This is a genomic window from Anabaena sp. UHCC 0451, from assembly GCF_034931405.1.
Taxonomy (GTDB): domain Bacteria; phylum Cyanobacteriota; class Cyanobacteriia; order Cyanobacteriales; family Nostocaceae; genus RDYJ01.
Genome location: NZ_JAYGHA010000008.1, coordinates 1 through 57,671 on the forward strand (window position 1 = coordinate 1; position 57,671 = coordinate 57,671).

Here is a 57,671-nt window from a genome sequence, read left to right on the forward strand (position 1 = left end):
ACGAACAGTTCATATTCCCAGAGGAGGTACTACCACGTGGTAACGCTCTCTAATAGATCAGTTATAGGCGGTGGACGTGACCAAGAATCAAGCGGTTTTGCTTGGTGGTCTGGTAACGCACGTTTGATTAACCTTTCCGGTAAACTACTTGGCGCTCACGTAGCCCATGCTGGTTTAATCGTGTTTTGGGCTGGAGCAATGACTTTATTTGAAGTTGCTCACTTCATCCCAGAAAAGCCCATGTACGAACAGGGCTTAATTCTTCTCCCTCACATTGCCACATTAGGTTGGGGCGTTGGTGTCGGTGGTGAAGTGATTGATACATTCCCCTACTTTGTAGCTGGTGTACTGCATCTAATTTCTTCCGCTGTTCTGGGTTTTGGCGGTATCTATCATGCCGTTCGTGGACCAGAAACCTTAGAAGAGTATTCATCTTTCTTTGGTTACGACTGGAAAGACAAGAACAAGATGACCAACATCATCGGCTTCCACCTAATCATCCTGGGATGTGGTGCGCTGCTGTTGGTATTGAAAGCTATGTTCTTCGGTGGTGTCTATGACACCTGGGCTCCCGGTGGTGGTGATGTGCGTGTAATTACTAACCCCACCTTAAACCCTGCTGTTATCTTCGGATATTTAATCAAGTCTCCTTTTGGTGGCGAAGGTTGGATTGTCAGCGTTGATAACATGGAAGATGTGATTGGTGGTCACATCTGGATTGCCTTAATTTGTATATCTGGTGGTATTTGGCACATCTTTACCAAACCTTTTGCATGGGCGCGTCGCGCTTTCATCTGGTCTGGTGAAGCTTACCTATCCTACAGCTTGGGCGCTTTGTCCCTGATGGGCTTCATTGCTTCTTGCATGGTTTGGTATAACAACACTGTTTACCCCAGCGAATTCTTTGGTCCTACTGGTCCTGAAGCTTCTCAAGCACAAGCTTTAACATTCTTGATTCGTGACCAACGCTTAGGTGCTAACGTCGGTTCTGCTCAAGGACCGACAGGTCTAGGTAAATACTTGATGCGCTCTCCTACAGGTGAAATCATCTTCGGTGGAGAAACCATGCGCTTCTGGGATTTCCGTGGTCCTTGGTTAGAGCCTCTCCGTGGTCCTAACGGTCTTGACTTAGAAAAAATCAAGAATGATATTCAACCTTGGCAAGCTCGTCGCGCGGCTGAATACATGACTCACGCTCCTCTGGGTTCTTTGAACTCTGTAGGTGGTGTGGCTACCGAAATCAACTCTTTCAACTATGTATCTCCTCGTGCATGGTTGGCTACCTCTCACTTCGTGCTAGGTTTCTTCTTCCTCATTGGTCACTTGTGGCACGCAGGACGCGCTCGTGCGGCTGCTGGTGGTTTTGAAAGAGGTATTAACCGTGAGAATGAACCAGTTATGTCTATGGGCGACCTTGACTAGGTTTTTGCTAGTTTTCTTTTATCACTGATAACTAATTGGTTTTATTGCTCTTGCTTTATCGCAGGAGCTTTTTTTATATCTCAAAAAACAAAGCCTGCTTATGCAGGCTGGAATTCGCTATTTGGCTTTGGAATTATCAGCAAGCCGTCCTAGAAGGACGGGGAACTTTAAACCCATTTTTTCGGTATACTCCAAACGGCTTAATCATTAGATTCTATAGGTAGGGGTAATTCATGAATTACCCCTACACATCCAGGGTTTTCCTAATTTTAGAAAAGTCCAAGTCCTAACCGTATTTAGTATAAACAGTATTTTAGAGTCCAAAAAACCTGAGAAAATTAAAGATAATTCCCAACGGACCTGCTACAGTACTCAATGTATCACTAGTCTTAGCAATACCAGAACGGCCAACTACGACAACATCATTATTGCGAAGAATAGGATTTGTTTGCTCATTAATACCTTTTGAGAAATCTATTTTTATTACCCGTTTAGTAACAGTACCATTAGGATTAAGACGAACCAAATCTACAGCAGCACTACTAGCTCTAGCATCATTAAACCCACCAGCAGCCAGCAGAGCTTGATTTAAAGAACTATTAGGCTGTAAATCTGTTAATCCAGGTTTTTTAACTTCTCCTACTACCCCTACTTGAATTTTTGCAGGTGATAAGGTGGTCGTGGCTAATTCAGTCGCTTCTGCTGTGTTAATATCTGTTGCTATGGGAACAACAATTGTATCTCCATCTTGCAACACCACATCTTGATTTAAATCCCCAGTTTGTAATAATTCCCAGAGATTAATATTTAAACTTTGTTCTGAGCCAATTCTTGTAGGACGGCGGATTTTAATACTCCGCACATCCGCTTGTGAGGTAATTCCCCCAGCTAGTTGAATTGCCCGCATTACAGTTGGTAAGCCAGTTCCCGGCGCTCCACCATCATTTCCGCCCCCAGCACCTGATGTCACAAGATAAGAACCGGGACGGTAAACTTGACCTGTAATTGCTACGGTGCGGGGTGAGCTTTGACTAGCTGCATAGTTGGCTGCAAATAAATTGCGGGCTTCAGCAACGTTGAAATCTGTGGCGGTGGGTACTACGATGGTGTCTCCGTCCCGCAAGGTAATATCCTGAGTTATTCTGCCTGTTTGGGTGAGTTCCTTCAAGTTAAAGCTGATAACTTGCTCACCAGAACGTCCTATTTTACGGCGTAATTGTACTTTAGTTACATCTGCTGCTAGTGTTACCCCTTGGGCTGTGGTTAGTGCTGCTAATACGGTTGGGTATTGTACACCGGGGTTGTCTCCTCCACTTCCTTCTAAGCTGAGAGTGTAAGATCCTGGTCGTGTCACTTCTCCGGCTACAAAAACATTGATGGGACGAGAGGATAACAAATTCACGGAAATCAGGGGACGTTTGAGAAAACGAGCATATCTTCTGGCTATTTCGTCAGATGCTTGTTCTGTTGTTAATCCGAGAACGGATATACTGCCAATTAAAGGTAGATTAATCGCACCACCTGGGGGAACTTGGTATTCTCCTGTATATTCGGGTACTTCAAATACATTTACACGAATTCGATCACCGCCGCCTAATAAGTAATCTGTCGATATGCTTGATGTTGGTGATACTCGTTGTTGCTGCGCTAGGCTAACAGATGGTAAAACGACATTGAGACTCGTTAACAAAACTACACTAGTAGTTGAATGAGTTAAAATTTTCCACAAATGTATATTAAGCATATTTACCTGAGACTTTGAGAGTAGGATTTGTAAAGTAATGTCTAAACATTTTAACGTTGACTATACTTAATTATTGAAGTTCCCCGACAATGTTATCTTCCTAAGTAATCTTGATTGTCCGGATTTAATTTAATAAGGATTCTCAATTTTTAGTGAAGTTAATTTAAAGCTGAACTCGGCAGAATAAATTAATTGTTAACGATTAGAGCAAGTTTTCTGAAATTAGTCAATAGTTAAGAAGCAGAATTTATATTTATGGATGCAATATTTTCATGATTTATTCAATCTGGGACTTTCTAATTTATAGTTGCCAACATAATATCACTAAGTTCAACATCTAGGATTTGTCAGTTGGTATAGGAAAAGCTGACTAGACTGAGAGTAAAATTTTTTTCTGCTTTTCCAGTTCTACCTTGTCTCTTAACCAATGAGAATTACTTTTTGAATTAACTCTTGATTTAGAAACAGTATCTCATATTACTTGTCTCTAAATATAAAATGTGTGGATTTAATGGTATTAAAAAACTAGTTAATTGAAGAATTGGGTTTTTGTATCTGTTGGATAAAGAACTCCTCTAGAGATTGATGGGATAGCTTCATAGCGATGATTTTTCCACCCATTAATCGGAGACTGGCAAAAAAATCATAGTAATCTTCTTGTAAAATACCGTGCCAAGTACCATCAGGTTCAAATTTCAGATCAGGTATTCTTTTTTTCAGAACTTCTCCATCTCCTCCCTGTCCTCTAACATGATATGTATTTTCTGTACCTAAAAGTTGATTGAGAGAACCAGCACAAATTAATTCTCCTTGAGCCAGGATAGCAATGCGATCGCAAATTTGTTCTACTTCACTTAAAACATGACTGTTGAAAAATATTGTCTTCCCTTCTGCTTTGAGTGAGAGGATAATTTCTCGCATTTGATAACGTCCCAAGGGATCAAGTCCAGACATAGGCTCATCTAAAAATACCAAGTCTGGATCATTAATTAATGCCTGAGCCATGCCTACACGTTGAAGCATTCCTTTAGAATAACGACGCATCAGTTTTTTACGAGCATCAGTTTGGGATAAACCGACTAATTCCAGTAGTTGGGGAATGCGTTGACGTTGTACCTTGTAGGGAATTTGGAATAACCCAGCCGCTAATTCCAAAAATTCCCAGCCGGTGAGATAGTCGTATAAATAGGGATTTTCTGGTAAATAACCAATTCGTTGCTTCACAGAGCGATCGCCTAGTGGCTTACCTAATAATAATCCTCTGCCAGAAGAAGGCCGGATAATTCCCAGCAAAAGTTTTAACAGCGTGGTTTTACCAGCACCATTAGGACCGAGTAACCCAAAAGTTTCCCCTGGGTAAACTTGTAAAGAACAACTTTTAAGAGATATAACTTTTTGATTCAGCCAAAAACCCGTGCGATAGATTTTTCGCAACTCAGAAGTCAGGACTACTGGAGGCTGATCTACAGGATGCAGTTGAGGATCGGGAGTGTCTGTAACAGAATTCATCTTGGTTAAATTACTAATTACCGACTGAGTGTGATTGATTACAGGTTTTACGTTAGCACGATAATAAACTTCACTAAATTAATGTGTCAATTATCGCCAAGCGAGTAGCTTTCTGCCACTACAGTAGTAACTTATAGCACACCTTTGGAACTAGGAATAGTCTCAGCACGACGCGGATCAATTTCTACCGCCATTCGCATAGCTCTAGCAAAAGCTTTAAAAGTTGCTTCAATAATGTGATGAGAATTGATCCCATCAAGTTGGCGAATATGCAAGGTCATTTGACTATGATTTACCAACGCCACAAAAAATTCCCGCACCAGTTGAGTATCATAAGTTCCCACCCGTTGGGTAGGAATGTCTAAACCATAACTAAGATGAGGTCGTCCAGAAAAGTCTAAAGCCACCTGAATCAAAGCTTCATCCAGAGGTGCAAGGAAATTACCAAAGCGGACAATGCCCTTTTTATTACCAATTGCTTGATATAAAGCTTGACCTAAAGTAATACCCACATCTTCATTAGTGTGGTGATCATCAATTTCCCAGTCACCTTTGGCTTGAATATCCAAATCAAACAGCCCATGAGAGGCGATTTGATGAATCATGTGATCTAAAAAGGGAATTCCTGTAGCAGCTTTACAGATGCCTGTACCATCAAGGTTGATAGTTACTTGGACATCAGTTTCTCCGGTAGTACGCTTAACTGTAGCAATGCGGTTGTTAGTCATTGGTCATTAGTCATTGGTCATTAGTTATTAGTTATTAGTCATTGGTCATTAGTTGATTTTCCCAATCACCAATCACCAATCACCAGTCCCCAGTCACCTATTACATTCCCATAATTTCATATCCTGCATCTACATACAGAATTTGCCCGGTGATGCCACTAGACAAATCACTACATAAGAACGTGGCTGCATTACCTACTTCTAACTGAGTGACGGTGCGACGCAGGGGAGCTACCTTTTCCACATGATGAATCATATCCAAGATGCCGCCTACGGCTGAAGATGCCAAAGTGCGGATTGGTCCTGCGGAAATACCATTAACGCGAATATTTTGGGGTCCTAGTTCTGCGGCTAAGTAACGGACACTAGCTTCTAATCCAGCTTTGGCTACACCCATGATGTTATAGTTAGGGATAGCTCGGACTGCACCTAAATAAGAGAGAGTAATAATACTACCGCCTTCTGTCATCAAAGGTTTAGCAGCGCCGCTTAATTGCACTAATGAATAAGTGCTAACTTCCAAAGCTTTATTGAAACCTGAGCGGGAGGTTTGACTAAAATCTCCGGTTAAATCATCTCTGTTTGCAAAAGCCAGACAGTGAATGAGGATGTCTAATTTACCCCATTCCTGGCGAACTGTTTCAAAGGTAGCTTGAACTTGTTCCTCATTCTCGACGTTACAGGGAAGGAATAAACTCGGTTTGAGGGGTTCTACTAGTTCTGCGACTTTTTTCTCGAACTTACCTTTGTCATCTGGCAAATAGGTAATACCCAGGTTAGCACCTGCTTGGTGTAGTTGTTGAGCAATACCCCAGGCAATAGAGCGATTATTGGCAATACCTGTGACTAGGGCGTTTTTACCGGACAGATTCAGCATAAAAATTGTCAATGTCATCAATCATTAGGAGCATAGTTAATAAAACCATAGAAAAATATCTCAGAGGTTTATTTCGTTAGATTTTACCTAACAGGGTGAACTACACACCCTCTATCCCTTGGCTAATAACTGTAATAGCTGTCGGGACTAATTGTATTCACATTACGCGCCTAATTTTTGGATGATCTCCTTAAATCAATTTTGCTTGGTAAATGCAATAGAGGCTGGGACTGGGGCTAAGTGTCTGACTAGAAGTAGCGTGTCATCCCGTAATTTTACCAAGAGATTGATTGAGATCATCAGCTATTCAGGCGTAGATAATGTTTATTCTTGCTTATTCTATACTAGAATTCGAGCCTATTTTGACTGGGTTGGGGACGATATTTTTGAAAAAATCTAATTCAGTAGGGTGTTGAGCAGCACAAAATTTCTGCTAATTGTTTAAGAAGTTATAAAGATATCAAAAATTTTTCTGCCAAAAAACCTCTTTAGTTCTGTTTATGAAACCACTGATCAGCAATTTTTAACTAAAAATAACAACAATTATGTATCATGATAAACATAAGAATATAAATTCATAGATTTGAGTATAGGAAACAACAGAAAGGTTGACGGTGCTTTCTTGAATTTTCAGGTGTATTCTTAGGTAATCAGTTTTTGTTTTTCCGGCATTGGGTAGGGGAAGGGAGATGATCGTGACACAAGATAAAGCCCTAGCAAATGTTTTTCGTCAGATGGCAACAGGAGCTTTTCCACCAGTTGTCGAGACGTTTGAACGCAACAAAACGATCTTTTTTCCCGGCGATCCTGCCGAACGAGTTTATTTTCTTCTCAAGGGTGCTGTCAAACTTTCCAGGGTATATGAGGCAGGAGAAGAAATAACGGTAGCATTGCTGCGGGAAAATAGCGTTTTTGGTGTGTTGTCATTGCTAACGGGCAATAAGTCGGATAGATTTTACCATGCAGTTGCCTTTACGGCGGTAGAATTACTTTCTGCACCAATTGAACAAGTAGAGCAAGCTCTGAAGGAAAATCCAGAATTATCAATGTTGATGCTGCGGGGGCTGTCTTCGCGGATTCTGCAAACAGAGATGATGATTGAAACCTTGGCTCACCGCGATATGGGTTCTCGGTTGGTGAGTTTTTTGTTGATTCTTTGTCGAGATTTTGGTGTACCTTGTGCTGATGGTATTACCATTGATTTGAAGCTATCTCATCAGGCGATCGCTGAAGCAATTGGATCTACTCGCGTTACTGTGACTAGGTTACTGGGAGATTTACGCGAGAAAAAAATGATTTCTATCCACAAGAAAAAGATTACTGTGCATAAACCTGTCACATTAAGTAAGCAATTTACTTAAAAGCTGCTGGGGGAGGAAGTTGGTAAAAGTCCTGTTTTGAAAAAAGACCCACAATCGGAGGTAATTTAAAAATTGACTAAATTCTACTTTTGCCAATCTTCTTTCCCCCACAGACAATGGTTGAAAGTAGTAGGCTGTATCTGGAAGCATTTCTGGCGGTAGTTGAAGATGGCCACCGGGTACATCCTGATAGCAGCAATTTTAATTCTGGGAGGTGTGATTGCCACAGTTGGCGATCGCATCGGCACGCGAGTTGGCAAAGCACGCCTCTCATTATTCAATCTGCGTCCAAAAAACACAGCGGTAATAGTAACTATTTTTACGGGTGGTGTGATTTCCGCCTCAACTTTAGCAATTTTATTTGCTGCTGATGAGGGGTTGCGGAAAGGGGTATTTGAGTTAGAGGATATTCAGAAAGACCTCATAAACAAGCGAGAACAACTCAAAACCGCAGAAACTGAAAAAAGCCAGGTAGTAGAAAAGCTGAATGATGCTAGAAAAGAACAAGCCCAGGCACAGCAAGATCTACAGAAAATTAATCAGTCTTTACAAGCGGCGAATGCCAAACAACGAATAACACAAGCTCAACTCAACCGTACTATTAGTCAACAAGCCAAAACCCAAGCGCAACTGCAAGGAACTCAAAGCCGACTTGGTGAAGTAGTTATTCAGTACAGACAAGCTATGTCTGAACTAGAAAGCCTTTATAATCAGCGTCAGGCATTGCAGACAGCAGTGGAAGACTTAAAGGCAGAACGCCAACGACTATATATTGAAGCGAAAAAAGCGATTGAGGAGGCAAAGACAGCGATTGAAAAACGAGATCGCGAACTTGCTAATCGCCAAGAAGTTATTGAACAGCGTGATCAGAAAATTACTAATTTAGATAAACTCATTCAAAATCGCAATCTAGAAATCAAAAAGCGAGAGCAAGTAATAGCCACCAGGGAATCTCGCCTCAAAGAATTAGAGAAACAACAACAATATTTAGAACAAGAAGTAGCAAGGTTAGAAAAATATTATCAGTCATACCGTGACCTGCGTTTGGGTAAACTGGCCTTAGTTCGTGGTCAAGTTATGGCTGCTGGTGTAGTTCGTGTAGATCAACCCAAGGCTGCTCGTGAGGTGGTAATCCAAATTTTGCAGGAAGCTAACCGCAATGCCAACATTCAATTAAGCGAACCTGGTGCAACTCCCGGAAATACAGAATTATTGCGTGTTACCCAAGAGAGAGTTGAACAACTGATTAAACAAATTCAAGATGGTCGCGAATATGTAGTGCGAATTTTCTCTGCGGGTAATTATGTCAGGGGAGAAAAACAGATAGAATTTTTTGCTGATGCAATGCCAAATCAACTGGTATTTTCCGCAGGTGAGATTCTCGCTACAACTTATGCCGATACGAAAACTATGACATCATATCAATTACGGCAACGTCTAGATTTGATCATTTCTGCTTCTCAATTTCGCGCTCGTAATGCTGGTATTGTGGAAACTGTGCAGATAGATGGCACTTTTCTGCGCTTTTTTGCTCAATTGCAGCAATCCGATCAACCGCTGGAAATTAAAGCTATAGCTGCTCAGGATACCTATACAGCCGGTCCGTTGAGAGTCAAACTTGTAGCAATTTTGAATGGACAAATTATTTTTAGCACTTAAAAAGGTGATTGGGGACTGGTGACTAGTGACTGGTGATTGGGTTATTAATCCTTCCCATCTCCCCACTTCCCATCTCCCCACTTCCCTGTTCCCTGTTCCCTGTTCCCTATGACTAATACACAACCTGCAATTTTAGGCTTTGATCCTGGTCGAGATAAATGTGGTGTAGCTGTGATGGGATTGGATCGGCAGTTGTATTATTATCAAGTTGTTCCTGCTGCTGAGGCGATCGCTCAAATTTCATCACTGCGCCAAAGATTTCCTATTTCCTTAATTGTCATGGGAGATCAAACCACGGCGAAAAAGTGGAAACAGCAACTTAATCAGGAATTAATTCCCTCCCTGAATATTATTTTAGTTGATGAGCGTTATACAACTCTAGAAGCACGCGATCGCTATTGGCAGATGTTCCCGCCAACAGGACTCACCAAACTCTTACCAAAAGGTTTGCGACAGCCACCGCGACCAATAGATGATATCGTAGCCATCCTGTTAATTGAACGCTACCTTAACCGCTTAACTTCCAGTAGTCCTACTGACAACTGACTAATTAGGGCTTACTGATAAAGTCTTGTAGTGGAGATAGGTAATAGGCAATAGGCAAGAATTAATCTAAGGTGTTTGAGTAAATTTTGACTCCTAACTCCTAACTCCTGACTCCTGACTCCTGACTCCTGAATTCTTCTATTTACAGTTCAGCCCGAATAGTAAAAGCATAATCACCCCCTGGTTCTAATTGATAATCTTGTTTTTCCAAAAAGCGGCCGAGAGGTTCTTTAATTAAAGCGCGACCCTGGGAAGGCTTGACAGTCAGTTCTCCTCGACGGAAATGCCATTGAAAATGCCATTCAAAATCGCCGGCGCTGACATCACCTTCAAGAAAGCCATGTTGCCAAGATTGGCGGGTGATTCTGACATTGGCGGTGGTTTCTGGTAGACGTTTAGCACTCACTATGCTTTGTGTCAAGTATGGGATAAAAGTAAACCATGTAGGTTACTTAATCTTTATGTACCAAAAATCTCTGAAATTGACAAATTGGCAAGGAATGATAAACTCTCATTTTTGGGTGATGTCGCTTTTCACTGGAGAGTGATCGCTCTTTCAACTCTATCTAAATCAACCCAACTGACAGCATTTGTGACAATTTAAGGTTATCGGTTATTTGTCAATGAGCAATAATACTTAAAATATTGTTCAAAATTAAGCTAGAAAAGGCTATGATCGCCCTTTGCACATTACCATCATTGCATTTTCAACACCATCCTACCCAAACTTATTTACTGGCTACAATATCACACTCAAATTAAGACCAAAATACTTTCCGTTTCACTGTTATAAAATTGCATAATAGTAGTAAAATTTTCTCTTAAAATCTGCACAATTTTTGATGTGGGGCTGTTACCAACTCGCAGAAAAACAAATTTAGGAGGATGACCATATAACAAACTTCGCTGATGAAAGTCAGAGTCTTTGGAAACAATCACAAAGTTATTGACTTTAGCAAATTCCCAGATAATCACATCATCAGTATTTATCAGTCCCAAGGTTTTAACGTGCTGAGATTCAGGATAAATATCGTTAATTTTGCTGATAATTCTATCTGATAAATTTTCATCTAAGAGCAATTTCATAAAGATGCAACAAATAATTTTTTTTCTCTCGCGGCTGCAAAAGATAAACAAGCCTTGATATCTTCAGATGTGAGTTCTGAAAAATCTTCGAGTATTTCCGCTTCTGTCATACCACCTGCGAGATATTCTAAAATGTCATATACGGTTATACGCATTTCGCGAATACAGGGTTTTCCGCTACGTTTTCCTGGTTCAATGGTGATAATGTCTTGGTAGTTCATGTTCAAGCTCTTTTTTATCTCTAATTAATTATATTATCTAAACCAGAAAAATGAACAGCGAATCGCCCTTTGCTCATTACCATCATCGCCATTTCAAGCCTATCTCATTCAAACCAATCTCAAAGCAATGCCCTATAGCTTTATAATATAAACTAAAAGCCCCCCTTAGTAAGGGGGGTTGGGGGGATCAAAATGTATTTACCATACAACAAAAACCTTGTACCAAGAGCTAAAGAATTAAGAAAGAATATGACTTTAGCCGAGAAAAAGCTTTGGTATGAATATTTACGCGATTTCAAATATAGAGTTCATCGTCAACGCCCTATTGATAACTTTATTGTGGATTTTTACTGTCCTCAATTAAAGTTAGTCATTGAGATAGATGGTGATAGTCACTACACAGAAAACGCTAAAGAATATGATTTACAAAGAACGGAAATATTACAAGGTTACGGTTTAAAGGTAATTAGGTTTAATAATCTTGAGGTTTTGGATAATTTAGCAGGTGTTGTGACTATTATTGAAGGATTTGATCCCCCCTAACCCCCCTTAAATAAGGGGGGAACAAGAAATAAGAAATAAGAAAGTCCCCCTTTTTTAGTGGAAAATAAATCAATCAAAGTTCCCCTTTCTAAGGGGGATTTAGCGGGATCTCACAGCCGGATGTGATCCCCCCTAACCCCCCTTAAATAAGGGGAGAACAAGAAATAAGAAATAAGAAATAAGAAATAAGAAAGTCCCCCTTTTTTAGTGGAAAATAAATCAATCAAAGTTCCCCTTTTTAAGGGGGATTTAGGGGGATCTAGTCGAGAAATCAAGCTGAATATTTGTAACTATCAGCTTACGTTATCTAGTAAAAATTTATCTCCTAAGTTTCTGGAAAGGCGTAGTGATTCACCATTCCATTCACGATGAAGCTCAAAGGTTGTTTGTAATTGTAAACGTCTTTGATTTAATTGCCAATTAAATATTGATGAGATAACAGCACCACTAATTAAAGCTCCAGGAAGTGCGCTAATAATTGAATTCAGCCACATCATTGTTTCACTCCTCCAATTGTTATACTAATTATTCGTAAAAAACATTTTTTCTTCTTTTGAAAATGATGCTTAGGTAATGAAAAAGTAGGGTGTGTTAGCTATAGCATAACGCATCTAATTGATGATAGAGTTGGTGCGTTATGGTGGATTGTTAATTTGGTTTTTTTGTCAAAGATTATCGCCACTTAATGCACCATGCTACTGACCGAAAAGCGATTTACATCATGAAATTAACAGATTCCTTTCCGAATTTTATCAAAAACATTATCTATCATTTGTTGTGCTTTTCTAAATAGATCGGGTCTGCCACCAACAGGATTTACTTTATTGAGAGTCTTTTGATTTAATCCTTCAAATAATAAAATAACTGCTTGTTCAACAATTTCTCGATCTGTTTTTGATACAGCATTAGGAAACTTCACTCTAATTAACTCAACAACTTCTCCTGCTTCCTTGGCAATCCTACGAACACTACGAGATGAACGTCGATTGACATTTTTTCCTTGACCAACATAAGGTACTACCTCTGTCAGAATAATATACACTCCAGTCTCAGCAACATTTGTAAGAACCTGACCTCCAAGACATCTTATAGCAGAAGCAAGTAAAGGCGCTCTTTTATTAAGAGCAGCATATTCTATCGCCACTTCACCACTTGGATCAATGAAATTAACAGGATTTACATTTCCATATAAATAATTATTGAGTGTGACAGGCTGATCTAAATATCCAGAAAACGGATCAGTCGAAACAAACCGCCCCGTAGCAGAATCATAATACCTTGCACGTAAATAATAACCATCTACCGCATCATCAAACTGCTCACCCGCAAACAGATAATTATTATCCGCATCCCCCACTTTACGGGTTAAATTACCATAGGCATCATAATCATATTCAACCACAACAGCCCCATTATTATCTGTTAAATGACGAGTGCTACCTAAACCATCCACCTGATAGTAAATACGATTATTACCATTATCTTGAGAAATCAAATCCCAACCATGAGTATAGGTAGTCTTCACATCACCATTAACTTGATATTCCTCAATCACTTGGGCATATTGCTGTTGATTATTGTCAATTAAAAAGCGAGTTTCTTCCCCATCAACATTAATAGCAACTCGAATCCCATTATGGTCATATTCAAACTCAATCCGTCCCGTTTCCCCATTTTCCGTGACTTCTACCGCTGTTAATTCTCCTTTAGCATTCCATTCATAGACAGTCTGATTTTGCCCATTTTCTATTTTAGCGGTGAGATTACCTTCATTATCATATTGATAGTTTGTCACCTTACCGCCAAGGATTTCTTGTAATAATCGGTCATTATTATCATAAGTGTAGGTAGTTGTTCCCTCAACAGAATCTATCTTTTGTAAACGATTACCTACAGCATCAAATTGATATTGAATCGTCTTATTACCAGCAACAGTATCAGTGATTTTTTCTTGGGTGAGACGGTAGAGTTTATCATAACTATATTCAACAATTCGCCCGTCATTTTCCTCCACTTTGAGACGATTACCCATACCATCTAAAGTGTAGGTATAACTAGAAATAATGCCCATTTGCTTACGGTTTTCTAAGTAAAGTAAGCGATTTAAAAAGTCATATTGTTGATTTTCAATCACACCATTAGGAAATACTGTTTTAATCAAATTACCTACAAGATCATAATCATAGTCAGTCACCCCATTATCAGCGTCTTTGACAGTATCAATCCGATTTAGGGCATCATAAGTATAAGTGGTTATTCCTGAAGGAACATTTAAAGTGAGAATATTTCCGGCATTATCATAAATATATTCAATCTTCCTTCCATCAGGTTCAGTCCGAGAAATTAACCTATCGCGTTCATCATAACTATAAGTTGTCACCCCACGATTATCTGTGACAGTCGCTAATTCTCCTGTGAGAGTATAGGTAAAAGTTTCTGTAGGTGTACCATCAGAGAAAGATTTTTCAATCAACCAATTACGCTCATTGTATTTATAAGTGGTGACAACACCATTAAAATCTGTCACCTCAATTAAATTACCAATCTTATCGTGAATGGTTTTATTTTCTTGTCCTAACGGTAAAATTGTCCCTTGCAGACGGCGTAAACTATCATATTCAAACTTAGTGATATTTTCATTTGCGTCTTTTTGTTCAATTAAATTACCCACCCCATCATATTTATATTCCGTGCGTTGATTTAAAGCATCAATTACCGCCGTCAGTCTTCCTAAAGCATCATATTCATATTTAGTGGTATTTCCTGATAAATCAGTTTCAGAAATAACTCGCCCTAAACCATCATATTCTGTCTGACTGCGGAGATTATCCTGTAAATTATCAGGGGTATTATCAGCATAGATAACCTCAATTTGTCGCCCTAAACCATCATAAACATAAACAGTTTTCCGCCCTAAAGCATCAGTCATTGAATCTTGTCTACCTTCTGCATCATAAGTATAGGTAGTGACTTCATTGAGGGCATTAGTTACTTTGATTAATCGCTCTGCATCATCATATTCAAATTTAGTCCGATTGCCTAATTCGTCAATTTCTGCAATCACTAACCCAGCTTTATCATATTCTTTCTTAGTCCGGGGATTATCACTTAAATTATTCGGTGTGCTATCAGGATGGATAACTTCAATTTCCCTTCCTAATGCGTCATAAACATAGTAGGTTTTCCGTCCTAATTCATCGGTAAATACCGTTAATCTATCTAAAGCATCATATTCATTTTTGGTACGAGGATTATCAGTTAAAATATTAGGTGTACTATCAGGAAGGATAGTTTCAATTAATAAACCGCGCTCATTATAACGGTATTCAGTACGTCTTCCTAATGCGTCAATTTCTGCAATTTTTTCACCTGCGGCGTTGTATTCAGTTTTGGTAATACCCCTTGCACAACCACAACTACTACCTTCAGGATCTGCTTTTTCAATTAACCGCCCTTGTTCATCATAGATGTAATTGGTAATTGCTCCTAAAGCATCAGTGACACTGGTAACTCTGCCATTATTATCATAGGTAAAGGTAGTTTTTGCACCTGTCGGATCTACTAATTCTGTGAGATTACCAAAATTATCATAACTAAAAGTGCTGGTTTGATTATTAGCATCAATGACTGTTGTTAATAACCAATTTGCACCATAATTATAGGTAGTGACATTACCTTCTGCATCTTCTCGTTTAGTGAGATTGCCACTAATATCATAAGTGAATGTTGTTTTATTACCTAAAGCATCGGTTTCTGTTAATAAATCATTATTAGCATTGTAGGTATAGGTTTTAGTGTTACCTTCCCCATCGGTTTCAGTGAGTTTATTACCGCGATTATCATAGGTGTAACTGGTGGTATTGCCTTCCGGATCTGTTTCACTCAATAAGTTATTATTCGCATCATAAGTTCTTAAAGTAATACCGCCTAATTGATCAACTTCTTGAATCACATTACCTTGATTATCAAAAATGCGAGTAATGGTATTACCAAACGGATCTTTGATAGTTTGACTAGAAGCAGCAGCATCAAAGTTAATTTCTAATTCATTGCCATTAGCATCAATAATCTTGCTAATTTGTCCATTCTCATCGTATTCAGTCCGAGTGGCTTTTCTGCCTAAAGGATCAATAATTTCTGTTAAAAAGTGTTGACGATTTTGGTCATTATAAACTAACTCAGTAGTGTTATTAGTTCTATCGCTTACCGTTACCAAATTACCTTTACTATCATAACTATACTTAATTGACTTACCATCAGGGTCAATTATTTCGGTAATTCGTCCTTGAGTATCGCGTTTAAATTCAATTTCTGCACCAGTTGAGCTAACTATTCCCTCATCAGAGAAAGTCAAAGTATTACCATTGCGGTCTTTAACATCAATTAAACCAAAGTTTTGGTCATAATTGTAAACAGTTCCATCTTTGGTAGTTAATTTATATTGGGAAGGATTATAAGTGAACCCAAATAAATATAAACCTACACTACCATCACTACGAATGCTTAACGAAGTGTTTTCCACTTCTAACTTATCAAACACACCAGCATCAGGAGTAAAATTAGGGGCGTATACTGCACCCAATAAACCAGGCTGAGAAACAACAGGATTGAAAGTAAAACCAACCCTTCTACCATCAGGAGTATTTAGAGTAACACGAGTACCAACACTAAAGCTATTACCACCAAAGAAATTATCTTTGCTCAAATCTCGTCCATCAGGAGATGCCTCAACAATATTGGCATCTTGTAAACCTAAATCCCAACCATAACCAAAATCACCTTGATTAGAGCTTTCTAAACTGTTATAACGGCGAGTGATTTCAATGGGAATACCAGTCAAAGGAATGGATAAATCTGTATATTCTAAAGAAAAATCACCGGGTTTATTTTGTCCCGATACATTCAAAATTACCCCTTGTACATTACCATTACCACTAAAATCAAAGGCGGTAATTCTCACCAAATAACTACCATTAGCTAAAAGACGTGGATCTAAATTAGCTACAGTTTGATTGGTAATATTGCTATTTCCTTCACTGAGTAAAACATAATCAGGGTCATTTTCACCGAGATTATCTAAATTTATAGCTTCTGCAGGGGCAAATTCCACTCGATAAAATTCTAAATTGTTATCGGTGACAGTAGCGATAATATCTGTAGGTTCTTTGATAATGCTTTGAGTGGCTTCTAAATTAGTGGTATTAATCTCAATGATAGGCGATGAAGTATCATTAGGATCAATTACTCGCACTTCAATAGTAGCAGTACCAATATTACCAGCTTCATCTATGGCAGTGCCTAAAAATTGATATAATCCTGCATTTGTTCCCACAAAAGTAGCATTATTTATTTGTCCATTGGGAACATTGGGATTTAGGGTTAATGGTGTACCATCTACAGTTAAATTCAGATTTTCTACACCAATATTATCTGTTGCGCGAACTTGTAAATTAACAGTTTCCCCAATATTAATGACATTGCTGCTAAAGCCTATATTTACCACAGGCTTAACTATATCGTCATTGGTGACAGTTAAATTATAATTCTGAGTAACTATTCCTCCCCGACCATCATCTACTTTAATGGTAATAGGATAAATTCCCTCATTTTCAGTTTTTGGTTGCCATCTTAACCTGCCAAATGTATCAATTGTTAGTCCTGTTGGTGCTTCTGTTAAAGTGTAGGTAAGTGAGTCACCATCAACATCACCAGCGATAATATCATATTCATAAGTAAAACCTGTTTGAGTTAATTCTACAGGTTTAGAACTAATGACAGGATTTTGATTGGGGAAGACTTTGACATAATAATTTTGATATGCAGTACCACCATCTGCATCGGTAGCACTAACAGTTACTTGAAAATCACCATTAACATCAGCTTGAGTTGTCCAAGAAATTAATCCTGTATTCGCATCAATGGTCATCCCATCGGGTTTCTTAGTTAAACCGTAGGTAATGGTTGTATTTTCTGGATCTGTGGCATTAACATCATATTGATATAAATTTCCTGAACCGATTAATATTTGTGGTGTAGAGGTAATAGTCGGCAAACGATTAGGCAGATTTTCTAATATTTGTAATTGATAAGATTGAATATTAGAAGCTCCAAAGTTATCGGTAACTTGTATTTCTACAGTTTGTGTTCCCAACTGAGTAGGTGTATATTCAATCAAACCACTATTAGCATTAATATTCATGCCGGAGATGGCATTGATTAAACTATAGGTGAGGGTATCATTATTCGGGTCTGTAGCTCTGACTTCGTAGGTGTAGGTATTGTTTAAAAGAGCGACAGTGTTGGGAGAAGAAATAATTTGTGGTGGTGTATTAATTCCTCTTGTATTGAGAATAAATTCTTGAGTGGTTAAACCACCTTTACTATCAGAAACTTGTAAAACAACTCGATTATTACCAGTTTGATTTTGTTTTGGTTGCCATATTAAGATACCTGTTTTACTATCAACAGCCATACCTTCTGGTTTAGTCAGTAAACTATAGGTTAAAACATCATTATTGGCATCGGTAGCGGTAGCTTGATATTTTAATAATTCACCTATTTGGGCTGTTGTGGGTGCTGTGCTAGTGAATATGGGAGCTTGATTAGGAATAGGTTGATCAATTTTCTTGTTGCCAAAGTTGATGTTATTAACGGTTTCTCCGGCTTCTAGTTGAACTGTATAAAAATCGGGACTAGCAATACTACCGGGTAATCCTTGTACATTAATTACGTCAAATCCGGGAACTAATCCATTATTATCAAGTCCAACAATTTTGATAGCTCTAACTGGTTCTGTAAAGCTAATGGAAGCAAGATCAAAAATAGAAGTTTCACCACCATTAGCTGTTCCTAGTAACACAAAATCTTCTAAATTAGAACTAACGTAAACTTCTGCTTGGTCTCCAGCCGCACCATCTTCTAATATAAAAATGTCATTTCCGGGTTTATCAATGATAATTTCATCAGTAAAACCGACTGTTACATAAGACCCAGTTGGAAGTGATAATGCTCCTAAACTATCACTACCCAAAATAATATTCGTATCAACTAAAGCAAGTATATCTCCATTATTATCAATTCCATAAGGTTCATCAATTGGTCCAGCACCACTATTAAAGTAGTCAAGAATAACATCAGCAAAACCATCTCCTAGAGAATCTGTTGGTTGTCCAATAGGATATGTTTGCTCATAATCTGTGGGTACAACTTCTCTGACAATATAAGTACCTGCTTCTAAACCTGTGAATTTATATTGTCCAGTTTCATCTGTTATTTGAGTGGGTTCATTTTCATCAAGAATCCCATTATTATTAGAGTCGAGATAAACGGTAATACCTTCTAAAGCTGGTTCAAATGGTGCTACTTGTTCTAATCCATCAGTAATCGCTTCCACAATATTTGAGCTATTACTTGTAAGTTCTACTACTGTTCCAACTCCAAGCTGATCAACTAAATTTTGATAATTGCTAATTTCATCGCTTGTCACCGCAAAAATAGGAATAATACCTGCATTGATTACAGCATCTTTCACTTGTTGAACTGTAGGATAATCTTCACCTGTGCCGGGGGGATTACCATCTAAAATGTTGTCTCCATTATTGGCGGTTGTAATTCCTGCTAATTCTCCGTCACCTGCTCTGTGATAATCTGCATCTGTAGTTAATACAACATAACGCTGTGAATCGGTACGAAAATTGATTTCATTTTCTCGTAAGGCTAATTGTAATAAGGCTTCTAAACTAGATTCTGGTAAGTCTCCAGATGATACTCCTGCACTAAGATTATCATAAGTTTCTTGTAAAAGATTAATCTTATCAGTGATGGGTAAATCAGTTCGATACACATAAGCAAAGAGTGGATGGCCAAAGGGAATTATTGGTTTATCGGCAAAAGAGGCTACTCCAAATTGCGTATCGGGTGCGATTTCCAAGATTGAGTGAGTTAAATCTGTGATCAGGCTACGTAAGATATTGACATCATCTACAAAAGAACCAGAAGTGTCTTGTAGTAAAACTAAATCAAGATTATTAAATGCTTCTAGACTTTGATCTCTGAATCCATTACCATTCAAATCTTCCCATTTAAAACCTGTAATAGTTCCCAATGGGTTATTATTCAATTCAATCACAAATTCTTGTGTATCAACTCCCCCACGATTATCAATAACTCTGACAGTTACATCATAATTACCTATTGTTTGAGTTGCTGTATCCCAAATTATCTCACCCGTTGAATCATCAATAGTCATTCCTTGTGGTGCAGTAACTAAAGAATAGGTTAAATTATCATCTTCAGGATCAATTGCATTAACATCATAAACATAATTTTGATTGGTACTAGCTTTGAGAATAGGATCAGATATAATTACAGGATCATAATTGTTATCATCAGGCGATTGTATTGAGAGTTGATAATTTTGAATAGCCACACCCCCTTTATTATCTGTTGCGACTACTTCAAAACTTTCTGTTCTAGCGATTTGTACAGTTTCAACTACTAAACTGGGAATACTATTACTTCCATTTTCAACAAATAAATATTCAGGAGCTTGAGTTTGATTATTTGGATTAATAGAAAGTAAAGACATTCCAATTGAAAAATATTTACCTCTGGCTTGATTTATCGCTTCAATAGCAGCATCATTTAATTCCAACTCAATAATCTCAGAATTATTAATATTACTTCCAGTTTTGATATCAAAAGTACCGTAACTTGTACCTGTGCCAATATCTTCATAGATAGATGGATTAATATAACTAGAAGCTGTGTGAATAACATTAGCGTCTGTAGATACATCAAACAATCCTAAAGTTTCAATGGTATCTCCACTACTTCGTTTTTTAGGAAGTAGGAGTTTGGCTGAAGAAATAGGATAATTTAAAGAATTTATATCAAATGTGAGAACACTTCGGAATACAGCACCCAATGGACGATTACTAAATATACTAAAACCTTCACCAATGGCAAAATTATCTCTATCATTTCCATAATTTATGCCAAAATTGTCATCAGTAAATGCTCGATGATTTTAAAAATTAGGTGATATCGGATTTTGAGAAGTATCAAATGTTAAATTACCAACAGGTAAAGGGGTTGGAGTATAAGTTATCAGACCTGTATTTGCATCAATTGATGCTCCTAAAGGTGCTTGATTTAAGCTGTAGGTAATTGAGTCACCATCAGCATCAGTAGCTAAAGCCTGGTAACGATATTCAGTATTAATATTGCCATAAACAACAGGCGTGGAAACAAATACAGGAGGACGATTAATAGCTGTTTCAAGAACATTTAAACTATAGTCTTGTCTATCCTGTCCACCTTTGCCATCTTCCACTAATAAAGAAATATTATGATTACCAACAGTAACATTTTGCCAATTAATTACACCTGTATTATTATCTATAGTTAAACCTTCAGGAGCGATTAATAAAGAATAGAATAAAGTATCATTATCCTCATCAACAGCATTTGCATCATAAGTATAATTTTCACCTAAAATTATCTCTAATTCAGGATTAGAAACGAACTCAGGAGCAGCATTAATACTACTTACAGAAACAATATTATTGGTAGTAATATTAAAAGTGATGATTTGACTATCACTACCACCTTTACCATCGCTGACAGTATAAACAAAACTACCTGAATTACCACTAGCATCTGCTACAGGAGTAAATATAAGATTGGTTAATTCTGTGATGGTTAAACTATCGTTAATATTAACTTGAATACCATTCTGTTTTGTGATTTTTACTTTACTATTATCTGGTAATTGATTTACCATAATAGTTAAAGTATCACCATCAAAATCTATGGGTGGGTTAATATTTAACGCAATAGGTTGACTATTTTCTTCTACAGAAATAGTTTTATCAGCATCAGCTACAGGAGGGTTATTAGTTTGCGGGTTAATATCTGTGGGATCACCAAAATTAAAATTAAAAACTATATCATTATAATCTTTATCTCCTAGTCCTAAAACATCTTCCCAACCCATTTGGTTACTAGAATAATGAATGAGATGATTTAATTTATCTGGGTTAGCTTCAGCATAGGAAAAGTAAGCTACGACTCCACCATTAGGATTATTATTAGCATTGGTTTGTAAAAATCTCTCACTGGTATTGTTAGAAATCAAATACCATCCAATATATTGCCCACCTGTTAAAGTATATTCTTTAACTCCGCTATAGTTACCTTCTCCAAATATTACTTGATAATTATCTTGTTTGAATACTTCTCTGGCATAATTAACATCAGTTGGAGAAATACCGTTAATCTTACCATTGATATCATCAACATAATAAAAACCTATTTCATTTTTATAAGCTGCTTCATTAGATAAAAATTCAACGCTTAATGACACTGTTTGAGTATTATTTCCTCCAGCATTAAAGCCTTTCTCAAAAACATTGAAAACTACATCATTGAAATCTTTATCTCCACCTCCTGTTAAATCTTCCCAATTAAAACGATAAACTCCTTTACCGAGATTTGTACTAATAACATGATCAAATTTATCTGTATTTGCGGTTGTAATGGATGAGAAAACAGTTATAGAATTGGGATTGTTCAAATACTCCGATGTACTGGCATTTTGAACTAAATAAAAACTGAGATAATCTCCAGCTTTTAAATCTAATTGTTTCCAGTTTCCAGCACTATTTGCTTTAGCAAAAATAACTTCACTTTTTCCTGAATTTAAGGCTTTTTGTAAATAACCTGCTTCTTGGGGTGATATTCCGTCTATTTTACCTTCAGGATTATCAAATACTATGATTCCTATTTCATTATTATATTTTGCTTCTCGTTGTGTCCATTGAAAAACCAAAGTCGTATCTTCATTTATAACTAAAGTTTCTCCTATGTTGTTAATTATTTCAAGTTCAGATTTTTCAATGTTGATGACTTGATTATTATAGTAAATAACTCCATAATCATCTTCTGCTTTTAAGTTGTTTAATTCTTCTGGTATTAAAGATTGATTAAATACTAGCTTGGCAAAAATATCTCCTTCATCTCCTGCACTATCTATCTCATTAATTTGAGCATCAAGAAAATGTCCAAATTCTTCTGTTAATACTTCAGCAATTATTTCAGTTGAGTTATTTTTAACAAAATCATCTGCTAAAAAGATAGTATTCAGAGAGTCTGCATAAGCACCATTAGCGTTACCTAAGATTTCCGAATTGATAACACTAATTTGTACATCTTTAAAACCTTCATGAATTTGAGTCTGTAATAACGAAGCTGCTAAATCTATTTGATAATTTACTCCATAGACAATACTTAACAAGTTATTATAATCAGGATTATTGATCAAGTTACTAAACTTTTCTCTGATTAAATAATCCGCAGAGATGATTTTTTGTTCTAAAGAATTATTTGTTAGGGGAGGAATTAATTCATTTCCTAAACTTAATATAGCCGAAGTATTTTGAATATTAGTAACAGGGTTTAAAACTTCGTTGGAAAGCCCGTAAGCCGTGCCATTGTAGGTAGTAAAAATACTTGTTGATAAATCAGAAAGGTCTTGATTGTTGAGTGAAGAATCAAACATAAAAAAGACTATCCTTGTTCAAAAAATACTGTGTACGTGTGATAGCTGAGATTTGAACTTTTACAAAATTACCAAACCCTATATGTGTAATGGGTTTAGCAGTCATAAACCCATGCCGATATAATCAAACTATTAAGCTTTTTCAAGTATAATTATTATAGAAAGCATCAATTTTGACAATAAGTATAAATACTCGGAAAAAAGTCATTTAGATAATAAATCAATACTGTTCGGTTAAGGTTTCAAAACTAGGAATATTCCCCCACCCCCTTTTTAAAGGCGCTTCAACCATCTTTTACCCCCTTGTTAAGGGAGTCGCCGCAGATGGGGGGATCTTAACCAAAAAGTATTGATGAGGGATTTTATTTTTTGGAAATCCCTTATCTAACTCTATTCATAATAATTAAAAAAATCATACAGCGATGCCTGCTGTAAAAGGCATCGCGGATTTTAGAATTGGGATTTATCTCTAATCCAAAATCTAAAATCCTTAATCGTTATTAACGATTCACCGCCGCAGCTTCCCGCGCAGCAGCTGCTTGATCTGGGTGTATACCCAAGCGTGTCAGGTTAATTCTACCCTTATTGTCAATTTCGCGCACTTTGACAATCACTTCATCACCGACTGCTACTTCATCTTCAACTTTACCAACACGATAGTCAGCGAGTTGAGAAATGTGAATCATGCCTTCTTTTCCGGGCAGAAATTCCACAAACGCACCAATTGGTATAATCCGTGTCACACGACCAACGTAAACATCACCTTCATGCAGCTTGCGAGTCATGCCTTGGACAATGTTCCTAGCTCTTTTCGCCCTGCTTTCATCAACAGCGGAAATGGTGACAGTACCATCATCTTCGATGTCAATTTTAGCACCAGTTTCTTCGGTAATACCCTTAATAGTTTTACCTCCGGGTCCAATGACTAGACCAATCATGTCGGGATCAATCTTGATCGTCAACAGGCGTGGGGCAAAGGCTGAGGTTTCCTCTCTGGGGGTGTCGATAGTCTGGAGCATTTTATCCAGAATGTGCAACCTAGCAGCTTTAGCTTGCTCGATGGCTTGTTTAATTACGTCTATAGACAAACCGGATATTTTCATATCCATTTGTAAAGCTGTGATCCCTGTATCCGTACCTGCAACCTTGAAGTCCATGTCACCTAAAAAGTCTTCAATGCCTTGAATATCGGTAAGGACGCGCACTTCGTCCCCTTCCTTGATCAAGCCCATTGCAGCACCGCTGACAGGTTTGAGAATGGGAACACCAGCATCCATGAGGGCGAGGGTAGAACCGCAGACTGAACCCATTGAGGTAGAACCGTTAGAAGAAAGCACTTCCGAAACTACGCGGATCACGTAGGGGAATTTTTCTTTTGGTGGTAGTACGGGTAAAATCGCTCTTTCTGCTAAAGCCCCGTGCCCAATTTCCCGTCTTCCTGGCGCACGCATCGGTTTAGTTTCCCCGACTGAGAAGGGGGGAAAATTGTAATGATGCAAGTAACGCTTGTGTTGATCTACTTGTAAATCATCATTAAGATTTTGGGCATCTCCTGGTGTACCCAGTGTGCAGCAGCTGAGAACCTGGGTTAGTCCCCGGTTAAATAAACCGCTACCATGTACCCGCTTAGGTAAAACATCAACTTGACAGGAAACAGGACGGACTTCATCTAGTTTGCGACCATCAACGCGCACGTTATCTTCAACGATTTGACGGCGCATAAAGTATTTGGTGATATCCTTAAAGGTATTACCAAGTGCCTTACTATTTGATGTAGCTGCTACTCGAATGGGATCTTCTTCGGGTAGGGCTTCAATTTCAGCTTTGATCCCATCTTTGACAACATCTAAAGCCGCATCACGTTCAGTTTTGGTTAACTCAAATTGCGCTAAGATTTTTTTAATTTCAGCATTTGCGCGATCGCGGATATAGTTTTCTAGTGTTTGGTCTACTTCCGGTGGTGCTTCCTGGACGATTTTTAGACCGAGTTCTTCTACTAAATCAAGCTGTGCTTGGATTAAATCCCGCACTGCTTCGTAGCCAAAATCAATCGCTTCGATAATATCGCGCTCTGGTAACTGATTTGCTCCCGCTTCCACCATGATCACACCATCAGGTGAACCAGCTACGATCAAATCCAAGTCTCCTGCTTCAATTTCTGCATAGGTGGGGTTAATAATAAAATCATCACCCACTAAACCTACCCGCACTGCTGCCATTGGTCCATTAAAAGGAATTTGGGCAATTAGGGTCGCAATAGAAGCACCAGTTACAGCCAAGACATCAGGGGGTACTTGCTCATCCATTGACATGGTGAAAGCAATTACTTGTAAATCATCCCGTAACCATGAAGGGAATAAAGGACGAAGGGGACGGTCGATCAATCGGCTGGTAAGAATCGCTCTTTCTGGTGGACGACCTTCTCGCCGCATGATACCACCAGGGATTCTGCCAGCTGCATACAATCTTTCTTCATAATCCACCGTGAGGGGAAGAAAATCAATGCCTTCTCTGGCTTGCGATCGCGTAGCTGTCACCAAAACAGCAGTATCCCCTGATTCTATCAACACCGACCCACCAGCTTGGGGGGCTAACAGTCCTACCTTCAGTCGAATATCCCGTCCATCAAAGGATATTGACTTATCAACTTCTGCCATTCAGTTTTTTTTCCTTCTATGCACACTATTCTCTCTCTGTGGCAATCCTAACATTTATGCACTATAGACGGCTTCTGTTAGATATATTAGTTTCACAGACTAGATTTAGGGGGCAGAAAACAGGAGACAGGAGGCAAAAGGCAGATTTAATTTCTAAATTATACCTAAATAACCTTATTTTACGCGTCTAATAACTACTATTAGCTCACTCAAAAAATCGGTATCAGAGAAACATGGCAATTCTACACAGTATTTGGTTGCACAAGAATCAAGATAATTGTTTATTTGTATGGGGAGAAACTTGGCGAACTTTGCCAATTAGTGTTGAATCTATTACCTCAATAGAATTACCGTTGAATCCCTTAGCGATGACACCAACAGAGTTAAATGAATGGTTAGAAACGAATAAATTAGATGTTAAAAATTATATTCAAAATCTTCAAACTCAAGCGTCTGCACCGGCTACCAGTAAATCAAAAACTCGTAAAAATGAGTCTAAAATAGAAAAAACATTACCTAATAAATTACAAATACTTGCCTTAGAAACTAACTTTATTGAAAATGACAAAATAATTTATCCTGTACATTCTGCCAGCTTAGATATTGATAGTAATTCAACACAATATCTACAACCTTGGCGAATTGAAGGTTTTTGTCTCAACCCCAGCGCAGCAATTAAATTTCTTACCGCTTTACCATTGAGTTCCACTGATAGTAAAGATGCCTTTTTGGGGGGAGATTTACGTTTTTGGGTACAAATAGCTCGTTGGAGTTTAGATTTAATTGCTCGCTGTAAGTTTTTACCAACTATTCACCAAGAATCAGATGGTTCTGTAGTTGCTAAATGGCAGGTACTTTTAGATAGTGCTATTGATGCTACTCGGCTAGAAAAATTTGCGGCTAAAATGCCCTTAGTTTGTCGAACTTATCAGCAAGATAGGGAAGATTGTAACCAAAATAATTTAGCAGTTGATTTACCGGAAAAACCACAAGAATTAATTTTGGGATTTCTCAATAGTATTATAGATTCCCAAATCCGCGAAATGATTGCTGCTCAATCTCCCGTTGATAATAGATTAATGATGTCTTTACCACCTGCTGTACAACAGTGGTTACAGGCTTTAACTGGTGCATCTAACATAATTAATGCTGATGCAATGGGATTGGAAAGATTAGAAGCAGCAATAAAAGCTTGGACTCTACCATTACAATATCAATTAACAGGCAAAGCTTCATTTCATACCTGTTTTCAATTGCTACCTCCAGAAGAAGGAAAAACAGATTGGATATTAGCTTACTTTCTGCAAGCAGCAGATGATTCGGAATTTTTAATAGCTGCCAAAACTATTTGGAATTATCCAGTTGAAAAATTAGATTATCAAAATCGGACAATTGAACAACCGCAGGAAACATTTTTGCGGGGTTTGGGTTTAGCTTCTCGATTGTATCCAATTATAGCCCCCAGTTTAGAAACCGAATCTCCGCAATTTTGCGTCCTTACCCCCATGCAAGCTTATGAGTTTATCAAATCTATAGCTTGGAGGTTAGAAGATAGCGGTTTAGGAGTAATTTTACCACCAAGTTTAGCTAATCGTGAAGGATGGGCTAACCGCTTAGGATTGAAAATTAGCGCCGAACCACCCAAGAAAAAACAGGGACGTTTGGGTTTACAAAGTTTGTTAAATTTCCAATGGCAATTAGCAATTGGTGGACAGACAATTTCTAAAGCTGAGTTTGATAAATTAGTAGCTTTAAATAGTCCTTTGGTAGAAATTAATGGTGAGTGGGTGGAACTGCGTCCCCAAGATATTAAAACCGCCCAAAACTTTTTTGCATCTCGCAAAGAACAGATGTCTTTGTCATTAGAAGATGCTTTGAGAATTAGCACAGGAGATACTCAAGTCATTGAAAAATTACCTGTTGTTAGTTTTGAAGCTTCTGGTGCATTACAAGAATTAGTGGGGGCTTTAACTAATAATCAAGAAATTCAACCTTTACCAACTCCTAGCAATTTTTGCGGACAATTACGACCTTATCAAGAACGTGGTGCTGCTTGGTTGGCTTTTCTGGAACGTTGGGGTTTGGGTGCTTGTTTAGCGGACGATATGGGACTGGGAAAAACGATCCAATTCATCGCTTTCCTACTCCATCTCCAAGAACAAGATGCACTAGAAAACCCAGTTCTCTTAGTATGTCCTACTTCGGTTTTAGGAAATTGGGAAAGAGAAGTTAAGAAATTTGCTCCTACTCTGAAAGTTTTAGAATATCACGGTGATAAACGCCCCAAAGGTAAGGCATTTACAGACACTGCAAATAAGCACAATTTAGTAATTACTAGCTACTCATTGGTACAACGAGATATTAAGTTATTACAAACCGTAAATTGGCAGATAATTGTTTTAGATGAAGCCCAAAATATCAAAAATGCAGATGCAAAGCAATCTCAAGCAGTGCGAAAGATAGAAACTACATTTCGTATTGCTTTAACAGGAACACCTGTAGAAAATAGATTGCAGGAATTATGGTCTATTTTAGATTTTCTCAATCCTGGATATTTAGGGAATAAACAGTTCTTTCAAAGACGGTTTGCTATGCCTATTGAAAAGTATGGTGATACTGCTTCTTTAATGCAATTACGGTCATTAGTTCAACCTTTTATTTTACGTCGGTTGAAAACTGATAAATCAATTATTCAAGATTTGCCAGAAAAGCAAGAAATGACCGTATTTTGCGGTTTGACTGCTGAACAAGGGCAACTATATCAACAGTTGGTAGACGAATCTTTAATTGAAATTGAATCAGCAGAAGGTTTACAGCGCAGAGGAATGATTTTAGGTTTATTGGTTAAATTAAAACAAATTTGTAATCATCCTGCACAATATTTGAAAGAGTCAAGTTTAGCAAAACATAATTCTGCTAAATTACAACGTTTAGAAGAAATGTTAGAGGAAGTTTTAGCAGAAGAAAACCGCGCTTTAATTTTTACCCAATTTGCGGAATGGGGTAAATTGTTAAAACCCTATTTAGAAAAACGTTTAGGTAGGGAAATTTTCTTTTTATATGGTAGCACCAGCAAAAAGCAACGGGAAGAAATGATTGATAGGTTCCAACACGATCCCCAAGGACCACCAATTATGATTCTGTCTTTAAAAGCTGGTGGTGTGGGTTTGAATTTAACCAGAGCAAATCATGTCTTTCACTTTGATAGATGGTGGAACCCTGCGGTAGAAAATCAAGCCACAGATAGAGTATTTAGAATTGGACAAACTAAGAATGTCCAAGTTCATAAATTTGTGTGTACGGGAACTTTAGAGGAAAAAATTCATGAGATGATTGAAAGTAAAAAGCAATTAGCAGAACAAGTTGTTGGTGCTGGTGAAGAATGGTTAACTGAATTAGATACAGATCAACTGCGTAATTTACTATTACTTGACCGTAATGCAATTATTGATGAGGATGAGGAATAAAGAACAATAAAGTAGTGACAATTACTAAAATTTTGACAAAACTTTGAAATAAAATTTAAAAGAAAACAATACAAATAATGCAACCTATTATGAAAATAGCACCAGCAATTAAAGCTTTTTTCCAATTTTCTTTAAAAATTACAGGTTTTGCTACACTATTGGATGATGTTATAGGATTGCTAACTTGTGCAGGTTGAGATTTATTAATAGGTAAAGTTTGAGTTTGTTGAATAGTTGTAACTTGCTGATTTGTTTTATTGTTCTTAACAGAAACTGTTACAGGAATTTGTGTTCTAATACTGCCATGTATTGCAGGAAAAGCATCATAATTAATCTGAATTTTTCTTTGACACCAGTAACATTTAGCATAACTCCTTGCATAATAATGGTTATTTATAGATGAACATGGTGTTAGTTCAGGAATTGCTACTTCTAAAGCGTTTTTCCAATCAGCAGCACTTGGCCGCGCATAGGGAGTACGATTGCCATCATCAAAACATTTACGAAAAAGTCTTTCAAGTTCTGGATGAATAACATTTAGAGGAATAGATATTGGTGTAGGTTTAAGTTTAGAACTTTTACCATATATCCAATCACCTTGATGAATAAGTTTATCAATGTTTGGCTGATTAGCACCACCCACCCATTCTCCAGAAAAAGGATGATTCCCAAATAATAATTGCCAAATAATTATAGCTAATCCAAAGCGATCATGTAACTCTGAACGGTCAACTGTGGTAAAATCAACATTAAACATTTCTGGTGGTGTATATTCTCCAGAACCTACATGACTGCGGTGAATTTTTCCTGTTATTTTGTCTCTTATTTGAAATGAATCGGTATCAATAATAGAAATTTGACCAGTTGATTGAACCAAAAGGTTTTGTTGTTTAATATCACAAACTACATAATTTTTCTTGTGTAAAATATCAATAGTAGAGGCAACATTCATAGCGGTTATATGCAAATATACCCAGTTAAAACCAGGTGTTTGCTTATTTCTAAGTCGAGGACTATAGACTTTAATTAAAGTTTGTCCATTCTTGATTTCCGGCATCAAAAATCCTAAAATACTCCCACCACTATCTTGTAGTAAATCCTTAGGCCAAGCTATAGAAATATGTCCTTGTGATAATGTAGGATCGGTAGGTGGGTCATTAGCCATTACCTGAAGTTTTGCACTTCTTTCTGGTGTAGGATTATGATAAATTTTGGCTAAAAATCCAGTTTTATTAGTTGTATAGATTTTTCCTTCACCACTACTATTAATCTCTTTGACTAAATCGATCCATTCACCAGAATTTTTGCATTGTAGACGAACCATATCAATTCTATTACTCCCACTTTACTGTTACCGAGTTTCTCTTGATCTTGCTTTTGGTGTTTCAGGTGGTGTTCTACCTCTTTCTAAAGCAGGTGAAGATTGTGTAGGTGTAGGTTTAGGTGATGGAGTTTTTTCTGGAGAAGATGTAGATGGTGTGGTTAAAGATGATGGAGTCTTTACATCAGAAGGTTTAGGTGTCTTAGAATTAGATTGAGTAAATGTAATAATTCCAAACACAATTGCAAAGAATGTCAAAGTACCTACAGAGATGCATACTATCCTGAATGCGTTTATGTTAGGAATTGTAATTTTTACTCGTGCATATAAAGAAGAGTCATCGGAATTTTCTCCATAAACCGTGAAATCTTTTACAGTAATGAAGTTTTGACTAGTAATAATTTTTCTTTCTCGAATCTTACTGACTAGTTCATCAAAATATTGAATACGTCTTGGTGATTTAAAGACAACTTCCAAGCTACCTTTGCTGAAATTTACAATTGGTGTGATACCTTGAGCTTCTGGTATACTTGTAATTTCTGCTTTAATAAAATCTATAAACTGTTTTAGCTTTTCATCTGTATCTTTAGGATGAGGAGATGGTTGTATAACATCTAAATCATTGAGGTTGGGAATTTCTTCAGGAGATGGTTTGATACCACCATCATATAATCTCCTTTCTTCTACAAAACCACCATAAGCACACAAAAGTAAAGTTTTATCATCGTCTGTGCGCTTATTAAGATTTTCATTATTAAGAAAATCATCAACCTCTCTCTCTTTATGTTGTAAGGTATTGATTGAAAAAATTGATTCTTCTAAACCATTAAAAAATTTATTATATGGTTTCCATCTTTGTGTTTTTTTATCTAAGGCAAGATGTTCAACACCATCTGTAGCAGCACAGATAAAATCATAAGCTTTAGACTTTAAGCAAAAGCGCATTTCATGAATTGCAGTAGAAGATGTGACTGGAGTAGTTTCATTTGCAAATTCACCCTTATCTGGTTGAAACAATAACTCATAATCTTCATTATTTGATCCAACGACAATTAAACCATCACCGATTTGCATAGCAACTAGCAATTTAGGGGTAGCTACAAAAGCTATCAAGGTACAAGCTAAATCATGAATATTCAATTCATTATCTTTAGCATGAATACCTAATTTTGTTCTAATTTCTATTAATAGCTTTTTAAAATGTTCTTTCCAGGCATTTTCATCAATTTTATATTTCCAAATAGCCTCTTTTTGGAGATAAGTAAGTGTAGTTTCAACTGCTAATTGAGAACCTATTTGTGAAAATTTAGCACTACCCATACCATCAGAAACAGCACCTATAATAACTGATTCTTTGTCTAGAATCTTATAATCTGAATAGTCTTGACAAGGTGTTTCAGATTTAATATGTTTAGTACCAATTACGCTTTTAGCTACAGCTTGCCATTTCATTAATTACACCTCCTATAGTTCCGTTCCAGATCCCCGACTTCTCAAAGAAGTCGGGGATCTAACATCTAGAATTGCTGTATCATGTACTTGTAGTAGCCCAACCACTCACAGCAGGTAAAGAAATTTGAGTTGTTCCTACCTTACTACTAGAAACCCGTTTCATGGAGTCAGACAACCACCGGAATAAGTCAGCAAATCTTAATCCGTCAAGTTTAAGTGGAGGTGTATTTGGTGGTGCTATCTGACTGAGAATCTTCATATTTGCACCTTGAACACCTACAGCATAAAAGCTGATTTTTCGATCAGCATCAGCTTGTCTAACTTGTTGTGCTGCATTTTGCCAGCTATCTGTAGGTTCACCATCAGTAATTAAGAACACCCAAGGTTGATAGTATTGAGTACCATTATTCTTATATTCAATTTTGCGATTTTCAACTTCTCTCAAAGCCATTTGAATTGCTGACCCCATTGCTGTTGTACCGCTTACAGTCAAATGGGGTGGATTGAATTGGTCAATAGTAATAAAATCTTGTAGTAATTCTGGTGTACTACCAAAGGTAATAATAGCAACTTCAACTCTCAAAGAAGCAGTAGCATCCTGTTCTATTTCTTGTTTAAACGTAGCAAGACCCGCATTAAGTTGAGCAATAGGACTTCCTGACATAGAACCGGAGATATCAAGCAGTAACACCACTGGACAACGTGGTTCAGGGTTATCCGCAAATTCAGCGTAAATAGGCATAATTACTTTATATTCCCTGGTAAAAATGAATAAAGTTACCTTGTATTTATGATGGTAAGCTAACTTACATCAGGTATTGACTAACACTACTTAGAATTTATGTTAGGATTACATCAGTATTTTTTTAATCACGTTATGTCAGAAACTAACGAAAAGTTTGTAGAAGCGTCTAATAACTGGGATTTAGAGACTTTATACACTGATTTAGCCTCTGTTAAAGGTAAACGTCTCACTCCCGTAGAAAAACTCCACCTGCGGGGACTGCTTCTGGGTTACAGTCCGGCTGAAATTGCCGATAAGCTAGGTAAAGATGTTAGAGGTGTGGAAACTGACTTCAGTGCCACTATATATAGATATGTAAAGGGTTTAGTAGGTAAATGTAACGAAAAAATAAATAATTGGCGTAGTGTTATTGAATGGTTGGACGAAGCAGGATATAAAATTGAAATTACAAATAAGAATCAAGAGACTGTTAATTTTGAATCTGTAGATATTATTGGTAGAATTGCTAGTATTAAATTTTGTAAAAAGAAAATCACAATTGAAATAGATACGATTGAGGTTGATTTATTAGGGAAAGATAAATCTTCCAATGAATCACTTTGATATGTATAAAATCAAAATTATTTTCTAATAAAAAATGTAAATCCTAACTTAGATAAAACGATGACAGAAAATATAGACCATGACCGCTTGTTCAAAGAACTAATATCAACCTTTTTTATAGAATTTATAGAATTGTTCTTTCCTCAAGTTTTGGAATATATAGATCACGGATCAATTACATTCTTAGACAAAGAAATATTTACTGATGTCACCGCAGGAGACAAATATGAAACTGACTTGATAGCCAAAGTTAAATTTTTAGGTCAACCTTCTTATTTTGTGATTCATATTGAAGCTGAATCAGGTGCAAGACCGAAATTTAATCAAAGAATGTTTCGTTATTTTGCGAGATTAGATGAAAAATTGGACTTGCCAATATATCCGATAGTTATATTTTCCTACGACTCACCCAAAACCGTAGCTGTGAATAACTATCAAATCAACTTTCCTGATTTTGAAGTGCTAAAATTTAATTATCAAGTAGTGCAACTCAATCAACTCAACTGGCGAGACTTTTTAATTCGTCCAAATCCAGTTGCATCTGCTTTGATGTCAAAAATGAGTATAGCACCAGAAGATAGGCCAAAAGTCAAAGCAGAATGTTTAAGGTTATTAGTCACCTTAAAATTAAATCCAGCCAAAATGCAATTGATATCAGGTTTCATTGACACATATTTGAGATTGAATAAAATAGAAAAAGAGAAATTTCAAACAGAAATAGGTACATTAATAACAGAGGAAAAGGAGGAAGTTATGCAAATTGTCACTAGTTGGATGGAAGAAGGAATTGAAAGAGGAATTGAAAGAGAAAAAAATTTAATTCTCCGTCAAATCAATAAGAAATTTGGACACATTGATATAGAACTAGAAACCGCAATTAGAAGTTTAAATATAGAAATTATGGAATCTTTAGGAGAGGCAATTTTTGATTTAGAGACTGTGGAAGATTTGCAAAATTGGTTAGAGGATGTTTGATATAGGAATAATAATAACTCCTATAAGCCTTTTTTGATCCGCTAAAATCATTTTATTGCCAGTATTTTGCTTGTATACCTTATCCAAATTTTTGCATTAATTATGACTAATGATACCCTACAAGCAAGTAGAGAATGGTGGTCACAGCGATGGCTAGATTTACTAGATTCTTATCGGTTTAAAAAACGTCTGGAAAGGGCTAGAAATTATTCTAGACAAGGCAATGTTTTGAGTATTGAGTTTAAAGGTGCAAAAGTTCTAGCCAGGGTGCAAGGTAGTGAAGCAGAACCTTATAAGGTTTCTCTTTCCCTTGATGCTTTTAGTGATGAAGAGTGGGGTTATGTGATTGAAACTATGTCCCAAAAGTCTATTTTTGCTGCTAAATTATTAGCGGGAGAAATGCCGCAAAATATCGAAGATGTATTTACATCTAATGGACTTTCATTATTTCCTTTTACCTTGGGTGACGTTCACGGTAAATGTTCTTGTCCTGATAAAGCAGTACCTTGTAAACATATTGGTGCTGTGTATTATCAATTAGGCGATCGCTTTAGTGAAGATCCCTTTGTTTTATTTCAATTACGGGGACGCACCAGAGAAAAAATAATTAGTGATTTACGCCAGTTACGCAACACTAAAAATTTAGAAAAATCTGATAAAAAACCTTTAAAAACAGCAAATACAGAAGTTCAACAGATAGAACATGAACATAACTTTTCATTAAAATTAGATAATTTTTGGCAATATCAAGAGCCACTAGAATCGTCTTTAGTGGTAATTTCCCCTAGTGTAAGTGAGACAGTTTTAGACGTTTTGGGTACAATTCCCCTAGCTAAAGATGAGGAGAGTTTAGTGAATTCATCTGCGGGTGATGTCACGATAAATTATTTACAAACAGTTTACAAAGATGTGAGTCAAAAGGCTTTTTTAGCAGCAATGAATGTGGGAGGCTAAGAGAATGTTTGAAAAGTTTTGGGCGAATATAAAGATGCCTCCGGCACGCTTCGCGAACACTACTATACAAGCCAAGTCCCTTCGGGTTCGTCAGTTCCCTACGGCGGGAAACCCGCCTACAGGACTGGTCTCACCACCTGCGTGGACTAAGGAAAGATTAAGGGTTTGAAACCCACGGAGATGGGTTTTGTATGTGTAGCCGCGACTTCTAGTCGCCTTTTCAAACACCCTCTAAATTCATAGAGAAAAACCGCCGCCTTCAATAATTGTTGAATGAGAAAATACCTAAATTTTCTTTTGATAATTATGATGACTCCTGACTCCTGACTCCTGAATTCTGGCGTTATGGTATCATGCTGTTTTATACTCAATTATCCCAAACCCTAAAGAGGAGCATATATGGAGCCAATCATTGCTATAGTTTTAGCACTTATAGGTTATGCCTTGGGATCAGCTAAACTGATTAATCAAGGTAATGAAGCCCTGGTTGAACGCTTGGGTCGGTATCATCGGAAACTTAAACCAGGACTCAACTTTATAGTTCCCTTACTTGACCAAATTGTTATGGAGGATACAACACGGGAACAGGTTTTAGATATCAAACCTCAGAATGTCATTACAAAAGACGGTGTTTATCTAGAAGTTGATGCAGTTGTTTACTGGCGCATCACTGAAATTGAAAAAAGCTTTTATGCAATTGACGATTTGCAACAAGGACTTACTAATTTAACCACAACTACACTGCGAGAAATTATCGCCCAGAACTCCTTAGAAGATACTAATATGTCTAGGGCAGATATGGACAGAACTATATTAGATCAATTAAATCCAATCACAAGCGATTGGGGAGTTACTATCATTAGGTTAGACATTCAGAGAATAACACCACCTGAAACTGTACGCAAGTCAATGGAAGAAGAACGCGCTGCGGAAATTAAAAAACGGGCGCTGATTTCCACTGCTGAGGGGGAAAGACAAGCTGCGGTTAAAAAAGCCGAAGGAACTAAAAGTTCGCTGGAAATTATTTCTCAAGCTATACGTTCTCATCCTGAAAGTAAGGATCTTTTACGGTATCTCGTAGCTCAAGATTATGTCCAAGCCAGTCAAAAACTTAGTGAAAGTAATAACGCCAAAATTGTGTTTGTAGACCCAGCTAATTCTACAGATATGTTCCAAGAATTAATTGCTGAGTCAGTAAATAAAGATGATGATATTAAAACTTCTGGTAATGGTAATGGTGCTAATTAATAGCTCAGTGATCAGTTATCGCCGTTTACTGTTCACTGTCACCTGCTACCTGTCGATAAATAGCATCAGCAACTAAAGAAACATCGCGCATTTCCAAAACATCGTGAACTCGGAGGATGTCAGCACCATTGAAAATGGCAGCACAACAGGCCGCTGCTGTTCCCCAAACTCTGGCTTTTGGCTCTGGTTGGTTTAAAATTTTCCCTATAAAACTTTTACGAGAAGCTCCCACCAGTATGGGACAGTTCAGCACTTTTAAAGTTTGCAAGCGGCGAAAAATTTCTAAATTTTGCTCGTAATTTTTAGCAAAGCCAATACCAGGATCAATAATAATTTTCTCCTGTTTAATACCCACCGCAACTGCGGCTTTTATTTGTTGAGATAAAAAACTATAAATATCAGCCATCAAATCTTGATAATCAGTTTGTTGTTGCATTGTTAGGGGTGTTCCCCGGATGTGCATTAACATAATTGGCACATCTAAACTAGCCACAGTTGCCAACATTTGTGAGTCATAAGTACCCCCAGAAATATCATTAACTATATCAGCCCCAGCTTCTACAGCAGCTTTAGCTACATTTGCTCTAGTGGTATCTACAGAAATGGGAATTGAAATTTCTGGTCGTATTACTTGCAAAACAGACAGCACCCGGTCAAGTTCTTCTGTGAGGGTAATTTGCTCTGCTCCCGGTCTGGTTGATTGACCACCGATATCAATAATATCAGCACCAGCATTTACCATTGCTTGCGCTTGGGCTAAAGCGGCTGAAGCTGTGTTAAATTGACCACCATCACTAAAGCTGTCAGGGGTGACATTTAAAATCCCCATCACATAAGTCCGTTGTCCCCAGATGAAACAGCTTTTTCTAATAATTAATTGGTTTGACATATATTTCATACCGCCCCGGAATGAATTCCGAGGCTAATAGCCAAAGTCCGTTAAAACGGACTAAATTGATTTGTTAAAAAACTGTAAATGGCGTTTTACTGATAATTAACAATCCTGGCAAAACTATCAGCTTCTAGACTCGCACCTCCTACGAGAGCGCCGTCAATTTCTGCTTGAGCCATGATTTCATCAATATTATTCGGCTTAACTGAGCCGCCATATTGAATTGATACATGAGGATTAGTCAATTGAGAGCGAATTAAACCAATTACTCGATTTGCTTCTTTAGCTTCACAAGTATCACCAGTACCAATAGCCCAAATTGGTTCATAAGCAATTATCAAGTTACTTTGATCCACATCCACTAAGTCTTGTTCTAATTGGGAGATAATCAGTTTTTCGGTTTCCCCAGCATCTCGTTGTTGTTTGGTTTCACCAACACAGAGAATGGGGGTAAGTCCATATTTTTGAGCAGCTTTGAGGCGGAGGTTAACGGTTGTGTCTGTTTCCCCAAAAAATTGCCGTCTTTCGCTATGACCAACGATGACATAACGCACTCCAATTTCTGTGAGCATGGGAGCAGCAATTTCACCCGTGTAGGCTCCATTTTCTTCCCAGTGGACGTTTTGAGCGCCCAAATGGATAATGCTGCCGTGCAAATATTTGGACATGACGCTTAAATCTGTAAAGGGAGGACACAATATTACCTCTCGTTCTGAGGCTGTTTCCTCCAGGTGGGGCAGAAATCCGCGTAAAAATTCTTCGGACTCTGACCGGGTTTTGAACATTTTCCAGTTACCGGCAATAACGATTTTTCGCACAGGTGTTTTTGTCAAGATGCTAACGCTACTAGATCCATTTTTCAGTCTAGAACTTTTCTGGACGCAATCAGCATTTTGAACAGAAGTTTTACCGCCTTTACTGCTACCCTCATTCTCACCAGTTTTACTGGTTTACCCGCTGCTTTCTCATCGTCAAGGAACTGTCCCAAGTCTTTTAACACTGGATTAGTGCGACTGCGGGTAGGTTCGACCGCTGAAATAATTAATCAAAATTTATTAAATTTTTAGGATATTAATCAAGGAATTCATCAGATTTTGAATGAAATTAGATATTTTTCCATCTTGATGCACTAAAATGATATTTTGTCAAGATAATTTAGATGCGTTTCCCCTGCCCCCACCATGAACCAAACCATCTTTCACCTCGCCTTCCCTGTCACTGATATCCCCGAAACCAAAGCCTTTTATGTTGATGGTTTAGGCTGTATCCCCGGTAGAGAAAACCCCCATGCTTTAATTCTCAACCTTTACGGACATCAATTAGTGGCACACATCACCAAAGAACCTCTAATACCTCAAAAGGCGATTTATCCTCGACATTTCGGATTAATTTTTACCTATCAACAAGATTGGCAAGAATTACTAGAAAGGGCAAAAATCAAAGATTTAAATTTTCGAGAAGAACCTAAAAATCGCTTTGTTGATTCTCCCCTAGAACATCAGACTTTCTTTTTAGAAGATCCTTTTTACAACTTAATGGAATTCAAGTATTATCGACATTCAGAGGCAATTTTTACGAGTTCTGAATATACGAAAATTGGTGATAGGTAGGTAATAACTAATAACTAATTGGTTCATTTAATGCTGCTGCTACTACTTCAAAAGTTCTTTTATCTGTTAACATCCAAGGATGAAGAGCAACGGGTAAAATAACTTCCTTGCCAAAAGGTATTCTTGAACTTTCCGCAGGTAAAATAATTAAATCATAAGGTGTCCAAATAGATGTAAAATTTAACTTCTTCAACATTTCTACATCAGAATTTAAGTCATTTAAAAAATCACTATCAGGCTGCATTTGTAAAGCACCCTTTAACCAAGTTAAATATGCAATATTTGTTCCCTGATGTGGTGAGGAAATGGTAATAAACCTCTTTACCTTTTCTATTCCTCCCAATCTTTGAATATAATAACGGCTGACTATTCCCCCCATACTAAAACCCACTATATCTAATGGTTGTTCTGGTGCAAAGGTAGCGTTTACATAATCCGCTACTTGCTGTGCTAACTTGTCTAAAACCTCAGAACCATTATTAGGTTTTAAATCAACTGTACAAACCACCATACCTTGCTTTCTCAGGTAAAACGCCATTTTATCGAAAACCGCTCCAGTATCATTAATACCGTGTACTAATAAAACAGGATTCCGCTTTCTTGTTTTGTTATTCATAGTAATACTTTGAAAATAAATCTGTAAAAAATTGTCAGTATTCATAAAATCAGATTTTAGTTGATTCTGTAGAAAATATAACCAAGTACCAGAGCTATCAACCCAGAGACTATGACAGTTTTTGCAGCCAGTCAGTTATTATTAATTTTTATTAAGGAAAGTCTCAGAATCTTGCTCGTAGATACAGTAAAATCTAATAATTAGTTCGCAGTCACTATAGGTCGCTAATGGTTGTAATGAAGTCATAACAATTGCCCTATAGTATGACTACAAGGTGATTAAGTAAAAATCCCTAGAATGATTACCGGAAGCAATTATGGCAACAAAATGTAAGATTATGTTGCAATGATTAATAATTACGGTGATATTGCAAAATATTAAAAGCAGGAGAAATTGTCATGTTTGGATTTATCAAAAATTTAATCGGTGGTATTTTTGGTTTCATCGGTGGGTTATTTGGCAAAAAAGATGAATACTATTTGGAACTAAAAGAAGAAGCTGGTGATACCAAACCAGCACCTGCTGAAGCTAAGTCAGTAGCAACAGCAGCGAAAGTAGAACCCATTAAACCAGCAGCAGCGAAAGTAGAACCTGCTAAAGTAAGCAAACCGACACCCGCTAAACCAACAGAAGCAACTGAAACAAATTTTGCCACTAAATATTTAATGACTGAATCTTCTGCTGGTCGTCGTCGTCCTGGTGCGAACATGAATAGTTTTCTGGATATGGCGAGTCAAGTAAAAGTACCTGGATAAATTAATTTTGGATTTTGGTAAGAATTCAGGTGAGGCGATAAGATCCCCGACTTCTTTTGTTTATTGTGTCCATAAATGATAAATTGATTTCAGAAGTCGGGGATCTGGGTGTGAACTATTGCTATAGCTGAATACTTACAGATTTTGGATTGACGATTTTGGATTGATTAATTGGTTTAATGCAGAATATATAGATCGCAGTTAGGGCTAAAGCCCTGACTACCAACAAAAAATAAGTCCTACATTTAATCCAAAATCCAAAATCTAACCTTTCCCTATTTATGATTTGGTTGAGGCATTTTTAACAAATACAATTCCACTGTATAACTGAAATGCCGAATCCCAATTAGTCTGTTCTCTCCTAAATAGTTGTATATGAGGAGGAATTTGATTTAGCACTTCTGTTTGATCTAAAACTTTTTCTCCAAAAGGCTGAAATTCTGACCAAACTTTAACTAGAGGTAATTTTTTCTCAACCCAATTCATCAAACCATTCCAGTTAATTCTAATGGTGTTTTGTGTGGCTTGGGGAGTAATTTCTAAACCTTGTTGAAATTCATAGCCATTGTCATAAATTCGCAAAATTGTACGTCTTCCAGGTAGATGTAAATCACAAAATTGGGCATAGTCTTGAGTTTGGGTTTTACGTTCTAATTTACCACGGACATTGATATCTACAACTTGTTCAAAAATAGGTAATAATCCTACAACTCTGGCTGTAACTTCTGACCACTCAAAACTAAAAGAACCAAGTTGATTTTCTGAACTCAAACATACAACGTTTGGGTTTTGTGGCGATGCGGAAAAATATTTGACTTGATATACTTGAATTGCTTGAATTTGTGATATTTTTAGACAAAAGCAGGGAATTCCAGCTTGTTGTAACTGTGTCCCATAAAATTGCATTTCACCTATTTTTCCTGTTCTGTAGATTCTCCAACTGCGACTTGGTAACATCAGTCTAGCTGAGTAGGTATCTATTTGCATAATTTCGGCAAATTTTGGCGCAACTATAGTTTTTTGTTCACTGTTAATTGGTTCTAAAACTAATATTCCCTGTTCGATGTTACTTGGTTCTGATGTTGCTTGAACAATTGCTCTTTGTCTTTCTTCTTGCTGTATTTCTTTTATTCGCTGTAAACCTTGACGTGCTTGTGACAAGATTTTGTTATTTACTGTTACTTTTAGTAGTTGACGATAAATTTTTTCTGATTCTTGTCGCTTTCCAGAAACTTCCTGTAACCGGGCGAGATAAAATTGCACCCAAGGATTTTCTGGTGACTCTTTGAGTAAAGGTTTGATTAATTTAGCTGCGGTTTGATAGTCTTTGCGTTCAAAGGCGGCGATAACTTCTTCCAGCATGACTTTTAATAAACTTGATATGAATGTCTCGCGCCAAGAAGCAAAGACGCAAAAAAAGCGTAATCGTTTTGCGTGAGATATATTATTTATACTTCACAAGTAGCAGCAATCAAGGATAATGCAACAATCGGCGCTGTGACTGCGCGGAGAATACGACGGCCAAGGGAAACAGGTTGAAATCCTGATTTTATTGCTATTTCCAGTTCTTGATCTGTCCACCCTCCTTCGGGTCCGATCGCAATTATAATTTCATCAGAGCAGTTATTTAGCACTTTTTTCAAATGCGGATAATCTCCACGCGCTTCACAGATATAACGGTGATTTACTTTACATTCACTTAATGCGGTGCTAAAAGCTACAGGTTCTAAAATGGTGGGAACAAAGGCTCTCTCTGACTGTTCAGCGGCTTCTGAGGCTATCCTTCGCCAACGTTCTAATTTTTGTGAACTAGGGTTGATGAGGGTGCGATCGCTCAAAACAGGTAAAATACAAGTTACTCCCAATTCTGTACAACACCGGACAACATCATCAAAACCATTTCCCTTTGGTAAAGCCATCATCAAAGTTATAGATACAGGTAACTCGGTTTTCACCTGAAGTAATTCTATAATCTCTCCTGTTTCTCCTATGAGCTGGGTTAACCACCATTTACCCATACCATCCATCGCAATAAATTTATCCCCATCCCGCAACCGCAACACCCGCAATAAATAATGTTGTTGTTGGGGAGTTAATAAAAGTTGTTGTTCTTGGAGTTGGGAAGGATGAATTGTAATCCGTTGCATTTTTAACTGTATAGTTTTGGTTGAGAAATTACACTCTTTTCCAGTATAGATATAGCATGATGAAATTAAGTGTGAAACTCAAAAATCTTTTGTCGAGAAATCTGCTAGTAATTGCAACTTTTTTAATAGCTTTGATGGCTATATTTTCTACACAAGTCATAGCGGAAGAAAATAAGCCACACTGGAGTTATGGAGGTGCAGCAAATCCTACTCAATGGGGAGAAATCAGTCCTAACTTTGCTCTTTGTGAACTGGGAAAAAATCAATCTCCTATTAATATCAATAATGCAGTAGAAGGAACTCCCATTAAAATACAGTTTAACTATCAACCAACACCTTTATTAGTGGTTAATAATGGTCATACTGTCCAAGTAAATTACAAATCAGGTAGCACTATAAAACTTAACGCTGAGGAATACGAACTCATCCAATTTCATTTTCACACACCTAGCGAACATACTATTAATAATAAAGCCTCTGCTCTAGAAATGCACTTGGTTCACCGCAATGCTCAAAATCAACTAGCAGTTGTGGGAGTGATGATAAATAAAGGTGCAAATAATCCCTTTATTGCTCAAATTTGGCAGCATATTCCCACATTGGGAAAAAACAATGCAGTCCAAAATTCTACTATTAACGCTGCTAATTTATTACCTAAAAATAAAGATTTTTTCAGTTATAATGGTTCACTAACTACGCCACCATGCAGTGAAAATGTAAAATGGAATGTGTTAATAGAACCGATTCAAGTTGCAGAAAAACAAATTGAAGCTTTCCAAAGTTTATATCAAGTAAATGCTCGTCCAGTGCAACCTGTAAATGCGAGAATAGTTGAATTTCATGGACAATAAATCATTATACGCTTTTGTCAGAATCAGGATGTCCAGGATTTAAGGATTTTCAGGATGTAATTGAAAGATTGATTTTTGGGAAGTTGGGATTTTTTGTCTGAATCAGGATATCCAGGATTTTAGGATTTACAGGATGCGATCGCAAATAATAATGTTGATAATTGAAAAACAGTTATATATGCGCGCACACTTTTCCACCTATAACATATAGCATAAAAGAAATTTTTCGCCTTGTCAAGTCTTGATGGAAAATTTGTTGAATATTGTTTGTCAGCATCAGAACATCCTTCGGGAAGTCAAAACTCAAAGGTCAAAAATCAAAGATTTACAGGATGCGATCGCAAATAATGATGTTGATAATTAAAAACCCGTTATATATGCGCGCACACTTTCCCAGATATAACATATAGCATAAAATAAAATTTTCGACTTGTCAAGTCTTAACCATGATTTTATAAAAAATTTCCTCTCCCTTATTTTCTTCGTGTCCTTTGTGTCTTAATTGTAACGAACCGCAGAGGACGCAGAGTTTTGGAGATATTTGGTGTAAGTTATGCACGATTAAACATTGCTTGTAAATCTCACGCAAAAACTAAAAACTTTGCGTCTTTGCGCCTTTGCGTGAGAAATATCCTACAGACTTTGGAAATATTTATCTAAAGCCTCATGTACCAAGTCAGTCATAGGTTTATTCAGCTTTTCTGCGGTTTCTTTGAGTTGCTCATAAACATCATCTCGTAAACTCACCCGATGACGTGATTTTCCGCTGCTGGTGGGTTCTCCTGGTGTGTAAGTGGCTGAAAATTCGCGGATAGCATCAAAACCTATGCGATCGCAAAAATCACCAAAACTTTCTTTACCTTTACGGAACTTTTTAAAATAGACAAAAATCGGCTCTAAAAAGCTTTCTATCTCATCGTGGTGCAGTTTTTCAATGATCGGTTGTGCTAACCGCGTTTGATCTGGTGAACCACCCAACCAAACTTGATAAGATTCTGGTGCGCTACCTACAAAACCTAATTCTGCCATATAGGGACGAGCGCAACCATTAGGGCATCCTGTCATCCTTACCACAAAATGGTCTTTTTGTAAACCCACTTTATCTAATAAAGCGCGGATTCTTTCTAAAATACCAGGAATTGCCCTTTCTGATTCCGTAATAGCTAAACCACAGGTAGGTAAAGCGGGACAAGCCATAGCATAGCGGGTTAAGGCTGCAATTTGACTAGGATCAGCAATAACACCACATTTATCTAGAATTTCTTGAATTGCTTCTTTATCTTCCGGTGCAATATCGTAAAAAATCAGGTTGTGGTTAGGTGTGAGACGGATGGGTAGGTTAAACTGCTCTACAATTGACCGTAAAGCGGTTTTTAGTAAAAATGTACCTTCATCTTTTACCCGACCATTATCAATGGAAATACCCAAGAACAGTTTACCGTCCCCTTGTTCATTCCAACCCAGATAATCTTGATATTTGAATTTCGGTAATTGTTTAAACGGTTCGACAGCTTTACCAAAGTATTCTTCCACTTGAGTGCGGAATTTGTTTACACCCCAATCATTGATTAAATATTTTAATCTCGCGTGTCTTCTGTCGGTGCGATCGCCATAATCTCTTTGAGTAGCAACAATCGCCTTCACAATATCATAAACATCATCTTTGGCTACATAGCAAATTGGATCAGCTATGCGTGCAAAGGTTTCTTCTTTATTGTGGGTTCGTCCCAAACCACCACCAGCAAAGACGTTAAAACCTTGTAATTCCCCTTTTTTATTGGTCATTACTACCAATGTTAAATCTTGGGAATACAAATCTACGGAATTATCACCGGGGACAGTTACGCAAACTTTAAATTTGCGCGGCATATAATGAGTACCATAGATTGGTTCTACGGAATCATGAATAATAGTCCCAGTCCCATTTTTTTGTCGTGCTGCTATGACATCTGGGTGTTCTTCGGCACTAATGGCTTTTTCCCCATCTAACCAAATTTCATAATAAGCACCGGTTTGGGGAGAGAGTAAATCAGCGATATTTTGGGCATATTCCCAAGCATACTCATATTCTGGGCGATTTTTGAATGGTGCGGGGGGAGCCATAACGTTGCGGTTGATGTCACCACAAGCACCTAAAGTAGAACCCAAATTCTTGACAATTGTGGCGATCGCTGCTTTGAGATTCTTTTTCAAAATCCCATGTAGCTGAAAACCTTGGCGGGTAGTAGCTCTTAACGTATGATTACCATATTCATCCGCCAATTTATCCAAAGCCAAATATAGCTGCGGTGGTACTAACCCACCAGGATTTTTTGTCCGCAGCATCATTTGGTAGTCTTTTTCCTGTCCCTTCGCACGATGATCACGGTTATCCTGTTGATAAGACCCGTGAAACTTCAGAATTTGTGTTGCATCCTCACTAAAGTGGGTTGTATCCTGAAGAATTTCTGTAGCTACAGGTTCGCGCAAAAAATTACTATTTTCTTTGAGTCCTTCAACTTTGGAAGGCTTACGGTTGGTCTGGGTAGTAGAAGCAGTGTTAACCATTACAGTAGTATCTTTCTCAATAATGCATCAGTTAAAGCTGAATTAGTAATTTAGCAGAACTTTATTCAGCTGCTAGAACACCAAAAATCCGGTAGGAATTGTCAGTAACTCAGGGCTAAAGCCACTGAGCTTGTAAGAGTAATCAAGCAAGCTGTACTGACCAGACCACCCTGAGCATAGTCTTATGGTAGCCGTTATCTGAGTCAAGACACCGGAGAATGCGACGCTAGTTTTCCGCTCTGTCGTTTGTAATTAAACAGTTTTAAAGTCACTGAAACAGTGTTACAAGCCCAACAAGCCCAGACAACAAGGTCAAAGCGAACATTACCTGAGAAATCAGAGAGGCAGAAATGTCAAATTACGCATTAGTTCTCGACACAAACAAACAACCTTTAAGCCCTTGTCACCCCTCGGTAGCAAGGAAATTATTGGCTTCGGGAAAAGCAGCTTTATTGAGGAGATTCCCCTTTACTATCATCTTAAACAAGTCATGCTCAGATGTTGTTAACCAAGCAATAGAACTTAAGATAGATCCCGGTTCAAAAACTACGGGCATAGCATTGGTTCAGTGCGAAAAAATCATTTTTAGCGCAGAACTTTCTCATCGAGGAAATGCAATTAAAGCGTCACTAGAATCCCGTCGTTCACTCCGCAGGGGGAGACGAAACCGCCATACTCGCTATCGTCAAGCCAGATTTTTGAATAGAACCCGGACAAAAAATTGGTTAGCTCCAAGTTTACAGCATCGTGTTGAGACTACCTTAACTTGGGTCAACAAACTCATTAAGTTTGCTCCGATCACCAGGATATATCAAGAGCTTGTCAGATTTGACCTGCAACAAATAGACAATCCAGAAATATCAGGTATTGAATATCAGCAAGGAACTTTGTCCGGGTACGAAGTCCGTGAGTATCTACTAGAAAAATGGCAGAGAAAATGTGCTTACTGTGGGATTGAGAATGTCCCCTTGCAAGTTGAGCATATTCACCCCAAAGCCAGAGGTGGCACTAATCGGATTTCTAATCTTTGTCTTGCTTGCCAGAAGTGCAATATCAACAAAGGCACTCAGGATATTGAGAAATTCCTGGCTAAGAAACTGGATATTCTCAAATGTATTCTGGCGCAAGCAAAACGACCTTTAAAAGATGCGGCGGCAGTGAACTCTACCCGTTGGGCATTGTTTAGCCGACTCCAAGAAACTGGTTTACCCGTTTCCACTGGTTCTGGTGGTCAAACTAAGTTCAATAGAACTAGATTAAAGTTTCCTAAAACTCATTGGCTAGATGCCGCTTGTGTTGGGCAAATTGGAGAATTGGCAGTTTTAACAAATAAGCCTTTGCTTATCATTGCAACAGGGCATGGGACTCGTCAAATGTGTCGAACTGACAAGTTTGGTTTTCCATCTAGATATGTGCCGAGAATTAAATTTGTTCAAGGTTTTCAGACAGGTGATATTGTGAAAGCAATTGTTACTACTGGCAAGAAAATCGGTAAATATATTGGTCGTGTTGCAGTTAGAGCAACAGGTTCTTTTAATATTTCCGCATCAAAATTAGTTCAGGGTATTAGTTATCAATTCTGCAAAATTGTTCACCGCAAAGATGGTTACAATTACGCGTTTTAGGATTGACAGGGATTGAAATCCCTTGAGCCGCTTCCCACGAGCGCCCTAAAGGGACTGAGTTTCCCGCTTCCCACGAGGTTTTATGATTTGAAAATTTACAACAAATAGAGCCAAATCTACGCCTTCAAGGACTGGGAGAATATCAAAGCTTATATCCCACACTGAAGTAAAACCCTTCATCCTGGGCATTTACACCCCGGTCATCTAAATTAATTAAAGGCAGTCCATAATCTAACCGCATATTCAGACCAGGTAGGAGTTGCCATAAAACTCCCACTCCTGTACCAGCTAAAAAGGTTTGTTTCTGTAGGTTGTTAGGATTATCACTTGTATTCCAGACATATCCTAAATCAAAAAATGGGGCAACTTTGATTAATGGATTGCCACTTTCATCTTTGTGTAGTGTGAGTTGGTTTTCTAATACAAATCGCACTCCGTTGTCACCTGCACGGGCATTTTGCCGATAACCACGGACTGACTGACCACCACCAATTACAAATTGCTGTGAGGGTAATAAACCATTGGGAGTTAGCTGTACTTCAGCTTGGGCAATTAACAGATAGTTATCGCTGAAGCGTTGTACTCGCTGTACTTGTCCTAACCAACTGAAAAATTTACCATCAGGAATGGGATCATCGTTGCTAGTGGCATCGAATACGTCAATACCAAGACTAAATAAAGAACGCAAAGACCAAGCACCTTGAGTATCCCGTGCTAAATAGTCTTGTCCGAATTTAATCACGCGAGTGCGGCTATTACCTTCATCATCGGGGCCAAAACCAAATGCTGTAGGACCTGCAAAGGTAAAGGTTTGACCATTTTGGACAGTAAACCCTAATGATAGGGCAAATTCTTGGCGGGGCGATCGCACTAATGGCTGACGAAAACTAATTTCATATAGTTGCGACTCTCCCCGAATCTCGAAATCTCGAAAAGATTCTTGGATGACTTCGTTATTATTGATTGCTGTTCGCAGTTGCAGAGTTCCATTCATCGCATTCACTGGGATGCGATAACTAAAATCATAGATATCTGCTCCCCCCTGGGCTGTAAAGTAATATGATGCAGCTAGTTCATCACCCCATCCTGTGAGATTACGATAACTAGCGTTAATACCAAATCTCTCTGAACCAATACTCGGTGGTGAATAGTTATCAGCACTTAATGCTGCTTTCAAAGAGTTAGCTTCAGTAACTCTGACTACTAAAATATTTTGACCCAACTCAGTACCTGCACGGATACTGGCTTCTACATTGGAAAATAATGGATCGGCTCGTAATAATCTTAACTGATCTTCTAAATCACCAGTGGACAGAGGTTTTTTAATTCCTAAAGCTACACGCGATCGCACATAATTAGGATTGATGCGTTTTGTGCCTTCAATTTCAATTTTCTCTACACCAGCTTCAATTACCTGTATTTGTACCACACCATCGCTAATTGTTTGGTTGGCTAAAATTGCTCTTGAAGTCAGATAACCCCGATCTAAGTATAGTTGGGTAATCGCATTAGCAATTTCCCTGAGTTCTTCCAGGCTTACAGAACGTCCTTGAACTGGCTGAGTCAGAGAATTTAATTGCTCTTGGTTAAAAATTGTACTACCCGTTACCTCAATTTTATTAACCTGAATCTTTTCAGTGACTGTCTCTGGTAAGGTTTCTGGCACAGGTTCTGATGGTACTATCTCCTGATTTTCCGGTGGTAGGGGTTCGGGAATAGGTCCTGGTTGCAGAAATCTTTCCTGATTGGGATTATCTGATTGATTCTCTGCTTGTGCCAGTAAATTGTCAGGTAATTCTAATAATACCAAAGCATTCATTAATTCAGTGTTGCTCAGTGATTCCTGCTTTGACGCAATTTGTTTGTTTTTAACTTGTTCCAGCAAATTATTTGGTCGTTCTGACAACAGAAAGGAAGCCGACGATTGAGCAGAACTGGCTGATGCAGAGACAACCAAGAGCGCACTGGGAATTAAAAATACATTCCCCATTGTACTTTTTAAATGCCAACGCATAAAATTATTACTCCTGTATTTGATTTTTATACTTATATAAAGTTATAGTTCCAAAATTAACACGCTATGTCACCTCTGGATACATTAATGGCAAAATTTTGGTATTTTTTCGATAAATAGCTGAAATCAATTGAGCATTGATAAATCAAAAGTAATATTTAATACTAATAAAATAATTAATAACCTGAAGTATCACGGAGTTATCGTTAAAATTTCAAAAAGTTACTTAAAAAAAATAAGTACGTACTATAAGTAAATTTACGCTTCCTATGTTAAATGATTATAAGTTATTCTATTTGTCAGGTATTAAACCAAACAAAAAAATAAACAACGCACTAAGTTAGGTAAAGTAACCAAAACTTATAACTTAACTAATTTGCTTTTAAGCAAACATCGTACTTAAACAATCACTTTAATTTAGGAGAGAATAAAATGCTACGTAAATCCTTAGCAATCCTTAGTGGAGCAGTTATTGTCAGCAGCTTGGGAGCAGCAGTTAGCAGCCCCAGTTATGCTCAAGCAGCAGGACCTTTTAGCTGTGATACAAATAGCTTGACAACCGTTGTCGGTGCAAGAAGATCCCCTGTCATGCGCTGGAGAACAAATGAGTTTGCAGGTTCTGGTTATAATAGTGTCCGCAGATGTGTCGAAGTATCATCAAGATTTAACTACTTTTACAGCACAGGCCAGTTAAACTACATTACGGCTGGAGTGGTAAGAGGAATGCCCGTAGTTTGTGCTACCTCTGCTGGTGGTTCCTGTGATAGCAGCAATGTTCTATTCACATTGAATAGCAGAAATAGCCGCAACGTGGCAGGTATTCTGCAAACACTATTTGATAATCGTGCTGGTGCTGCTGGTGCAGTTATTAATGAATCTTCTGAGCGTATTTACATCGACGTGAATAAAATGTTGACTGACTTAGGTGTAGATGCTAATGCACCCGGACAACAAGAACCCGGTGTAGTCAATAACAACCCCAGCACAGCACCCGATACAGCACCCAGTGGTGGTAACTGGTAAGACGCTGAAAGTTCGATTAACATAGACTAAATCTCCTCCTCAAAGCCGAAAATGTCATGGGGAGGAGTTATTAGTTAACTGTTTTTGAGTTAGGCGAACATGGATTTTTCTAGAGTTAGTGTTGTGGCTTTAATTAGCTGTCTGTCTTTTGCTTTTTCAACCAAGGTTGTGTACTCCATAGAAAAGCAAACACCGACTGCTGATATAGAGATTTCTCAGGCTACTGGGATATTGTCAGAAAAGAATTTGCGTCAACAAGCCCGTGCGATTACGGTGAAAATTCTGGCCGGAGAAAGTTGGGGATCAGGAATTATTATCCAAAGAAAAGGTCAGAGTTACACCGTTCTCACCAACGCTCATGTTTTGAGAATGGGTGGTAATTATCAAATTCAAACTCCCGATGGCAAGATTTATCAAGGCAAAACAATTAGGGCTGTGAATTTCAATGATGATGACTTGGGATTACTCAGTTTTAAGAGTAGCAGTAATTATGCGATCGCCTCAATTGCCAAATCACCCTTAGCAGTGGGAGAAAAAACCTTTGCTGCTGGCTTTCCCCATGAAAGCAAAACTTGGTCATTCACAACTGGAAAAATTGACTATATATTACCTAAATCTTTTCAGGGTGGTTATCAAGTCGGTTACAGCAACGACATCCTTAAAGGCATGAGTGGTGGACCGGTACTCAATCAGCGTGGTGAACTGGTAGCGATTAATGGTAGACACAAATTTCCTCTCTGGGGAAATCCATTTATTTTTGTAGATGGTTCTACCCCAAACTTACAAACCCGCAGTAAATTTGAATATTCTAGTTGGGCTGTTCCAGTAGCAACTTTTCTCAACAGCGCCCCCCAATTTTCTCAAGGTGTAATTAACCCACCCGCAGTATCATCTTATGCTGAAGCTGAAATAGAAGTTGATTCTCTCTATTCAACTTCTACACCACAAACCCCAATCCCTGCAAATCAGCCCAACCGTTCAGTTAACACCGAAATTGAGGTTGATTCTCTTTATTCAAATTCTGCACCACAAACCCCAATACCTGCAAATCAGCCCAACCGTTCTGTGTGGATTTGGTAATTGATTTGTATGAATTTGTTAATAGTCATAAATTAAAAGTTTCAGGAAATAGCATCATGTTAAATTCTTATGTATTATCAGGTTGCTTTATCGGTTCAGCAATGGTGATGGTAGCCAGTCCAGCCATTGCTAAAGAAGCATTATCACCCAAAGAAGTAGCTAGTATTGCCAAATCCACTGTAGTACAGATTGCCCCTACAGTTAATTATCCGGGTTCAGGGGTGATCATTGGTAGCTACAAAGAAAATGGTCAAAACGTTTATGTAGTTTTGACAGCTAATCACGTCGTTAAATACAGCGATGATGAATATAAAGTTATCACTCCCGTTCCCTTAGAAGGAGATAGAAGACGGCAGAAAATCAGTATTTCCACAGAGAAAGACATTCAGAGATTGCCCGGTGTGGATTTAGCGATTGTCAAATTTCGCAGCGAACACAAGTTTAATACGGCTACTCTAGGTGATTCTGACCATACAACTGAAGGTGCTGGTGTCTACGTTTCTGGATTTCCTAACCCAGACCAGGCGATTACAAAGCGTGTGTTTCAATTCACCTCTTCCTTGGTTTCCAGCCGTTTAGATGGGGATGAAGTCGCAGGTGAAGAAGAAACAGCCGTGGATAGTGGGTATGCTATATCTTATACAGCTATCACTAGAGCAGGAATGAGTGGCGGTCCAGTTTTCGATGTAGCGGGGCGAGTTGTCGGTATTCATGGCAGAGGTGGAAGAGAAGAAACCGCCAAACGCCAAGCATCCCAACAGGGTAATCAAGAAAGTGGACCGCAAATTGTCCCCGATAAAACCGGATTTAATTTAGCCATTCCTATTCAGACTTTTCTGAGAAAATTAGCGCCTAATGCTATGTATACATTAGGTATGAAATTTGATAAGTCTGAACCAGGGACAACCGCTCAATTGTTTGCTACTAGAGGTGGTCCGAGAAATAGTCAAGAACCTCCCAAAACTAACATTATAGAAGAAGAATCGGCAGATGCAGCTGTTGAGGTGGTTAAGCAATCTCCTAGAAATAACACTCCATCCCGTCCCACACCTACTCCATTTACTCCGTCTCGTTCCGTACCTATTCAACCAACACCCATGGAAAATCCTCCTTCTAATCCCTCTGGTTCTCGTTTATGGTGATTAAAATTTGTAACAAATTAATAAGTCATCATCACGCCTTTTAAAAGACAGGATGCTAAAAAGCCCGCAGGTGCGGGCTTTCTAGTGTTCAGCAGTAAAAACACTGAGGGATTATTTATGAAGTTTAATTCATTTTTGAAACAATTCAGGTATATACACTTATATGAATAATGCTGTTAAATGAGGGACAATTCAAATTGAAATATTTATACCAGGATTTATATGAATTCGTTAACTGGAAAAATTGCTTTATTTATTCTCACTCAAGCGATGCCTGCGGCGAGCGTAGCTATCGCAGTTGTCACCCTTCTGCAAACCATAGCCCCTGTCAAGGCACAATCTATCACCCCTGCTAATGATGGTACTGGTACTGTTGTCACCCCCAACGGCAATCAGCTAGATATTAGCGGTGGTACACTTTCTAGAGATGGCGCGAATCTCTTTCAAAGCTTCCAAAAATTTGGACTCAACTCCAACGAGATAGCTAACTTTCTCTCTAATCCCAACATTCAGAACATTTTGGGGCGTGTCGTTGGTGGCGACCCTTCATTTATTAACGGGTTACTACAAGTAACTGGCGGAAATTCTAATTTATTCTTAATGAACCCGGCTGGTATCGTATTTGGTGCTAATTCCAGCTTAAATATACCCGCTGACTTCACAGCTACTACAGCTAATAGCATCTGGTTAGGTGCAAATCAGTTTAATGCAGTTGGTAGTAACGACTATGCGAATTTAGTAGGAAACCCTAACGCCTTTAGTTTTTCAGCTTCCCAACCAGGGAGTATTATTAATCTTGGTAATTTAGCAGTTGGCGCTGGTAAAAACTTAAACTTAATCGGTGGTACTGTTGTCAGCACTGGCAATTTATCAGCACCAGGAGGTAATATAACTGTTGCATCAGTTCCTGGTCAAAACCTTTTACGCATCAGCCAACCAGGACACCTGCTGAGTCTAGAAGTTAATCCTCCATCAGATACATCAACTACTCCTGCAACTCTCTTAGATTTGTTAACAGGTATTAATGGGGGTAATGCCAACGGGTTAACAGTCAATAGTAACGGACAAGTTGAACTTACAGGTTCTGGACTGACTGTAAACAATGGAGATGTAGTTGCTAAGAACGTTACAGCCCAATCTGCGACTTTATCAGCTGATCAGAATTTAACTTTAGTTGAAAGTCAACTGCAAACCACGGGAGATTTAAACCTGTTAGCTAAAGACACTGTACGGGTGCGGGATAGTATCACCACTCCTTTTTTAGCTCAAACAGGGGGAAATCTTTATATTCAGGGAAATCAGAATATTGATATTCTGTCCTTGAATCATTCCCAAACACCTTTTGTAAGTGGTGGAAATCTGAGTTTAGTCAGTAACGGTGTAGTTTCTGGGGATGCTCACTTTTACAGTGGTGGACGGTTTGCTATTAAAAACCTCTCCGGTGGTGCGGGTAACTTTGTAAGTTTGTTTGACCCAATTATCAGAGCTAATGGAGATGTCCTATTTGGAGACTATACAGGTGCAGCCCTGAAGGTTGAGGCAACAGGAAGTATTCAGGGTGGGAATATTAGCATTACCTCTCCTGATATAAGTGGCAGTATACCAGTTGATGATCCTGATTTTACAGTCTTAACTACTACACGTTCCTTAATTTTACGCGCTGGTCTATCTTCCGTTTCAGGTACTAATTTTCCGAGCATTATTGATGGAACAACCTTCTCATCTCCTGGCGGTTCTTTGGGTTTACCACCTGGAAGTATTCAAATAGGCGGTGTAGATGCCGCAGAAGGTTTAATTAGTTTATCTGCAACAGGAAATATAGACGTTAGCGGGGCTTTAGTCACTTATCTCTTAGGTTCTTCTGGTAATAGTGGTTCAGTCAATATTACTGCTGGTGGTAATGTCAATTTATCATCAACCAACCCTGCCGGTAGTATTCAAACTCAAACTGCAAATGGAAACTTTACTGGTAATGCAGGTGATATTTCCATTACTAGCACTAACGGCAGTATTAATAGTGCTTCAGGTTTTAATGCTTTTGCCTTATCAGGCAATGGTGGGAAAATTACAATATCAGCATTTGGAGACATTAACACAGGATTTCTTAACTCATACTCAGATCCTTTCCCAACAGAAATTGTCACAACAGGTAATGGTGGTGATATATCCATTAATAGTAGCAATGGTTTAATTAATACGACTCAAATTAGGTCTTATAGTACAGCCACGGGCGGTATAGCTGGTAATGTTACTTTAAATGCCGCCAATTCAATCAATACCAGCTTTGTTCGCGCTCAAGTAGATAGTGATGGAATCAGAGCAGGTACGGTCTTATTTACAGCAGGTGGCGATATTACTACAAATGCCATTCGTGCCTTTAATGGAGTTAGTGTAGGTAATATTACTCTGAATAGTACCAATGGTTCTGTGTCAGTCCTTGCATCTCCTATCACTACTGATGGATTTACTAATGGTCTTAGTGGTCATTTAAATGCTGTAACAGAAACTAATGGCGGTATTGGTGGAAATATCACAGTTAATAGTTTTGGTAACATTAATATTGAAAACTATGTTGCCACATCTTCTGTAAATGGTACAAGTGGTAATATTAACTTAACCAGCCAAAATGGCTCTATTATTGTTAACAATGAACTTGGTAGTATTGCTGCTGGTTCTTCATTCTTCCTAGACTCTATTACAAACTCACTCACATCTTTTACCAGTGCCAATGGTAGTAATATCAACCTGCAAGCAGCAGGGAATATTTCTGCGGGTGGTATTTCATCAGCAGGAACAAATAGTAGCGGTACAATTAATATTAATAGTACAGGCGGCAGTGTTAATATTAATAGTCTTTATAGTGGTTCACAACCAGAGCAAACTATTAATGGTGTAACACAACCTGGAATTGCTTCTACTACTGGTGGGAATATTTCAGTTAACGCAGCAAATGATATAACTCTTCAACAAGTAGGTGCTGATAGCGTTAGCAATGCAGGTAATATTTCTCTAACTAGCACAAATGGTTCTATCAACACTAGTGCCGGGATTACATCAACAATCTCTGAGAATGGAAGTGCCGGAAATATTACTTTTAATGCTCTTGCAAACATTACTACAGGTGTTGTTAACTCAACAGGGGCAACTAGTAGCGGATTGATTAGCCTTACAGGTAATGAAATTGATTTGATAGGTGGGGCAAATTCTGTCACAGGAACGAACTTAACGCTTCAACCTAAAACGCCTACTCAAAATATTGCGATCGCTGGTTTAGATAGTGGATCATCTGATATTTTGGATCTTACATCTGCTGACATTGCTGCATTATCCGACAATAGTTTTATCACCATCGGACGTACTGATGGCAGTGGTGCTATTACTATTGACAGCAACGGAGTTACATTCAATACTAATTATCTGACAATTCAATCTCCATCGGGGTTAGGTTCAATTACAGCCGATGGGCAAATTGTGAGTGGAGTTATAGAACTACTAGCAAATGGCAATATTGTCACAAAAGATATCACTACAGGTGGCAATTTCATCGACATTAGAAGCACTAACGGAACAATAGATACAAGTGCAGGGACAATAAACGCTGCTTCTAATTCCATTCCAGGTGGCAATATTCAATTTACTGCTAATAGCATTTCCCCTGGAAATGTAACTACTAATATTAATGGAATTAACTTTTATGGTGCTGTTAATCTGACAAAGGATACGTTTATTAGTAGCACTGGTTCAGGTACAGGCTCTATATTCTTTAGTGATACTGTTAATGGCAATAATAACCTTACTGTAGTGGGAAATGGTTTAATTCAGTTTAGTGGTGCGATTGGTGCTACAACTCCCCTCAGCAGTCTCAACATCACCAGTGCAGCTAACACAACTATTCCCAGTAACATCTTTACTACAGGGGATATAAATATTAACAGCCCCATCACCCTCACAGGGATTGGTAACAGAGAATTTAATTCTGCCACAGGAACAATAGCCTTAAATAACTCCTTAGCAGCAGGTAGTAACAATCTCACACTCACAGCAAATGAGATTAACCTACCATCAACTACTAATTCGGTTACTGGTACAGGTAATTTAGTTCTTCAACCTACTACTCCTAATAAAGCAATTGCTGTTGGAGGATCTACAGATAGTGGTTCAGACACTTTAGATATCACAGCAACCGATCTTGCTGCCTTAGACAATTCCACATTTAAATCATTAACTATTGGCAGAGCCGATGGAAGTGGTGTACTCACAGTCGTTAGTTCAATACTATTTGATGGAGTTGTTGACAAATTGTCAACTTTTCGATCTCCAACAGGCTCAATTGTATTAAACGGATCAATTATTACAATAACTGATAATCTGACTTTTGATGGCAATGTTATTTTAGGTGCTGATATTATAATTGGAAGAGGTCCTTTTAGTAAAGTTACTATTACTGGAGTGAATGCTGATGGTAGCGGTAGTACACCAAATACTAGTAATTCTTATTCAGGAAACAATATTAAGTTTACTGGTACAGTTGATGGAGCTAAAAATTTAACGTTAATTGCTGGTACAGGAAATATTACTTTTGGTGCTGATATTGGTGGTACAACTCCACTGAGTAGTTTCAAAATCACCAGTGCTGCTAACACAACTATTAGCAGTAACATCTTTACCACAGACGATATAAATATTAACAG

General features: G+C 37.9%; 39 protein-coding genes (1 of these 39 running past the window's edge). 18 read left to right on the forward strand and 21 right to left on the reverse strand.

All coding sequences use genetic code 11. The annotated features are described in order from the left end of the window. Window positions 1-36: 36 nt before the first annotated feature. Window positions 37-1,422, forward strand: coding sequence for a photosystem II reaction center protein CP43 (gene psbC, locus VB694_RS07260; protein WP_323359644.1), 1,386 nt, complete (start codon window positions 37-39; stop codon window positions 1,420-1,422). Between the two features lie 313 nt (window positions 1,423-1,735). Here psbC and VB694_RS07265 read toward each other — a convergent pair whose 3' ends face one another. The 4 genes from VB694_RS07265 to fabI all read right to left on the reverse strand — a co-directional run bounded on the left by VB694_RS07265 (window position 1,736) and on the right by fabI (window position 6,280). Next, on the reverse strand, window positions 1,736-3,166 hold the full coding sequence (locus VB694_RS07265; protein ID WP_323359645.1) for a polysaccharide biosynthesis/export family protein: 1,431 nt from the start codon (window positions 3,164-3,166) through the stop codon (window positions 1,736-1,738). 525 nt (window positions 3,167-3,691) lie between these two features. After that, complete coding sequence (locus tag VB694_RS07270; protein ID WP_323359646.1) at window positions 3,692-4,675, reverse strand: ABC transporter ATP-binding protein; 984 nt, start codon at window positions 4,673-4,675, stop codon at window positions 3,692-3,694. 131 nt (window positions 4,676-4,806) lie between these two features. Then, complete coding sequence (gene hisB / locus VB694_RS07275; RefSeq protein WP_323359647.1) at window positions 4,807-5,403, reverse strand: imidazoleglycerol-phosphate dehydratase HisB; 597 nt, start codon at window positions 5,401-5,403, stop codon at window positions 4,807-4,809. 100 nt (window positions 5,404-5,503) lie between these two features. Beyond that, window positions 5,504-6,280, reverse strand: coding sequence for an enoyl-ACP reductase FabI (gene fabI, locus VB694_RS07280; RefSeq protein WP_323359648.1), 777 nt, complete (start codon window positions 6,278-6,280; stop codon window positions 5,504-5,506). A 689-nt stretch (window positions 6,281-6,969) separates the two neighbouring features. Here fabI and ntcA point away from each other — a divergent pair. From ntcA to VB694_RS07295, 3 genes are all read left to right on the forward strand, one after another. Beyond that, window positions 6,970-7,641 carry a global nitrogen regulator NtcA gene (gene ntcA, locus VB694_RS07285; protein ID WP_190564903.1) on the forward strand — a complete coding sequence of 224 codons (672 nt, stop codon included), beginning with the start codon at window positions 6,970-6,972 and terminating at the stop codon, window positions 7,639-7,641. Between the two features lie 168 nt (window positions 7,642-7,809). Beyond that, window positions 7,810-9,300, forward strand: a complete 1,491-nt coding sequence (locus VB694_RS07290) for a DUF3084 domain-containing protein (RefSeq protein ID WP_323359649.1) — start codon at window positions 7,810-7,812, stop codon at window positions 9,298-9,300. A gap of 108 nt (window positions 9,301-9,408) precedes the next feature. Further along, window positions 9,409-9,846, forward strand: coding sequence for a pre-16S rRNA-processing nuclease YqgF (locus VB694_RS07295; RefSeq protein WP_323359650.1), 438 nt, complete (start codon window positions 9,409-9,411; stop codon window positions 9,844-9,846). A gap of 142 nt (window positions 9,847-9,988) precedes the next feature. Here the strand turns inward: VB694_RS07295 and VB694_RS07300 are convergent, their stop codons facing one another. From VB694_RS07300 to VB694_RS07310, 3 genes are all read right to left on the reverse strand, one after another. After that, window positions 9,989-10,252 (reverse strand): DUF3146 family protein, encoded by a 264-nt coding sequence (locus VB694_RS07300; RefSeq protein WP_323359651.1) that lies wholly within the window; start codon window positions 10,250-10,252, stop codon window positions 9,989-9,991. 347 nt (window positions 10,253-10,599) lie between these two features. Then, window positions 10,600-10,932, reverse strand: a complete 333-nt coding sequence (locus VB694_RS07305) for a DUF5615 family PIN-like protein (protein WP_323359652.1) — start codon at window positions 10,930-10,932, stop codon at window positions 10,600-10,602. Beyond that, window positions 10,929-11,153: a DUF433 domain-containing protein gene (locus VB694_RS07310; RefSeq protein ID WP_323359653.1), complete on the reverse strand. Its 225-nt coding sequence runs from the start codon at window positions 11,151-11,153 to the stop codon at window positions 10,929-10,931. The genes VB694_RS07305 and VB694_RS07310 overlap by 4 nt, the downstream gene beginning before the upstream one ends. A gap of 192 nt (window positions 11,154-11,345) precedes the next feature. On the opposite strand from VB694_RS07310, the gene VB694_RS07315 reads away from it, so the two are divergent. After that, complete coding sequence (locus tag VB694_RS07315) at window positions 11,346-11,696, forward strand: endonuclease domain-containing protein (RefSeq protein ID WP_323359654.1); 351 nt, start codon at window positions 11,346-11,348, stop codon at window positions 11,694-11,696. A 293-nt stretch (window positions 11,697-11,989) separates the two neighbouring features. On the opposite strand, the gene VB694_RS07320 is transcribed toward VB694_RS07315, so the two are convergent. From VB694_RS07320 to VB694_RS07335, 4 genes are all read right to left on the reverse strand, one after another. Continuing rightward, window positions 11,990-12,193 carry a hypothetical protein gene (locus VB694_RS07320; protein WP_323359655.1) on the reverse strand — a complete coding sequence of 68 codons (204 nt, stop codon included), beginning with the start codon at window positions 12,191-12,193 and terminating at the stop codon, window positions 11,990-11,992. A 230-nt stretch (window positions 12,194-12,423) separates the two neighbouring features. Then, window positions 12,424-20,622, reverse strand: coding sequence for a putative Ig domain-containing protein (locus tag VB694_RS07325; protein ID WP_323359656.1), 8,199 nt, complete (start codon window positions 20,620-20,622; stop codon window positions 12,424-12,426). A 102-nt stretch (window positions 20,623-20,724) separates the two neighbouring features. After that, the gene (locus tag VB694_RS07330; protein ID WP_323359657.1) at window positions 20,725-23,256 is read right to left on the reverse strand and encodes a DUF4114 domain-containing protein; all 2,532 of its coding nucleotides are present in this window, start codon (window positions 23,254-23,256) and stop codon (window positions 20,725-20,727) included. Between the two features lie 500 nt (window positions 23,257-23,756). Next, on the reverse strand, window positions 23,757-25,913 hold the full coding sequence (locus VB694_RS07335) for a polyribonucleotide nucleotidyltransferase (protein ID WP_323359658.1): 2,157 nt from the start codon (window positions 25,911-25,913) through the stop codon (window positions 23,757-23,759). Between the two features lie 233 nt (window positions 25,914-26,146). On the opposite strand from VB694_RS07335, the gene VB694_RS07340 reads away from it, so the two are divergent. Then, window positions 26,147-29,380: a DEAD/DEAH box helicase gene (locus VB694_RS07340; protein WP_323359659.1), complete on the forward strand. Its 3,234-nt coding sequence runs from the start codon at window positions 26,147-26,149 to the stop codon at window positions 29,378-29,380. A 55-nt stretch (window positions 29,381-29,435) separates the two neighbouring features. On the opposite strand, the gene VB694_RS07345 is transcribed toward VB694_RS07340, so the two are convergent. The 3 genes from VB694_RS07345 to VB694_RS07355 form a co-directional block, all read right to left on the reverse strand. Beyond that, window positions 29,436-30,704 carry a helix-hairpin-helix domain-containing protein gene (locus tag VB694_RS07345; protein WP_323359660.1) on the reverse strand — a complete coding sequence of 423 codons (1,269 nt, stop codon included), beginning with the start codon at window positions 30,702-30,704 and terminating at the stop codon, window positions 29,436-29,438. A 27-nt stretch (window positions 30,705-30,731) separates the two neighbouring features. Continuing rightward, window positions 30,732-32,153 (reverse strand): PP2C family serine/threonine-protein phosphatase, encoded by a 1,422-nt coding sequence (locus VB694_RS07350; RefSeq protein ID WP_323359661.1) that lies wholly within the window; start codon window positions 32,151-32,153, stop codon window positions 30,732-30,734. Window positions 32,154-32,232: 79 nt separating this feature from the next. After that, complete coding sequence (locus VB694_RS07355) at window positions 32,233-32,895, reverse strand: vWA domain-containing protein (protein WP_323359662.1); 663 nt, start codon at window positions 32,893-32,895, stop codon at window positions 32,233-32,235. 135 nt (window positions 32,896-33,030) lie between these two features. Here VB694_RS07355 and VB694_RS07360 point away from each other — a divergent pair, with 135 nt between their 5' ends. From VB694_RS07360 to VB694_RS07375, 4 genes are all read left to right on the forward strand, one after another. Next, entirely contained in the window at window positions 33,031-33,501 is a 471-nt protein-coding gene (locus tag VB694_RS07360) for a helix-turn-helix domain-containing protein (RefSeq protein WP_323359663.1), read from the forward strand. 60 nt (window positions 33,502-33,561) lie between these two features. Then, window positions 33,562-34,476: a DUF4351 domain-containing protein gene (locus VB694_RS07365; protein WP_323359664.1), complete on the forward strand. Its 915-nt coding sequence runs from the start codon at window positions 33,562-33,564 to the stop codon at window positions 34,474-34,476. A gap of 102 nt (window positions 34,477-34,578) precedes the next feature. Continuing rightward, window positions 34,579-35,430 carry an SWIM zinc finger family protein gene (locus VB694_RS07370; protein ID WP_323359665.1) on the forward strand — a complete coding sequence of 284 codons (852 nt, stop codon included), beginning with the start codon at window positions 34,579-34,581 and terminating at the stop codon, window positions 35,428-35,430. 399 nt (window positions 35,431-35,829) lie between these two features. Beyond that, window positions 35,830-36,678 (forward strand): SPFH domain-containing protein, encoded by an 849-nt coding sequence (locus VB694_RS07375; protein WP_323359666.1) that lies wholly within the window; start codon window positions 35,830-35,832, stop codon window positions 36,676-36,678. A 25-nt stretch (window positions 36,679-36,703) separates the two neighbouring features. On the opposite strand, the gene folP is transcribed toward VB694_RS07375, so the two are convergent. Both folP and tpiA read right to left on the reverse strand, forming a co-directional pair. After that, the gene (gene folP, locus VB694_RS07380) at window positions 36,704-37,567 is read right to left on the reverse strand and encodes a dihydropteroate synthase (protein WP_323359667.1); all 864 of its coding nucleotides are present in this window, start codon (window positions 37,565-37,567) and stop codon (window positions 36,704-36,706) included. A gap of 95 nt (window positions 37,568-37,662) precedes the next feature. Continuing rightward, window positions 37,663-38,388, reverse strand: a complete 726-nt coding sequence (gene tpiA, locus VB694_RS07385; protein ID WP_323359767.1) for a triose-phosphate isomerase — start codon at window positions 38,386-38,388, stop codon at window positions 37,663-37,665. Window positions 38,389-38,751: 363 nt separating this feature from the next. Here tpiA and VB694_RS07390 point away from each other — a divergent pair, with 363 nt between their 5' ends. Next, the gene (locus tag VB694_RS07390; protein ID WP_323359668.1) at window positions 38,752-39,180 is read left to right on the forward strand and encodes a VOC family protein; all 429 of its coding nucleotides are present in this window, start codon (window positions 38,752-38,754) and stop codon (window positions 39,178-39,180) included. A gap of 7 nt (window positions 39,181-39,187) precedes the next feature. On the opposite strand, the gene VB694_RS07395 is transcribed toward VB694_RS07390, so the two are convergent. Next, the gene (locus VB694_RS07395; RefSeq protein WP_323359669.1) at window positions 39,188-39,796 is read right to left on the reverse strand and encodes a triacylglycerol lipase; all 609 of its coding nucleotides are present in this window, start codon (window positions 39,794-39,796) and stop codon (window positions 39,188-39,190) included. 398 nt (window positions 39,797-40,194) lie between these two features. Here VB694_RS07395 and VB694_RS07400 point away from each other — a divergent pair, with 398 nt between their 5' ends. Beyond that, window positions 40,195-40,551, forward strand: a complete 357-nt coding sequence (locus VB694_RS07400; protein ID WP_323359670.1) for a hypothetical protein — start codon at window positions 40,195-40,197, stop codon at window positions 40,549-40,551. A 279-nt stretch (window positions 40,552-40,830) separates the two neighbouring features. Here the strand turns inward: VB694_RS07400 and VB694_RS07405 are convergent, their stop codons facing one another. Together VB694_RS07405 and VB694_RS07410 are read right to left on the reverse strand one after the other, a co-directional pair. Continuing rightward, window positions 40,831-41,913, reverse strand: coding sequence for a tetratricopeptide repeat protein (locus VB694_RS07405; RefSeq protein ID WP_323359671.1), 1,083 nt, complete (start codon window positions 41,911-41,913; stop codon window positions 40,831-40,833). Window positions 41,914-41,999: 86 nt separating this feature from the next. Next, on the reverse strand, window positions 42,000-42,698 hold the full coding sequence (locus VB694_RS07410; RefSeq protein WP_323359672.1) for a 16S rRNA (uracil(1498)-N(3))-methyltransferase: 699 nt from the start codon (window positions 42,696-42,698) through the stop codon (window positions 42,000-42,002). 56 nt (window positions 42,699-42,754) lie between these two features. Here VB694_RS07410 and VB694_RS07415 point away from each other — a divergent pair, with 56 nt between their 5' ends. Beyond that, window positions 42,755-43,549 (forward strand): carbonic anhydrase family protein, encoded by a 795-nt coding sequence (locus VB694_RS07415; RefSeq protein ID WP_323359673.1) that lies wholly within the window; start codon window positions 42,755-42,757, stop codon window positions 43,547-43,549. 633 nt (window positions 43,550-44,182) lie between these two features. Here VB694_RS07415 and sir read toward each other — a convergent pair. Beyond that, the gene (sir, locus tag VB694_RS07420) at window positions 44,183-46,096 is read right to left on the reverse strand and encodes a sulfite reductase, ferredoxin dependent (protein ID WP_323359674.1); all 1,914 of its coding nucleotides are present in this window, start codon (window positions 46,094-46,096) and stop codon (window positions 44,183-44,185) included. 350 nt (window positions 46,097-46,446) lie between these two features. Here sir and iscB point away from each other — a divergent pair, with 350 nt between their 5' ends. Further along, window positions 46,447-47,721: an RNA-guided endonuclease IscB gene (gene iscB, locus VB694_RS07425; RefSeq protein WP_323359675.1), complete on the forward strand. Its 1,275-nt coding sequence runs from the start codon at window positions 46,447-46,449 to the stop codon at window positions 47,719-47,721. A 142-nt stretch (window positions 47,722-47,863) separates the two neighbouring features. Here the strand turns inward: iscB and VB694_RS07430 are convergent, their stop codons facing one another. Beyond that, a complete protein-coding gene (locus tag VB694_RS07430; RefSeq protein ID WP_323359676.1) occupies window positions 47,864-49,735 on the reverse strand; it encodes a ShlB/FhaC/HecB family hemolysin secretion/activation protein in 1,872 nt (623 codons plus the stop codon). Window positions 49,736-50,167: 432 nt separating this feature from the next. Between VB694_RS07430 and VB694_RS07435 the strand changes: the two genes are divergently transcribed. The 4 genes from VB694_RS07435 to VB694_RS07450 all read left to right on the forward strand — a co-directional run. Next, window positions 50,168-50,758, forward strand: coding sequence for a COP23 domain-containing protein (locus tag VB694_RS07435; RefSeq protein WP_323359677.1), 591 nt, complete (start codon window positions 50,168-50,170; stop codon window positions 50,756-50,758). A 99-nt stretch (window positions 50,759-50,857) separates the two neighbouring features. After that, window positions 50,858-51,838 (forward strand): serine protease, encoded by a 981-nt coding sequence (locus tag VB694_RS07440; RefSeq protein WP_323359678.1) that lies wholly within the window; start codon window positions 50,858-50,860, stop codon window positions 51,836-51,838. 56 nt (window positions 51,839-51,894) lie between these two features. Further along, entirely contained in the window at window positions 51,895-52,980 is a 1,086-nt protein-coding gene (locus tag VB694_RS07445; RefSeq protein ID WP_323359679.1) for a serine protease, read from the forward strand. Window positions 52,981-53,202: 222 nt separating this feature from the next. Then, window positions 53,203-57,671 carry the 5' portion of a CHAT domain-containing protein gene (locus VB694_RS07450; protein ID WP_323359680.1) on the forward strand. 3,709 nt of this gene lie beyond the right edge of the window, so 4,469 of the gene's 8,178 nt are visible here — the first part of the coding sequence; its start codon is at window positions 53,203-53,205; the stop codon falls past the right edge of the window.

What these genes read in the sequence shown, in the direction of transcription:
- VB694_RS07415 (WP_323359673.1), top strand. Translation starts at nt 42,755, where the DNA reads ATGATGAAATTAAGTGTGAAACTCAAAAATCTTTTGTCGAGAAATCTG.
- VB694_RS07340 (WP_323359659.1), top strand. Translation starts at nt 26,147, where the DNA reads ATGGCAATTCTACACAGTATTTGGTTGCACAAGAATCAAGATAATTGT.
- VB694_RS07355 (WP_323359662.1), bottom strand. Translation starts at nt 32,895, where the DNA reads ATGCCTATTTACGCTGAATTTGCGGATAACCCTGAACCACGTTGTCCA.
- hisB (WP_323359647.1), bottom strand. Translation starts at nt 5,403, where the DNA reads ATGACTAACAACCGCATTGCTACAGTTAAGCGTACTACCGGAGAAACT.
- fabI (WP_323359648.1), bottom strand. Translation starts at nt 6,280, where the DNA reads ATGCTGAATCTGTCCGGTAAAAACGCCCTAGTCACAGGTATTGCCAAT.
- VB694_RS07375 (WP_323359666.1), top strand. Translation starts at nt 35,830, where the DNA reads ATGGAGCCAATCATTGCTATAGTTTTAGCACTTATAGGTTATGCCTTG.
- VB694_RS07440 (WP_323359678.1), top strand. Translation starts at nt 50,858, where the DNA reads ATGGATTTTTCTAGAGTTAGTGTTGTGGCTTTAATTAGCTGTCTGTCT.
- VB694_RS07390 (WP_323359668.1), top strand. Translation starts at nt 38,752, where the DNA reads ATGAACCAAACCATCTTTCACCTCGCCTTCCCTGTCACTGATATCCCC.
- VB694_RS07265 (WP_323359645.1), bottom strand. Translation starts at nt 3,166, where the DNA reads ATGCTTAATATACATTTGTGGAAAATTTTAACTCATTCAACTACTAGT.
- VB694_RS07335 (WP_323359658.1), bottom strand. Translation starts at nt 25,913, where the DNA reads ATGGCAGAAGTTGATAAGTCAATATCCTTTGATGGACGGGATATTCGA.
- VB694_RS07370 (WP_323359665.1), top strand. Translation starts at nt 34,579, where the DNA reads ATGACTAATGATACCCTACAAGCAAGTAGAGAATGGTGGTCACAGCGA.
- VB694_RS07345 (WP_323359660.1), bottom strand. Translation starts at nt 30,704, where the DNA reads ATGGTTCGTCTACAATGCAAAAATTCTGGTGAATGGATCGATTTAGTC.
- VB694_RS07395 (WP_323359669.1), bottom strand. Translation starts at nt 39,796, where the DNA reads ATGAATAACAAAACAAGAAAGCGGAATCCTGTTTTATTAGTACACGGT.
- VB694_RS07295 (WP_323359650.1), top strand. Translation starts at nt 9,409, where the DNA reads ATGACTAATACACAACCTGCAATTTTAGGCTTTGATCCTGGTCGAGAT.
- VB694_RS07315 (WP_323359654.1), top strand. Translation starts at nt 11,346, where the DNA reads ATGTATTTACCATACAACAAAAACCTTGTACCAAGAGCTAAAGAATTA.
- sir (WP_323359674.1), bottom strand. Translation starts at nt 46,096, where the DNA reads ATGGTTAACACTGCTTCTACTACCCAGACCAACCGTAAGCCTTCCAAA.
- VB694_RS07330 (WP_323359657.1), bottom strand. Translation starts at nt 23,256, where the DNA reads ATGTTTGATTCTTCACTCAACAATCAAGACCTTTCTGATTTATCAACA.
- folP (WP_323359667.1), bottom strand. Translation starts at nt 37,567, where the DNA reads ATGTCAAACCAATTAATTATTAGAAAAAGCTGTTTCATCTGGGGACAA.
- VB694_RS07360 (WP_323359663.1), top strand. Translation starts at nt 33,031, where the DNA reads ATGTCAGAAACTAACGAAAAGTTTGTAGAAGCGTCTAATAACTGGGAT.
- VB694_RS07365 (WP_323359664.1), top strand. Translation starts at nt 33,562, where the DNA reads ATGACAGAAAATATAGACCATGACCGCTTGTTCAAAGAACTAATATCA.
- iscB (WP_323359675.1), top strand. Translation starts at nt 46,447, where the DNA reads ATGTCAAATTACGCATTAGTTCTCGACACAAACAAACAACCTTTAAGC.
- VB694_RS07400 (WP_323359670.1), top strand. Translation starts at nt 40,195, where the DNA reads ATGTTTGGATTTATCAAAAATTTAATCGGTGGTATTTTTGGTTTCATC.
- VB694_RS07405 (WP_323359671.1), bottom strand. Translation starts at nt 41,913, where the DNA reads ATGCTGGAAGAAGTTATCGCCGCCTTTGAACGCAAAGACTATCAAACC.
- ntcA (WP_190564903.1), top strand. Translation starts at nt 6,970, where the DNA reads ATGATCGTGACACAAGATAAAGCCCTAGCAAATGTTTTTCGTCAGATG.
- VB694_RS07445 (WP_323359679.1), top strand. Translation starts at nt 51,895, where the DNA reads ATGTTAAATTCTTATGTATTATCAGGTTGCTTTATCGGTTCAGCAATG.
- VB694_RS07435 (WP_323359677.1), top strand. Translation starts at nt 50,168, where the DNA reads ATGCTACGTAAATCCTTAGCAATCCTTAGTGGAGCAGTTATTGTCAGC.
- VB694_RS07350 (WP_323359661.1), bottom strand. Translation starts at nt 32,153, where the DNA reads ATGAAATGGCAAGCTGTAGCTAAAAGCGTAATTGGTACTAAACATATT.
- VB694_RS07270 (WP_323359646.1), bottom strand. Translation starts at nt 4,675, where the DNA reads ATGAATTCTGTTACAGACACTCCCGATCCTCAACTGCATCCTGTAGAT.
- VB694_RS07310 (WP_323359653.1), bottom strand. Translation starts at nt 11,153, where the DNA reads ATGAACTACCAAGACATTATCACCATTGAACCAGGAAAACGTAGCGGA.
- VB694_RS07305 (WP_323359652.1), bottom strand. Translation starts at nt 10,932, where the DNA reads ATGAAATTGCTCTTAGATGAAAATTTATCAGATAGAATTATCAGCAAA.
- VB694_RS07320 (WP_323359655.1), bottom strand. Translation starts at nt 12,193, where the DNA reads ATGATGTGGCTGAATTCAATTATTAGCGCACTTCCTGGAGCTTTAATT.
- VB694_RS07430 (WP_323359676.1), bottom strand. Translation starts at nt 49,735, where the DNA reads ATGCGTTGGCATTTAAAAAGTACAATGGGGAATGTATTTTTAATTCCC.
- VB694_RS07410 (WP_323359672.1), bottom strand. Translation starts at nt 42,698, where the DNA reads ATGCAACGGATTACAATTCATCCTTCCCAACTCCAAGAACAACAACTT.
- VB694_RS07290 (WP_323359649.1), top strand. Translation starts at nt 7,810, where the DNA reads ATGGCCACCGGGTACATCCTGATAGCAGCAATTTTAATTCTGGGAGGT.